Origin of the sequence: Rhodoferax ferrireducens (genome assembly GCF_031458075.1) — a bacterium.
Classification (GTDB): domain Bacteria; phylum Pseudomonadota; class Gammaproteobacteria; order Burkholderiales; family Burkholderiaceae_C; genus Rhodoferax_B; species Rhodoferax_B ferrireducens_A.
The window spans coordinates 1-46,377 of record NZ_JAVDXT010000009.1; the positions used below are offsets into that span (position 1 = coordinate 1).

At 55.8% G+C, this 46,377-nt stretch carries 50 protein-coding genes; 19 read left to right on the forward strand and 31 right to left on the reverse strand.

Annotation, left to right across the window (positions count from 1 at the left end):
* The first annotated feature begins 103 nt into the window (after positions 1-103).
* Complete coding sequence (locus J2X19_RS25460) at positions 104-694, forward strand: hypothetical protein (protein ID WP_310377214.1); 591 nt, start codon at positions 104-106, stop codon at positions 692-694.
* A gap of 72 nt (positions 695-766) precedes the next feature.
* Positions 767-1,693, forward strand: coding sequence for a hypothetical protein (locus tag J2X19_RS25465; RefSeq protein WP_310377215.1), 927 nt, complete (start codon positions 767-769; stop codon positions 1,691-1,693).
* Between the two features lie 206 nt (positions 1,694-1,899).
* Here J2X19_RS25465 and J2X19_RS25470 read toward each other — a convergent pair whose 3' ends face one another.
* From J2X19_RS25470 to stbB, 5 genes are all read right to left on the reverse strand, one after another.
* Positions 1,900-3,084 (reverse strand): zeta toxin family protein, encoded by a 1,185-nt coding sequence (locus tag J2X19_RS25470; RefSeq protein WP_310377216.1) that lies wholly within the window; start codon positions 3,082-3,084, stop codon positions 1,900-1,902.
* Complete coding sequence (locus J2X19_RS25475) at positions 3,085-3,354, reverse strand: hypothetical protein (RefSeq protein WP_310377217.1); 270 nt, start codon at positions 3,352-3,354, stop codon at positions 3,085-3,087.
* A 108-nt stretch (positions 3,355-3,462) separates the two neighbouring features.
* Positions 3,463-3,714: a hypothetical protein gene (locus J2X19_RS25480; RefSeq protein ID WP_310377218.1), complete on the reverse strand. Its 252-nt coding sequence runs from the start codon at positions 3,712-3,714 to the stop codon at positions 3,463-3,465.
* A 103-nt stretch (positions 3,715-3,817) separates the two neighbouring features.
* Entirely contained in the window at positions 3,818-4,231 is a 414-nt protein-coding gene (locus tag J2X19_RS25485) for a hypothetical protein (protein ID WP_310377219.1), read from the reverse strand.
* Entirely contained in the window at positions 4,228-4,926 is a 699-nt protein-coding gene (gene stbB / locus J2X19_RS25490) for a StbB family protein (protein WP_310377220.1), read from the reverse strand. Before stbB ends, J2X19_RS25485 begins: the two co-directional genes overlap by 4 nt.
* 541 nt (positions 4,927-5,467) lie before the next feature.
* On the opposite strand from stbB, the gene J2X19_RS25495 reads away from it, so the two are divergent.
* From J2X19_RS25495 to J2X19_RS25935, 11 genes are all read left to right on the forward strand, one after another.
* On the forward strand, positions 5,468-6,040 hold the full coding sequence (locus J2X19_RS25495) for a hypothetical protein (RefSeq protein ID WP_310377221.1): 573 nt from the start codon (positions 5,468-5,470) through the stop codon (positions 6,038-6,040).
* Entirely contained in the window at positions 6,022-7,026 is a 1,005-nt protein-coding gene (locus tag J2X19_RS25500) for a relaxase/mobilization nuclease domain-containing protein (RefSeq protein ID WP_310377222.1), read from the forward strand. The genes J2X19_RS25495 and J2X19_RS25500 overlap by 19 nt, the downstream gene beginning before the upstream one ends.
* A complete protein-coding gene (locus tag J2X19_RS25505) occupies positions 7,023-7,469 on the forward strand; it encodes a hypothetical protein (RefSeq protein ID WP_310377223.1) in 447 nt (148 codons plus the stop codon). Before J2X19_RS25500 ends, J2X19_RS25505 begins: the two co-directional genes overlap by 4 nt.
* The gene (locus tag J2X19_RS25510; protein ID WP_310377224.1) at positions 7,466-8,326 is read left to right on the forward strand and encodes a hypothetical protein; all 861 of its coding nucleotides are present in this window, start codon (positions 7,466-7,468) and stop codon (positions 8,324-8,326) included. Before J2X19_RS25505 ends, J2X19_RS25510 begins: the two co-directional genes overlap by 4 nt.
* 3 nt (positions 8,327-8,329) lie before the next feature.
* The gene (locus J2X19_RS25515; RefSeq protein ID WP_310377225.1) at positions 8,330-8,884 is read left to right on the forward strand and encodes a hypothetical protein; all 555 of its coding nucleotides are present in this window, start codon (positions 8,330-8,332) and stop codon (positions 8,882-8,884) included.
* Between the two features lie 362 nt (positions 8,885-9,246).
* On the forward strand, positions 9,247-9,897 hold the full coding sequence (locus tag J2X19_RS25520; protein WP_310377226.1) for a hypothetical protein: 651 nt from the start codon (positions 9,247-9,249) through the stop codon (positions 9,895-9,897).
* Complete coding sequence (locus J2X19_RS25525; RefSeq protein WP_310377227.1) at positions 9,894-11,015, forward strand: helix-turn-helix domain-containing protein; 1,122 nt, start codon at positions 9,894-9,896, stop codon at positions 11,013-11,015. The genes J2X19_RS25520 and J2X19_RS25525 overlap by 4 nt, the downstream gene beginning before the upstream one ends.
* Complete coding sequence (locus J2X19_RS25530) at positions 11,015-11,248, forward strand: DUF2188 domain-containing protein (RefSeq protein WP_310377228.1); 234 nt, start codon at positions 11,015-11,017, stop codon at positions 11,246-11,248. Before J2X19_RS25525 ends, J2X19_RS25530 begins: the two co-directional genes overlap by 1 nt.
* Positions 11,249-11,277: 29 nt before the next feature.
* Positions 11,278-12,999 (forward strand): Eco57I restriction-modification methylase domain-containing protein, encoded by a 1,722-nt coding sequence (locus J2X19_RS25535; RefSeq protein WP_310377229.1) that lies wholly within the window; start codon positions 11,278-11,280, stop codon positions 12,997-12,999.
* A gap of 2 nt (positions 13,000-13,001) precedes the next feature.
* Complete coding sequence (locus J2X19_RS25540; RefSeq protein ID WP_310377230.1) at positions 13,002-13,742, forward strand: PaeR7I family type II restriction endonuclease; 741 nt, start codon at positions 13,002-13,004, stop codon at positions 13,740-13,742.
* Positions 13,743-13,924: 182 nt separating this feature from the next.
* A complete protein-coding gene (locus J2X19_RS25935) occupies positions 13,925-14,068 on the forward strand; it encodes a type II toxin-antitoxin system MqsA family antitoxin (protein ID WP_405048755.1) in 144 nt (47 codons plus the stop codon).
* Positions 14,069-14,176: 108 nt separating this feature from the next.
* On the opposite strand, the gene J2X19_RS25545 is transcribed toward J2X19_RS25935, so the two are convergent.
* The 22 genes from J2X19_RS25545 to J2X19_RS25650 all read right to left on the reverse strand — a co-directional run bounded on the left by J2X19_RS25545 (position 14,177) and on the right by J2X19_RS25650 (position 37,292).
* Positions 14,177-14,878: a DUF2290 domain-containing protein gene (locus J2X19_RS25545; protein ID WP_310377231.1), complete on the reverse strand. Its 702-nt coding sequence runs from the start codon at positions 14,876-14,878 to the stop codon at positions 14,177-14,179.
* On the reverse strand, positions 14,865-17,015 hold the full coding sequence (locus J2X19_RS25550; RefSeq protein ID WP_310377232.1) for a DEAD/DEAH box helicase: 2,151 nt from the start codon (positions 17,013-17,015) through the stop codon (positions 14,865-14,867). Before J2X19_RS25550 ends, J2X19_RS25545 begins: the two co-directional genes overlap by 14 nt.
* Positions 17,016-17,512: 497 nt before the next feature.
* Positions 17,513-17,899 (reverse strand): hypothetical protein, encoded by a 387-nt coding sequence (locus J2X19_RS25555; protein ID WP_310377233.1) that lies wholly within the window; start codon positions 17,897-17,899, stop codon positions 17,513-17,515.
* A 154-nt stretch (positions 17,900-18,053) separates the two neighbouring features.
* On the reverse strand, positions 18,054-18,623 hold the full coding sequence (locus J2X19_RS25560) for a hypothetical protein (protein WP_310377234.1): 570 nt from the start codon (positions 18,621-18,623) through the stop codon (positions 18,054-18,056).
* A 97-nt stretch (positions 18,624-18,720) separates the two neighbouring features.
* A complete protein-coding gene (locus J2X19_RS25565; protein ID WP_310377235.1) occupies positions 18,721-19,254 on the reverse strand; it encodes a hypothetical protein in 534 nt (177 codons plus the stop codon).
* A gap of 298 nt (positions 19,255-19,552) precedes the next feature.
* On the reverse strand, positions 19,553-20,113 hold the full coding sequence (locus J2X19_RS25570; protein ID WP_310377236.1) for a phospholipase D family nuclease: 561 nt from the start codon (positions 20,111-20,113) through the stop codon (positions 19,553-19,555).
* A gap of 29 nt (positions 20,114-20,142) precedes the next feature.
* Positions 20,143-20,733, reverse strand: a complete 591-nt coding sequence (locus J2X19_RS25575; RefSeq protein ID WP_310377237.1) for a hypothetical protein — start codon at positions 20,731-20,733, stop codon at positions 20,143-20,145.
* A gap of 28 nt (positions 20,734-20,761) precedes the next feature.
* Entirely contained in the window at positions 20,762-23,359 is a 2,598-nt protein-coding gene (locus tag J2X19_RS25580; protein WP_310377238.1) for an LPD7 domain-containing protein, read from the reverse strand.
* A gap of 16 nt (positions 23,360-23,375) precedes the next feature.
* Positions 23,376-24,131 carry an OmpA family protein gene (locus J2X19_RS25585; RefSeq protein ID WP_310377239.1) on the reverse strand — a complete coding sequence of 252 codons (756 nt, stop codon included), beginning with the start codon at positions 24,129-24,131 and terminating at the stop codon, positions 23,376-23,378.
* Positions 24,128-26,131 (reverse strand): type IV secretory system conjugative DNA transfer family protein, encoded by a 2,004-nt coding sequence (locus J2X19_RS25590; protein WP_310377240.1) that lies wholly within the window; start codon positions 26,129-26,131, stop codon positions 24,128-24,130. The genes J2X19_RS25585 and J2X19_RS25590 overlap by 4 nt, the downstream gene beginning before the upstream one ends.
* Positions 26,132-26,133: 2 nt before the next feature.
* Positions 26,134-27,372, reverse strand: coding sequence for a P-type DNA transfer ATPase VirB11 (virB11, locus tag J2X19_RS25595; RefSeq protein WP_310377241.1), 1,239 nt, complete (start codon positions 27,370-27,372; stop codon positions 26,134-26,136).
* Positions 27,369-28,913 carry a TrbI/VirB10 family protein gene (locus J2X19_RS25600; protein WP_310377242.1) on the reverse strand — a complete coding sequence of 515 codons (1,545 nt, stop codon included), beginning with the start codon at positions 28,911-28,913 and terminating at the stop codon, positions 27,369-27,371. The genes virB11 and J2X19_RS25600 overlap by 4 nt, the downstream gene beginning before the upstream one ends.
* The gene (locus J2X19_RS25605) at positions 28,910-29,863 is read right to left on the reverse strand and encodes a TrbG/VirB9 family P-type conjugative transfer protein (protein ID WP_310377243.1); all 954 of its coding nucleotides are present in this window, start codon (positions 29,861-29,863) and stop codon (positions 28,910-28,912) included. The genes J2X19_RS25600 and J2X19_RS25605 overlap by 4 nt, the downstream gene beginning before the upstream one ends.
* A gap of 2 nt (positions 29,864-29,865) precedes the next feature.
* On the reverse strand, positions 29,866-30,570 hold the full coding sequence (locus J2X19_RS25610) for a VirB8 family type IV secretion system protein (protein WP_310377244.1): 705 nt from the start codon (positions 30,568-30,570) through the stop codon (positions 29,866-29,868).
* Positions 30,571-30,584: 14 nt separating this feature from the next.
* On the reverse strand, positions 30,585-31,292 hold the full coding sequence (locus J2X19_RS25615; protein ID WP_310377245.1) for a type IV secretion system protein: 708 nt from the start codon (positions 31,290-31,292) through the stop codon (positions 30,585-30,587).
* Positions 31,293-31,312: 20 nt separating this feature from the next.
* On the reverse strand, positions 31,313-32,530 hold the full coding sequence (locus tag J2X19_RS25620; RefSeq protein WP_310377247.1) for a type IV secretion system protein: 1,218 nt from the start codon (positions 32,528-32,530) through the stop codon (positions 31,313-31,315).
* Positions 32,531-32,540: 10 nt separating this feature from the next.
* On the reverse strand, positions 32,541-32,978 hold the full coding sequence (locus J2X19_RS25625; protein WP_310377249.1) for a hypothetical protein: 438 nt from the start codon (positions 32,976-32,978) through the stop codon (positions 32,541-32,543).
* A gap of 12 nt (positions 32,979-32,990) precedes the next feature.
* A complete protein-coding gene (locus J2X19_RS25630) occupies positions 32,991-35,501 on the reverse strand; it encodes a VirB4 family type IV secretion/conjugal transfer ATPase (RefSeq protein WP_310377251.1) in 2,511 nt (836 codons plus the stop codon).
* A 5-nt stretch (positions 35,502-35,506) separates the two neighbouring features.
* Entirely contained in the window at positions 35,507-35,830 is a 324-nt protein-coding gene (locus J2X19_RS25635; RefSeq protein ID WP_310377253.1) for a VirB3 family type IV secretion system protein, read from the reverse strand.
* A 20-nt stretch (positions 35,831-35,850) separates the two neighbouring features.
* Positions 35,851-36,231: a hypothetical protein gene (locus J2X19_RS25640; protein WP_310377255.1), complete on the reverse strand. Its 381-nt coding sequence runs from the start codon at positions 36,229-36,231 to the stop codon at positions 35,851-35,853.
* 19 nt (positions 36,232-36,250) lie between these two features.
* The gene (locus tag J2X19_RS25645; protein WP_310377258.1) at positions 36,251-36,793 is read right to left on the reverse strand and encodes a lytic transglycosylase domain-containing protein; all 543 of its coding nucleotides are present in this window, start codon (positions 36,791-36,793) and stop codon (positions 36,251-36,253) included.
* A gap of 208 nt (positions 36,794-37,001) precedes the next feature.
* Positions 37,002-37,292 (reverse strand): hypothetical protein, encoded by a 291-nt coding sequence (locus J2X19_RS25650; RefSeq protein WP_310377279.1) that lies wholly within the window; start codon positions 37,290-37,292, stop codon positions 37,002-37,004.
* On the opposite strand from J2X19_RS25650, the gene J2X19_RS25655 reads away from it, so the two are divergent.
* Positions 37,266-38,615 (forward strand): DUF1173 family protein, encoded by a 1,350-nt coding sequence (locus tag J2X19_RS25655; RefSeq protein WP_310377259.1) that lies wholly within the window; start codon positions 37,266-37,268, stop codon positions 38,613-38,615. The two genes, J2X19_RS25650 and J2X19_RS25655, sit on opposite strands and share 27 nt — an antisense overlap.
* A gap of 803 nt (positions 38,616-39,418) precedes the next feature.
* Here J2X19_RS25655 and J2X19_RS25660 read toward each other — a convergent pair.
* Both J2X19_RS25660 and J2X19_RS25665 read right to left on the reverse strand, forming a co-directional pair.
* Complete coding sequence (locus J2X19_RS25660; protein ID WP_310377262.1) at positions 39,419-39,676, reverse strand: hypothetical protein; 258 nt, start codon at positions 39,674-39,676, stop codon at positions 39,419-39,421.
* Between the two features lie 40 nt (positions 39,677-39,716).
* Positions 39,717-40,430, reverse strand: coding sequence for an SOS response-associated peptidase (locus J2X19_RS25665; protein ID WP_310377264.1), 714 nt, complete (start codon positions 40,428-40,430; stop codon positions 39,717-39,719).
* Between the two features lie 34 nt (positions 40,431-40,464).
* On the opposite strand from J2X19_RS25665, the gene J2X19_RS25670 reads away from it, so the two are divergent.
* From J2X19_RS25670 to J2X19_RS25690, 5 genes are all read left to right on the forward strand, one after another.
* Positions 40,465-40,908: a LexA family protein gene (locus tag J2X19_RS25670; RefSeq protein ID WP_310377266.1), complete on the forward strand. Its 444-nt coding sequence runs from the start codon at positions 40,465-40,467 to the stop codon at positions 40,906-40,908.
* 3 nt (positions 40,909-40,911) lie between these two features.
* Positions 40,912-42,216 (forward strand): Y-family DNA polymerase, encoded by a 1,305-nt coding sequence (locus J2X19_RS25675; RefSeq protein WP_310377267.1) that lies wholly within the window; start codon positions 40,912-40,914, stop codon positions 42,214-42,216.
* A gap of 306 nt (positions 42,217-42,522) precedes the next feature.
* Positions 42,523-42,684, forward strand: a complete 162-nt coding sequence (locus tag J2X19_RS25680) for a hypothetical protein (RefSeq protein ID WP_310377269.1) — start codon at positions 42,523-42,525, stop codon at positions 42,682-42,684.
* On the forward strand, positions 42,681-43,379 hold the full coding sequence (locus tag J2X19_RS25685; protein WP_310377271.1) for a hypothetical protein: 699 nt from the start codon (positions 42,681-42,683) through the stop codon (positions 43,377-43,379). The genes J2X19_RS25680 and J2X19_RS25685 overlap by 4 nt, the downstream gene beginning before the upstream one ends.
* Positions 43,380-43,514: 135 nt before the next feature.
* A complete protein-coding gene (locus tag J2X19_RS25690) occupies positions 43,515-44,543 on the forward strand; it encodes a hypothetical protein (RefSeq protein WP_310377273.1) in 1,029 nt (342 codons plus the stop codon).
* Positions 44,544-44,769: 226 nt separating this feature from the next.
* Here the strand turns inward: J2X19_RS25690 and J2X19_RS25695 are convergent, their stop codons facing one another.
* Both J2X19_RS25695 and J2X19_RS25700 read right to left on the reverse strand, forming a co-directional pair.
* Positions 44,770-45,627 (reverse strand): Fic/DOC family protein, encoded by an 858-nt coding sequence (locus J2X19_RS25695; RefSeq protein ID WP_310377275.1) that lies wholly within the window; start codon positions 45,625-45,627, stop codon positions 44,770-44,772.
* Complete coding sequence (locus J2X19_RS25700) at positions 45,617-46,081, reverse strand: antitoxin VbhA family protein (protein WP_310377277.1); 465 nt, start codon at positions 46,079-46,081, stop codon at positions 45,617-45,619. The genes J2X19_RS25695 and J2X19_RS25700 overlap by 11 nt, the downstream gene beginning before the upstream one ends.
* Positions 46,082-46,377 lie beyond the last annotated feature (296 nt).

Below are 46,377 nucleotides of genomic sequence, written 5' to 3' on the forward strand. Positions count from 1 at the left end.
TGGTATACTTGTCCCCATGGTGATGCAGAAACATCGCCATGCAGGATGAACCAGAGATAGCAGCTCTGCCACCTGCCATTCAACCTCACTAGGAGAGTATTTCATGACGAACGCAAAGAACACCCAAACCAGCCGTAACGCTTTGCCTACGCACGACGAGGACATGGACAAGCTGGTGACGCAAGCCGAAAAGCAGTTCGCTCACCGCGATCAGGTGCAGCTCGTTGATCTTATCGACGCCAACACGCGCGGCGTGCTGGTACTGTTTCCCTACAACCCGCGCAACGTCGAGGCGGGCAAGACCTATCCGGTGATGACTGGGCACCTGGACACCAAGCGCGTGAAGATCCCGGTTTCGGCATTTGTCAAAGTGACCGAAGAAGGCCGCGAGTTCCTCAGCCTGGCGATTGGCCCGCAAGGTCAGAACCACATCGGCGGCGCTGTCTTCCGCCAGGAAGAGCAGAACCAGGGAAATGGCTCGTGGGAGTTGGCGCCGGGCAAGGAGAACGACCGCTACGGCGTGATCGGTAAGACCCAGCTGATTGAGGGGACCGAGGATTACGAAACCGTCTTCGAGCTGCGCTTTTACGGCAAGCGCCGTGTCAGCGGTGCCGGTGTTCCATTCATCAAGGCTCAGGTGTACCCCGAGCGCAAGGCTGGTGATGCTGCTGAGGCGATGGCTGGTTGCTTCTGAGTGAGCGAAACGCGGGGCGTGGCAGCAAACGCTACGCCTCTTTCCATCCCCATATCCTCACTTGGAGCCACTATGCAAGCAATTCAATTCATCAATGACATTCCGACAGCTGTCGCGGTTCGAGCCTTCCAGGGCACCAGTTTTTCACCTGAAAAGCGCGCAGAGTCCTACCGCTTCGACTATGCGGAGACGATGGCCAGCGACTACGAAGATTTCAAGCGCCACGCGGAGAAAGGCGGCACGCTGGACAAGCTGGATGACGCTTTCGCCCGTTACCGCTCGGGTTACGCTAGCCGTTACTGTGCCTGGCTGAGCAGTCACAGCCGCTGCATCTCCTGGATGATCACCGGCCCGTCGAACTTCCCAACACGCCGCGCGCAGAAGTGGAACACCGCCGCACACAACCGCATGACCGAGGTTATCGCGTACCGCGAACAGGTCAAGCGCTCGATCCTGCGCGACCTGCGCCCGGACCTGCGCCCGATCATGGCGGGAGACGCAAACGCGATTGAGCGCCTGGCGGTGGAGCTGGCACACCTGGAGCGCAACCAGCTGTCCATGAAAATGGCCAATGCAGGAATCCGCAAACATGCGAAGGAGGGCGCCGAGGCACAAACCCTTGCCCTTGTCGAGCTTGGGTTTTCGCCTCAACAAGCCTCAGAGCTGCTCAACCCTCCTCATTACCGGGTAATCGGCTTCCCCTCTTATCGGTTGACGAATAACGGCGCCAACATCCGCCGCGTTCGCCAGCGCCTGGAGCACCTGGAAAAGATGCACTCGCTGCCGGTACAGGAGGTGCAAGGGGAGGGCGTGCGGGTGGAAGTGGACCCACCAGCCAACCGTGTGCGCCTGTTCTTCGACGGCAAGCCCGACGCCGAGACGCGTGAGCGCCTGAAGTCCTGCGGTTTCCGCTGGACTCCAAGCCTCGAAGCCTGGCAGGCCTACATCAACTACCGCACGCAAGAACTGGCGCGGTCCTTCGTGAAAATTGCGCCGTAAAAGATGAGCTTCAGCACGTTGTCGAGCCAATGGCGAACGTGGGCGTGTGCTGACAGCTCCTCTACGGGCCAAATTTCTGGGGAGATCCAGCGCTTGCCCTGCCGCTGGATCTCCTGCCTATTGCTGGCCAACCACCGCCAAGTTCGGAGGGCAGAGGGCCTAGTTAGTGGCGTTGTGCGCCAAGGGCACCAACCCAAGAACATTTTTTAGCGTTCTAGTTCAGGTTCCCGTGGCACTCTTTCCGTGGAAATTTTTGCATCTCGCACAGCAGCTTGAGGATAGTTTCCCTTTTCGATTTGCGAAGCAATTTTTTCGCGCAAAATATTCTGAACCAATGGTATTTGATCCCGATTTATGCCATGGGTTTTAGCTTGGTGTTCAACATTGTCTAGCTGCGAATAGGCACCCAGCAATTTGGGATTCATTTCAACACCTACGGTCTTGTTCTGTTGCCTGAATATCTCAGCAGCATTTAAATTTTGATCGCGCGTAATAACTTGTTCGTGTTCTTTAAGAGCAGCCGCTCGCAGGGTTGCAACCACAAGAACTTCAGCGTCGGATGCATTCCGTCCTGGTCTAGCTTGCAACGCTTCAACTGTGTCTAGACTAATCATCCTGTCCCTTGATTCGGCAAGAGTGAGCGGCCTGCTGCGTTCATCCTCTATTGCTTGCCGGGCTGCTGGCGGTTTACTCCAGTCCTTTGTTGTCTCAGGCCCCACCAAACTATTGCTGTAGATCTCTTCTGCCCCTCGGCGATCCACACGAACGCGATCCGCCAGTTTTTCACTTTCGATTTTTTCCACGCTGGCCAGCACGCCGGATGTGGCAGTGTCGTGGACTTCCTTCGGTGTCATACGGCCTGCACCGGCATGGGCTTTTTGCTGTTCGTAGCGCTCTACTACCCCTTGCCAACTGGTTTCTTCACGGACAGCAATAACGCGTACTTCTACGAAGTAGCCCGCTTCTTTGTACTCGGCCAATTTGTTGGCCGCATTTTCTGGTGTTTTTAAAGTGCCTTCTAACAGGACGTTGTAGCGTTCTTGTCGTGCAAAACGCTCTGCTTTTTCGGCCCAGATCGTTGCATCCGCATGCGTGTAATTGGCTGCTGTGCGGTCATCTTTCTGCATCAGCTCATCATTTTTAGGATGAAATTTGCGCAAATCATCTGCCGCAATTTCAAGTGCGCCGCCCTGGCGATCCAAATCCATGCGGACCGAGTCTATCGACCGGCTTTTACCAGCGCCAGGCTGTCCACCGACAATAACCATGACCGGCTCGGCCGACGGTTTCAGCTCCTTGCCAGAGATGGCCATGAGGTACGGTTTCACGTCCTCATTAAAAATACGCTCGTTTTCTTTTTCGGTTAGTTTGTGGTCTTGCAAATCTTGCATTTACAAGACCTCAGCTTTACTACCGCGAAACTCGGAAATAAGAGCTGCGTATTTATCAACAGCAGCATTCAAAGTTGACAAGTCCATCGTACCAAGCTCCCGGCTGTGGCGTGCTGCCGCATAGATTGCTGCTTGATAGTCCTTGATCTTTTCCGCATCAGGGGTAGGGGAAAGACGTTCATCTGCAACCTTGCGTTGCAGGATGCCTGCCCAAACATCAAAAACACCTCTCGCAGCGTCCAATTGCGCATCACTGACACCATTCACCATATCTATCCCTTTTTCAGAACCGCGGTGCGGAAAATTTCAGTTTATCGTCTACGCGCACACTGGGTCAGCGGTCAATAAGCGCTTGCACCAGCGCTCTGCGCCCCATGGTCAATCTTCTTCGATGATTTTGGGATTAGCGACCGCAGCGGCGACTTGCTGTTCAGCTTCATTGACCCATGCTGGTAAGGGAATGCCAACCAGCACATCGATCAATTTCTTGCGCGCGCTCCAGACGTTCTCCAGGCTCTGATACTCCAGCTCCTGGCGAGTTTGGCCAACAGTGCACATCCGCATTTGCTCACGCTGCAAGGCGTCCTGTATCTCACGCAACTCGGCCACGGTGAAGTCAGTGTTTTTCATATTCAAACGATCTTAGTGGCACCACTTAAATTGCTCCAGGCACGATAGCCCGCTATCAGCGCCCGCGCATCGTGCGCGGGCAGCTCTGCCGTGTGCCTGGCTTTCAGCCGAGCAGCCAGTTGCGCACCCCCAGCAGCGCAAGCGTGGTCGCGCTGCCGGTCACCGCACTACAGATCACGGCGATCATCCAGTCACGCCGCGTGCGTCGCAAGACTTGCTCGCTGAGCGCCTGCTGCATGGCTTGCGTGGCCGCCTTCTGTAGCGTCGCCTGCTGCTGGCCTACCAGGCTTTGCGCTGCGTGCTCGGTGGTCTTGAGCACGATGCTCGCGGTTTCCACTCGTAGCTTGCTCACCAGCTCGTCTACTTGCCCGCGATATTGCGCGGTTGCGTCAGTGACCGCTACAGCAGTTGCTTTGGCGCTCTGGTCGGCCTGTTCCAGCCGAGTCAGTAGCTCCTGTACATCGCCCAGCAGCTCTGCGAGCAGCGCCTCTCTTGCGTTGCTCGGCTTGCCGCTCATTTCAGCGCCAACGCTTCGAAGCACGCATCCAGCTCGGGCAGCACACCGGTGGCAAGTCGCTTGATCGCGAGCTTGTCGGCCAGCTCGATCTTCTCGGCCTGGTCCTTCGCTTTGGCGATCAGTGCCTTGTAGTCGGTCTTGTCGGTCGCGAGGTCGCTGATGCTGCGGCCGTCGTGCTTCACGCGCTGGTAGATCTCGTTGTCGGTCAGGTGTGCCGCCAGGTTGATCGTGGCTACGGGGTTGACCGCGAGGAAGCCGAGCAGCGCCGTGAACTGTTTGTCCGGTGCGTCGCCATCCTCTACCCGGTTGAGCACGATCTTGATCCTATCAGCCGGCACGCCCATCTTCGCCAACTCGTTCGCTGTGTTGGCTGTGTCTTTCTGTTGCTTCACGTCCGGCACCGCCGGAATCACAAAGTAGTCGAAGTCCTCGTGACTGCCCTTGAACTTGCGCATTAACGTCAACAGGTCTTCAACGTTGCTCGCCCCGATATCAACGATCAGGTCATCGCTGGCCAGCATGTACTGCTGCAGGTGTCCGAAGTCCCGGCCGCGCAGGGCGTCCGCCTCTTGTTCGTCGGCATTGGCCGACTCCACCGACACGATCTCGACCTTCTTGATACGCGGCGCTAGCAGATGCCGGGCGATGGTGGTCTTACCCACGTTGCCGCTGAAATTGATGATTGCGACTTTCATCGTTTGTTACCTTTCTTCCTGAACAGTGGATTGGTGGTGTGCTGGTCGAAGTAGCCTTCTACATCGACCGCCTGACGCGATGAAGTCCGTGGTGCCGCTGGTTTTGCAGCCTCGCCCGGCGTTGCCGGCCGCGATGCCGGTTGCCGTGCCGTCGTAGCAGTCGGGGAGGGCGGCGCCAAGCGTGCCACTTCCCGTTGCACCGTCGCCCACCCGACTTCGACGCCGGCATCTACCAATGCCTGGTGAATCGCTCGGATGGTGTAGCCCTCGGTCCGCAGACGCGCAATCTCACTGACAAGCCCACGCAACTTGCGTTTTGCGTGTCCTGGTGGTTCGGTCGGCTTCAACTCCATAACCATATTCTACCCGTTTGATACTCGATTTCTAACCGTTAAAAGTTCCATTAATACTCGTAATTCATTCGGAAATTACTCACTTATTATTCGAAATCTGTTGCTTCGAACCATGACGAGGGAAGAACCATAAAAAGAATAAAGATTGCAGGATAGGCTGACGCCGGTAGATGTACTACAATCTACCTATGCCAAACGACACAGCTACCCCATCAACACGCGCCGCCGGCCTGGTAACCGTTCAGCTCGGTGTAGACCTGAAGCGTGATTGGACGCTCTGGTGTTCCCAGCGCGTCCTGGTGCCAGGGAAGGCGTTACGTAGCTTGGTCGAAAGATGTCTTGCGGATGGTCTAGAACTGGCTGCTAGCCGTTCTGGCGAGGTGGTGCATGTGGTGGTGGCTAAGCACCCCGATCGCGGCCCTAAGGTGGGCCGGGAGGTCTATTTCACGCCTTCTGAGAACGCCGCGATCGAGGCAGTGGCAATGGCGCAGGGATTCGCATTCCAAGAGTGGGTTGTCGCGGCTGTCCGCGCTGCGCTGGCCAAGGCACCCAGCTACGGCCAAGCCGAGCTGGAGGCGCTTACACAGAGCAACGCGCTCATGGCGCAGGTTGCCGTGGACCTGGCAGCATTGCGTCGGCAAGAGGGTGCTGGCGAGGCGGCCGAAGCGCTGGTCCGGCTTGAAGGCGAGATCCGGCATCATGTCGAAACTGTCAGCGCCGCGATGGCGCAGGGAGCGCAGCGGTGGCAACTGAAAGTGTAAAAGTCGGTCGCGCATGGGATGACGAGTTTCAGGGCTGGACAGCCGAGCTGCAGCTTGGCCGCAAGCTCAAGAAGCCGTCGAAGAGTGCCAGCAAGCCGTCCACCTGGACCGGCAAGCCCATGGCGACCCGCGAACCGGGCGACTACCCGGGTAAGGGCAGCAAGCCCGACGTGCGTGCCCGGCTCCAGGGTATTGCTCGCAGCGGCCGTCAGGTGATGGTGAAAATCACGCCTGGCAAGAACCATACGATGAGATCTGTTCGAAAACATCTGCAGTACATCGGCGAGGACGGGGAGGGGGTGGTCTACGACCAAGATGGCCGCGCTTACCGTGGGCAGGAAGACATCGACGATCTAGCCTGGAAATGGCAGCACATCGGTCCGAAGATGCCCGAGGAAACCGATACTCGCTTAGCCTTTAACATCGTGTTCTCGATGCCTGAAGGTACGGACGAGAGGGCGGTTTACGCTGCTGTCAAGGCGACGGCCGAACTTGAATTTGCCGGTCATCAATGGGCCATGGGCCAACACTTCGACGAGCCGCAGGTTCACTGTCACGTCTCGGTCAAGGCTGAGGGCATGGATGGCGTGCGCCTGAACCCACGCAAGGCAGATCTGCAGCGCTGGCGTGAACGCTTCGCGCACGAACTGCGTGAGCGCGGCGTCGAGGCAGAGGCTACTCGGCGTGCGTCACGCATGCACCAGCAACGGATGAACAAGCCTTGGGCTGTCACACGCCTAGAGGACCGAGGCCAGTCTACAAACCCTGCGCCGGCACAGCCCGACCCGAAGCGCGTGGACCGGTGGAAGGAAACGGAGAAGCGAGCGGCCAGTTCATACGACCGGATAATCGAAACGCTTCATCGCTCAAGCGATGCCGCCGACCGGGTATTGGCGAAAGAGCTAGCGGAAAGCCAAGTGGGCCAGCAGGCTCGCAAAACTGTCCGTCAGGACATTAGAACCAAACCCGATCTGGAAAGGACATGATCATGATTAATGACACTGCAGCGCTGACTGAATTCGAGCCGGGCGTCTACATCCGAATCAACGACGTGATGACTGGCATTCGCAAGCTGGCGCGCGTCACCGAATCGGGACGTAGCTACATCGACCTGGACACCGAGGACTGCACACCTCTGCCAATCTACGAGGCTCTGCTTCCCGAGGAAGCCGGCAACATCCTCGGGTGGGGCTTGTACTTGGTGGATAACAAGCCCGAGCTTCATTCGGCCTGGGAGGTGCTGTGTGACCGCCTCATCAACTCAGAGGAGGGCGTGCTGACGTACAACCGCGCAGCGCATTGGGCTTTCGTTAACCTCAACTTCGACTTTGACCAGGCGATGGCGGCCGCGGCAACCGAGACTGCGACGGTTGCCAACGGTAGGAAGGCGCTGGACGAAATGATCAAGAGCGCGGGAGGTGCAGTATGACCTTCGAGAGCATGGAAGGTCAGCGCCGGGATACCTCCGATTCGATCATTGCGAAGTTCGGCGCATCGATCGAAAAAGCAGAGCAGAACGCAGCCACCAAGACCACGGACCCAGCCATGAGAAAGCTCATGGGGGCACGTATGGCCTTGGAATACGCGGTCTTAGCAACTGCCCGCGAAAAGAACATGGCGACGGAAATGGTGGCGACGGCCCTCAAGGGCGCGACGGTGGTACAGCAAGCGGCGATGCTGAAGGAAGGCTCGGCCGCACTTGGCCGGGCCTACAAGGTCGAGCCCGAGGTATTGGCCAACGTGTTCGCAGGTCGTCTGAACGACGTTGAAATGCCCAAGGGCCTGGGGAGTACGCCCGAGATCGACAAGATGGTCGATACCTGCCGTAGCCTGGTGACGAGCATCATCAAGGACGAATACCCAAGCCGTGGCCGGTTCGAGGCCGGTGGCAGGAGCGACAGTTTCATCGCGCTCAAGTCTGAGGGAATCGTCGAGCCAGCGAAAACCGAACTAGCAGCGCGGCTCGCATTCGTGGAGTCGAGCATCGATGCTGCCGTGGGCAAGGGCGCGATCAACCAGGTGAACGCGGACATGCTCAAGGAGAGGATTGAAGCCCAGGTGTTCCAGCCGCGCCCGCCGCAGTCGTTGCAGTACAGCAAGGAGTTCACGTCTTTCTTTGAGCAGCGCGGCAAGGGTATTCGTATCGACGCTATGAAGGAGGTTCGTGGCGTCACGCAGTCACTGACCGTGCAGGAGATCGCCACGAAACTCAAGATGATGATTCCTTCAACCAGCCGACTGGATCGACCCAGCGATCACCGTGCGCACAAACCGATGGAGCGATGAGCTATGCACGAGAACCGTACGTTGACTCTGGATACAAGCGGCCATGTAATTGAGCAAGGGCGGGGCGGAAGCCCCTTCTTGGCCTTCCGGCTGAGCTGGGTGGCCTATGTTCGTGAAGGCTTGGCTTTCCTTGTGCGCTTCCTTCTGTGTGGCGGCGGGGCAACGCTGATTTCACTGGGCTTGGACCGCTATGCCCACATGCATACCCAGGCTTGGCTGCCTGTGATAGGTTTTGTCGTGGCCGTTGCGTGGACCATCTACTCGGTGATGCTCACGAACTCTGTTCGACTATTTACTGATGAGAATGGCGTGTGGGTGCAGTCCGGTCTATTCCCGTGGGAAAAGGGTGTCTCTGGCGTGCAGTGGCGAGATCTTGGCCAGGCTGGCTATACACCTGGCTTTTTGAGTTGGGCGCTGCGTAGTTACGATGTGCGGATCTCGCATCGCTTTACAGCGGGTGCGGAGCTGTCCTTGCGCAATGTGCATCGCGGCAACCTGGCTGTGGAACACGTCAACGCGGTCATGGCCCAACTACAGGGTCGTGTGATGCCGGCCTGAAACACCAAAGATTGAGTATCCCCGCGTCCCTGCATGTAAATGTCGTCATCCCGAAGCCTGCCAAAGGCAAAGGACGACTGAAACCTGAAATCAATCCTGTGCCGACAGACGACAGCAACAAATTGCTTTGCCCCGGCGCGAGAAGGAGGGGACAGCTGGCCCCAGCCACATGTAACGCGGGTTCGATTCCCGCCGCTGCACCCCATTTCAGAGATGTCGCCTCTCAGCTTCACTGCGAGAAAGATGGTCGTGGCAAGAACCTGTGATTAAAAGCTCAAGACAAGCTGGAACTTCTTGTTTTTCCTCCTTACTTGTGGTATAAAAACCGGAAGTAATAGCCTACGAACAGGAAGGTATCGAACATGACGCAAACCTATTTTGAGCTTGGCGAGATAGACAATCGGTTGGCCGAACTTGGCTTGGACGAGAGACGTCTCGCCGAGATTGTGCGCCGTGGCTATGTCGCGTTCGCCTCATGCACCCCCAATGATCCGCCGCTTTATCCTGGCTTCAGTGCCTGGGCCTCCATGGTTCGTGGCTTGCGGGAATACCTGCTGCCTGTATGGGACCGTTCGGACGAAAATAACTATTCGCTGGTCATCAACCCGGCTGGCACTGTCGCCATTGCGGTAGCCACCGGCGATGACGGCACCGGCCGCCGGGACGCCACCCCCACAACCAAGTCTTCGAAGGGACCGAGCACCGTTGAGGCGGTGACCACCAACCAGCTCCAGCTTGATCTGCCCTTCGTGTTCCCTCCGGTCGAAGCCCAGGCCCGTCCGGCGAGTGGCGAAAAGCAGCGGATGACCTGGATTCTTCTTGTTCACCGTGCGCGGGGCGAAGTGCGCTGCGAACTGTCTTTGCCATCGTCGATGGGCATAGACGGGCGCGTTGACCGGTGGCAGGAGCGAATCATCCTGAAGGCTATCCCGACCGATTCGGAAGTCATGGAGATCACGCCGCCGCAGCCGACCCTTCCGGACATCACCATCGACGTTAAGCGTCGCGCATGACGGCGAACGAACTCTTCAACCCGTCCCGGTTGACGTTGGCTCGCAAGCGTCGCGGGCTCACCATGAAAACGCTGGCTGCCGAGGTCGGCGTTGAACCCCGCTCGATCTCAGCCTACGAAAAGGGCGAGTTCGGGCCGGATGATGATCGGCTGACGAAACTGGCCTCGGTTCTTAAATTCCCCGAAGAGTTTTTCTACGGCGACGATCTTGACGAGCCGACGCCAGACATCGCCAGCTTTCGCGCGCTCTCGAAAATGACCGCAGGGCAGCGCGACACGGCACTCGGTGCCGGGGCGATTGCGCTGATGCTGAATGCCTGGATCGAGAGACATTTTGATCTGCCTTCGTCAGATTTGCCGGATCTAAGCCGCGAGGAAGAACCTGAAGCAGCGGCACGAGCACTCCGCCAGCAATGGTCGCTCGGAGAGCTACCAGTCAAGAACATGATCCATTTGCTCGAGTCGAAAGGCGTCCGCGTTTTTTCGCTCTCGGTCGATGCGGTTGAAGTCGATGCCTTCTCGATGTGGCGACAGAGCACACCTTTTGTCTTCCTCAACACCAAAAAGTCTGCTGAGCATAGCCGTTTTGATGCGGCTCATGAATTAGGTCACCTGATCCTGCACCGCCACGGCTCACCGCAAGGCCGTGAAGCCGAACACCAGGCAAACGCTTTTGCTTCGGCCTTCCTCATGCCAAAAGCCAGCGTCCTTGCCTATGCGCCGCGCATGGCAACGCTCGATCATCTGATCAAACTCAAGAAATTCTGGAGCGTCTCCGTTGCAGCGCTGACCTACCGACTACACGCCATTGGTGTCCTGAGCGATTGGCACTATCAGTCGCTTTACATCGAACTCACCACTCGGGGCTATCGAAAGAAGGAACCCGATGAAGGACAGCGAGAGACCTCGCAGATGCTTCAGAAGATCTTTGCAGCACTACGCGACGAGAGCATCTCCAAGGGGGATATAGCGAGCGAGCTTTGTGTTCCGGCGGAAGAACTGGATCAGCTTGTGTTTGGGCTCGCACTCACGGGGCTCAAAGGTGGACGCGGTGGGGCTGCCAGCTCAGGCAAGCCGCCGCAACTTCGTGTCGTAAGTTCACATGAGGAATCGAAATAATGACCAAAAAAGACGTTCACGTTGTGCCGCACAAAGACGGCTGGGCAACCAAGAAGGAAGGCGCAAGCCGCGCAGGCACAGTGACGGGCACCCAAAAGCAAGCGATTGAGCGGGCACGCGACCAAGCAAAGCGTGAGCATGTCGAGGTCGTCATTCACGGACGGGACGGAAAGATCCGTGACAGCGACAGCTATGGCAACGATCCCAACCCGCCCAAAGACAAAAAACATTGACTCTTGATGTCCGGAGCTCCAAGAACCTCATGACTCTCAATCTTTTGCAGCACCAGGCTCCTGCGCCCGTTTCCAGCCCTATTGCGGCAGCGGTGGAAGAGCTTGCCCATGCTGGCGGCATTGAGGAGCGCGGTGCGATCTTCACGCGCCGGGAAGTAGCTGAGTTCATCCTCGACCTCGCTGGCTATACCAGCGACCGGCCATTGCACAAAATGTCATTGCTGGAACCATCGTTCGGTGACGGCGATTTTCTGCTTCCGGCAATCGACCGCCTGCTCGTCGCCTGGAAGGCATCGGGCAAGGCGGCGAAGCCGCTGGAGGCCCTTGGCGATTGCATCTGCGCGGTTGAGCTTCATAGAAACTCATTCAAACGTACGCAAGCCGCACTGATCGCCCGCTTGATCAGCGAAGGAATCGCTGCCCGAACAGCAGCGGCGATCGCAGACAAGTGGCTGCTGCATGGCGACTACCTGTTGACCGAGCTGCCGGAATCGTTCGATGTCGTAGTCGGCAACCCGCCTTATGTCCGACAGGAAATGATCCCCGGCGTTCTGCTCGCGGAATACCGCGAGCGATATACGACGATGTATGACCGCGCAGATCTCTATATCGCCTTCATCGAACGTTCGCTTCGCCTGCTAAGCAAGGGCGGAACACTAGGCTTCATCTGCGCGGACCGGTGGATGAAGAACCGCTACGGCGGCCCTCTACGCGCAATGGTCGCCGAAGGTTTTCACCTGAAGGTTCACGTCGATATGACGGACACCTCGGCATTTCATTCCGACGTTATCGCCTACCCGGCAATCACGATCATCACGCGAGAAAAGGCTGGAACAACGAGGCTCGCGCACCGGCCAGCGATTGACAGCGCGGTGTTGAGCGCGCTTGCAGTCCAACTCAAGGCAACGACTCTGCCGAAAGAGGCTGCCGATGTCCGCGAGCTTGCTGGCGTCACATTTGGATCGGAACCTTGGCTTCTGGAATCCTCTGATCAGCTCGCGCTGGTGCGCCGCCTCGAACAGGATTTCCCAACGATTGAGGAAGCCGGGTGCAAAGTCGGCATCGGTGTTGCGACCGGCGCAGACCAGGCCTATATCGGTCTCTACGACGATCTTGATGTTGAGGACGACCGAAAGCAACCGCTCGTGATGACGCGCGACATTTTGAACGGCACGGTCGAATGGCGCGGGTTCGGCGTCATCAATCCTTTTGCTGACACAGGCGGCCTCGTTAACCTTGACGAATACCCGCGCCTGAAGCGTTATCTCGAAGCGAGAAAGAAAGAAATCGCAGGGCGACACTGCGCGCAGAAGACTCCGGCCAACTGGTATCGCACGATTGACCGGATCACACCGTCCCTCACCAAGAAGCCAAAGCTTCTCGTCCCAGACATCAAGGGCGCGGCGCACATCGTCTATGAAGAGGGGAAGCTATATCCCCATCACAACCTCTATTTCATAACAGCTGGGGAATGGGACCTGCGGGCGCTGCAGGCCGTGCTTCTATCCGGCATTGCACGCCTCTTTGTGGCGACCTATTCGACAAAGATGCGCGGTGGATTCCTGCGCTTTCAAGCGCAGTATCTGCGGCGCATCCGCATACCAAACTGGAGAGATGTTCCCGACGCGTTGCGACGGGAACTGAGGGAAGGTGCTGAGGCGCAAAACCTCGCAGCTTGTAACCGGGCCGCCTTTCGTCTTTATGGACTGTCCAGCGAGGAAAGATCGGCTCTTGGAGGAAATGGTGAATAAGAATGGCACTTGATTTGACTAATTACGAACGCAAGACACAGGAAGCTGTAATGGCGTTTTGGGGTAACAGAGAAAAGGCAAAACAAAAACAGATTGAAATCGGCACGACCGACCAGGGCGAGCGCGCCGGTGTGACCGGCGGCATCAACATGGACGGTTTCATCTCGCTGGTTATTGACATAGTCAAAGCCAACGGGCTTGCGCACGCGCAAATTCACGAGAAGCGCGCCGTCCTGACGCTCCCTGGGTACTTCCGCCCGACGAAGCTCTGGGACCTACTTGTCATGGACAAGGGTGAACTGATTGCGGCAATCGAGTTGAAGAGCCAGGTCGGCCCTTCCTTTGGCAACAACTTCAATAACCGCACCGAAGAAGCCATCGGCACCGCGCACGATTTCTGGACGGCGTACAAATACGACGCGTTTGGCAAACAACCGATGCCCTTCGTCGGATGGATGATGCTGGTTGAAGATGCGCCGGGATCGCAGAGACCGGTGCGTGATGCCGCGCCGCACTTTCCCGTGTTCCCCGAGTTTCAAGGTGCCTCCTATCAGAAACGCTATGACGTTCTGTGCGAGCGCCTTGTGAAAGAGCAGCTCTATACCTCGGCGGCAGTCATGACGTCGCCGCGCAGCGCAGTAACGACTGGCGAGAACAACCATCTCTCCGACCTGACGAGCTTTAAAACCTTCGTCGCGACCCTTGCCGGTCACGCGGCGGCGCAAGCCGTCAGATTGGAGTAGCTACCCGCGCTTGCGCAAGCGAGCAAACGCTGAACAAAATAATGTGGTTGACCTTGCACTTTCGCGCGCGAAAGTAGAGTAGTGCTACCCAGGTTAGATAGAGACAGCCTCTGACCACGTTCCTAAAGATACAAGAAAACAACTCTCACCAGCGAAATTCATATCAGTCGAAGAATAAAAATATTCAATGTCCTTGCTGCGGTGCTGCAGAACTCCTTCATGGAGTGCACGACATTATTTATACCTACAAATATGAAACTATCGTGATTTCGTCAGTAAAGGGGGGGTGGGCTTGGCTCAATATGCGCGGAAGTTGTCATGGATAAATCTGAGCCCAGTCGCGTAATGACTGAGATGAGGCTGTTTTCGAATTAGGTCCACAAAAATTGGTAATATTTCGCAATATTTATTGAGAAGTCAGTCTAGTGAGAATTTTATCCAAAGAAAAATGTCCGGCGCTCAACGTTTTCAAATAGTAGCTGAGGTACTATTGGACAATTTGACTTTTCATTTAACAGAATTCTTTCAAATCGATTGCCGATTTCTGGCTCTTCTTCATCACCATATTCAATCCATGGAAGTCCGTAATAAGCCTTAAATACCAAAAGGGAAAATGCATATGGTGTCAATATTCGTTCCAGTGGCCATCTGTTTTCCGAGTGAAATCCAATGTGAAAATGTGAGCAAGGGTGCTTGAATTTTTTTCGCTGGCTGGGTGCATTCTCGTAGCGAAACATAGGTACTCCACTTGAAGGAGGGCGGTCAGTTAGTAGCCGTAGAAATTCTTCGTGAGTTAAAAAGTCGGACTCTACTAAATCCCTCCATTTTTTTATGGCCTTTACTTCATCGTCGTTTCCGGATATAAAAGGATTTGGATAAAAGGCATATCTTACGCAGTGCTCGGATTCCCAGCTGAACTGAAAATAAGAATAATCTGAAAGTAAAATGTTGTAGTGAGATAGGCTAAGTCCGGCAATGTATGTTTGTGTATACAGACTTTCACTGGAATATATGATATTTCTAAATTCTTCGTTTACTGGTAACGGTGCTGGATTGGAAAATACTTCGGCTATACCTAATTCATCTGCCATTTTCCATGTGTTATATATGCCATTGGTGACATCAGCTCGCTGCATTTTTTTCCTCTACTGAGAGCAAGTCCGAAATCTCGTCTTCTGAGAATCCTTCTGTTTTTAACTTCTCAAAGTATTCTTTTCGGATGCGCTTTGCCTTCATTGACCGCTGGCTCAAATCTCTTTGAATAAGATTTATTTTACTTAGATCTGGCATGTCAAATCGCAAGTATGGAAAATTTTCAGCCGCTGATTCTATTTCGGCCGCTACCCGTTGCGCTGAATTCATGCCAGAAACTCGAAGCCAGGCTTTGGTTCTAGTGAATGCTGCGAATAGCCTATTTCGATGTGAACGCAAATTTAATGATAGAGCGTCTACTCCGATTGCAAAGACTACAGCCGCTTCATTTCCTTTTGCTCTATATACCGTCGACAGTGTGATTTTTCCTGGAATAGTGAACGGAGGTTCGGAGTAAGGGTCGGCGTGTATATTGTTAGTTGAGATTCCCTTCTCCGCAAAGGCCGCAGAAATGAGTTTGAAGTAACTCCGCATGTTTCTATCATCTAGAGCTACAACCAGGAAGTCTTCGGGTTGAAGCCCGCTGCCTAGTAGTTCTACTGTTTGGTCTATTACCCATTTCACTTCATCGTTAATGCTGGGTGCAATGTGGTAATCAATGAGAAGCGGGAGTCCATCGCCGTGAAGCGATACAGGACTATTTTCTTCTGGTCGAAGTATTTCAATTCTTTGCCCGACGCTAAATTGCGGGGTGTTGACCTCATAGCCTACATCTTGCCAGTGCTCTGGGCTTTCCAATAATTGAACGATTTGTGAATAGATGCCGAAACCTAATGCGTGAGCTGTTACCAAAACCTCTCTTTGGTTTCTGTAGCATTTACTCAATACAGTATCGTTAGTTGCGCCAGGCGGAATGTTATGCTCCGATCTTGATAGCGAAATCCTCGGTGAACCATCGGTATCCAAACCGAAAAGTTCTTCTGGTGTACGCATCCTAACGTTAAGAATATTTTGAAGCTCGTCATACGCCCAAACTATATTTTTCTTGTCGCGATGTCCGTGAGTCATTTCAAAAATGAGCTGATAAAAACCTTCGGGAAAATCTTGACCTTCATCTATTAGGACATGATCGTAAAATGGCTCAATAAGATCTCGTGAAAGCAACTCTTTGCAGGCAAAATCAAACGGGTCGATTCCAGCTGGCGCGGCATTCCGCGCTGAGTCGAATGAACGATACATAATTCCGCTGCGCGTGCATGCATCCGAATATGCGCCGCCTGTCTTCGATCCACCCCATCCGTGACGGATATGAATATTGTTCCAGTCTGGATCTACCTCTTTGTAATGTCTATAGAATTTTGTAATTAAATCCTTAATTGGAGAGCGCAAGCTTTTTGTAAAAAAAGTTACAAGTATTTTTTCATTAGGCTTGGTCATGTGTAAATGAGCAGCCTTCATTGCCAAGATTACGGTCTTCCCTGATCCGGCTAGTCCTCTAATTCTCTGAGGTCCATTAATAGTGACCAGCGCAGCCCTTCTTTGTTTATGATCAAAGTTGGCAATTTCCGTTTCTAGCTGAGCTAGTGCTGCTGCTGCGCGTTGGGCATTTGGATCTTCAACGACTCGCTTGTTTGCGCGATTAAGGGCTTTCGCACCTTCAAGTACTGATCTGGCTTCAGAAAATTGTGTCGTAGACATTGAGTCATTTTCTAGCGCGTTTAGAAAATTATCAAATGCTGTTAAAGAAGAAACAATTTCTGACTCCGCTCCCTCAAACAAATCATCTGCGCGACTAGAGGTGCAGAATATTACTGGAATAACTTTTAAACTAAGGCTAGAGCGATTTAATCTTAATGATTTACTTTTTAAAAGTCGGCCGATTAAAATGCTGCAAAATTGACCGAGCGATTCGTCTACCTCAACTAAAGCACTGCCTTGCTGCCGTTCGGTATTTTGCCCGTTCAAAAATCTTAAGGCTATTATTCCGTGTATAGGGCTAAGTAAAAGTGCATCTGGTTTATGTGTGACTGTTTCATAATCTGAATACGTAGGAAAATCATAATATAAAGCCGCATTATCCAACTGTAACGATGTGGCATTTGACTGCAGATGATTTATAAAATCCCGTCCAATCGGATCTTCGCTTAATCGGTCTGTCGTTACTAAAATATCTAGAGGCACAATTATTCCTTGAATTCTTAGTGTGGAGGAATGTTCTCTCCACTTTTGTATATTTGCCGACTAGGGACTGAAGGGCCAAGGTGGGGTAGCGTGTCGTCGTACCGTCGCAGCCGTGTCTTCAATGGCAGAGGGGCGTAGTGTTGAAGTCCGCTGTCATCGGACACACGATAGACGATTTGCATGCGACACGATCAGATATGGATGCCGAAAGTCCGGTTATGGTCGCGTTTTTTTTGCTTTTGGGCGATGTACGGACTGTGGCTGGCCAAATTTTGCTAAACCATCGTCTATCACGTGCTTTTTAACCAAATGTGTTGTCGCCGCCGAAAACTGACAGTCTGAAGTCGAGTGCCGATCCAAAATTGACCAGGGTGTTCCACTGACCTGCTGAGACTATCAGCAGGAATTCAAGGTGATCACCATGGACATGATTGGCAAGGTCAGGCGCATGAAGTTGCGCGACCAACTCTCTGACGGAGAGTGTCTTTACTTAGTCTTTATTGACCGGCTGCTTTTAACAGGGGATTGTTAGACGTGCCTGGTTGACCGCCAGTTTTGTAATGACTCAATAAAACGCCTTTTTTATTAAATTCAAAAACTGTAGTTTCGTCAATATTTTTACCAATAATGGCTTGTCCTATTTGTTTGAAATCGTAATACCAAAGAATATTGCCGCCTGCCTCTGCTTTGCGATTTGGTTGACCGATTAATGTAATTACGTCTGCTTGAGTGCTTTTTGCATCAGTAATGCTGTCCATTTGTTTTTTCGACACTTGCGTGCCGGTTTTCATTGCTCCTAAATCGGACAATCCGGGGACTGTGCCGCAGGCGGAAATTCCTGCCACAGCAGCAGCAATAAAAATGACACGAACTGTATTCTTCAACGTAACTTCCTTTGGGTAATAATTTCAAGACGGCACCTGGTCAACAGGACACGCGGCTAGGCGGTAGGTGTGCCGCTCGTTCGTGAACTTGATTGCGCAGGCAGATTCATAGGATTAAGGGCCTATACAGGTACCGCAGACACACTGAGGAAACTCAATAGGCATCGACGACGGCTAGGGGCATCGACACTGGTGCGCCAGCGACACCGCCAAGCACATCAAGGGTCTTCGTAGTCGGCATTGCTGCCACGCTGGTGAAGTGGTAGGTGCCGGATGTGTCGCGTGTTACATGCACCTGACCGGATGACGCGGTGTATTGGCTGCTGCCGGTGGTCCTGGCTATGCCCACTGTCACATCGACGAGGATTGGTGAGGTAGATATGTCGGCCGCTACGAACGAAGTGCGGTCAGGCACCACGGTATAGACACCGGTCACAGGTGATCCCTTGAAGGAGAACGACAGTGCGCTGCCCGAATAGGCCCCGTTGCTTGAGTCACCTCCGCTTACCGTGGCTGTGCTGATGACGGCAGTAGTAACGACAGCGCCGGTTATCGAGCTGGTGGACACAGCGGAATTGCCGCCGTTGATGTACTGGTATGAATCCAGCGTCCAGAAGCTTGTGGCGTTCGAGCTGCTGGTACTGCTCTCGGAGCCGCCGCCGCCGCAGGCGGTCAGGATCGCGGTGGCCAGTGTGACGAGGCCCGTGCGGATGGTCTTGTTCATTGAGTTTTACTTTTCCTTGTGAGTGATGATGAAAGCCGCAGTCACTGTGATCGAGTTGCTGCGTGTACGATTTCCATAGAAGGGATCGGTTTGGTTTTCAGGCGTTACCAGCCGCTGGGCTCGTTAGTAGCTTTGCGGCTTCGATGTACTGCTCCAGGTAGCCGAGCAGGCTGAGCGCTGTGTACTCGTGCAGAAAGATGCTTTCGGTACGACCGTCTCCATACTTTGGCCGCAGCTCGAACGTCGGGCCGTGAATCGCGAACTCAACGCGATCTAGGCCCGTGCTGAGGCTAGCTGTGCCAATCTCGTCCTCGGTTATCTCCGGTGCTTCGGTCAAAAGTGTGTGGTAGGGGTGTCGTGCGGGCAGGCCGGCCACCAGTGCGGGATCAGCCTCCGCACGAAACATGAATGCGTTTTTTCCCAAGTGTTGGAAATAATTATTCAGTGCTTGGAAGAGTAGTTTGTAGGCGCGCGGCGACCAATGCATGACTTTGGTTTTACGGTCGTACATCGAGAATTTGATGCAGATGCCGACCCAGCTGCCTTTTAGGGTCATGATGCCGCACTCAAAACTTGAGACGGGGTTGTCCATTTCGGGGCTATGTTTTTCGGCTTGTGTACTCAGGGTCATATTCATACTTCTAAAAAAGAAAGCCGCTTTCGGCGGCTTGCTTCTTCCAATCTCAAGATTAGGGAGGAAAACGCTGCGGAAGAAGACTTAAATCGGCTTTGGTTTTCGTCGTGTGTGTTGGGTGTCAGAGGTCGCTATAACTTGGCTCTAAATAGCGCGCAACCTGGTCACGACGCGCACTGATCGGCATGGCCGAAAGTGACTGTTTATTAACATAAGCTATTTAGTATTAAGTATCGATAGCTCTTAACTATGTTCAAATGTTGAACCTTTTCGGGAGCCTACGCAAGGTGCTTAGTCAGTACGTCGGTGTGTAGGGCTGGCCAGCGTTGTAGACGTGTTGCCAGTTATTCAGATATTGACGGGCCAGATCTGGCCGGTTCTGAATCACAAGTACGTTTTCTGAGTTGTAGCGAGCTGCAGCCGCAGAGTAGTTGTAACTACCTGTCTGTACGTTCGCACCGTCAATGACCGTGAATTTCGAGTGCTGTATCGGGAAGATTGACACTGTGTGCGTTGGAATCCCGGCGTTCACCAGGAGGTTCAAGGCGGCACGTGCCTTACCGCTTCGATCTTCCGTTAGGTTGTTTTTGTAGTCCACCACCACGGCAACATCCACCCCCCGCTTTTTGGCGTCCACCAGGGCGCGCACCACCGGCGCGGCCGTAAACGAGTAGGCGGCCAGTCTTATCGACTGGCGGGCCGAGTTGATAGACCGCAATACCAATGCCTCGCCGGTGCCATCCGGTGAAAAGCCGACTTCAATGCCGGCGTCAGTGTCGGCAATAGCCGAGCTGGCAACGCCACCAGACAACACCAGGCCGATGCAGATTGAAGCGGCGAATTTGCTTATTTTCATAATTCTTGGTTGCTTCAGTTATTTAAACGTTAGCCGCCCCCGTTCGACTCTGGGAGGTAGCACCGCTGAAAGGCGCCGAAGCTGTCAAACTCCACGGTTCCGCCACTGCCTTGACACTGCGTTACTTGGGTGTTCCAGCGGTTCAGATCGGTCACGAAGTGATCATCGATAGGTGCTGAGCCAGTTTGCTGTGTCATTGCGGTCGTGGCTGTGTTGCTGTACAAAGTAGACGTGCTACCGCCCGTGTTCCAGAAGACTTGCGACCAGGGGGCACCATTGACGGATACCGAAATAAGCCCTGGGTAGGAGCAACCCTCATAGCCGTTCTCGCCGTAACGGCGGTACATGCTCGGGCAGGATGACTCGCCCACCCAGGTGTTATTCGCGCTGTTGCCGGCGCCGGCCATATTGCAGGTAGGGAACGGCCGACCTCTTGCAAGATCATGAAATACAGCGTGCACCGTAGGCACGCACTGCGAAATGCTTGACCAAGGCCCTGCGATACAGAGCAGAAACTTGCACCCATCGGCTGCATTTGCAGCGGTGCTAGAGAACATCGAGAACATGGCAAGTGCCATGCTGATGACCCACGATTTTGCTTTGATGTTCTGTGACTTCATCGGTATCTCCTTTGGGATATTCAAGTGATTAACGTTCACGCGAGTTGCGCTGTTGTTCAGCACTGCGCTGCTGGTCGGGTGTACGCGCAAGCGCGGCTGGCTGCACGGGCGCGCGCGGTGCCTTTGCGTCATACACGCCGAGACTCGGCTGGCGAGTTGCTGATCGATTTGCGAAGTCAGTGCGAGCCTTCTCGCTGAACCGGGACAGCAGTTCGGACTTCCATGCATTCAGTTGGGATTCCTTTGGACGCGTGCCGACGACCTGGCCTTGCGTATCGCGCAGGCGCTCTTGCACGGTCACATCGCGCTTGCCGATGTTCTGCAGAACGATCTGCTCGCCAGCGCTGCGTTCCTGTATCGCTTCGGCCAGACCCTTGCCCCAGATGACTTGCTCACCGGCGCGTGTCTTGAGTGTGACGTAGTAACTATCGTCGTTGTCCTTGTTGAACTGGTATGGGGCGCGGCCGTGATCGACGATCTCGCCCACGTACACCCGCTCACCTCGCAGCTTGGACTCAAGTTCTCGCAACGCGGCCTGCGTGAACTGATCGCCCAGCGCTTTGGAGTCCAGAATGGTGCGAGAGTTGTCGAGAACGGTCTTTTCATGCGCCGTCAAAGCATCGCCGTCGATGTGCTTGCGCTGCGGAGCAGCCTCAGTTTGAGGTTTGCCTATCTCGCGTGGCTGGTCGTGCTTTTTCTCGTTTTCCGCTGACGTGATGACGTTGGCCGGCTTTGTTCGCTGTTGCAGTTCGGCAAGAATCTGCTTGTCAGCCTCACGAGGTTCATAACCACGGACCTTGACGCCTTCTAGGCTGGCTTCGATCCAGGCATTGCGCTTGAAATCATCCGTGCCGCTGACTGTGATTTCCTTCCAATTCTTGGCCGTGGCGACTTCAATCATGGCGCGAATGGTGGCCTTATCTTCTCGATCGGTGCTGATTGCTTTGCCAGCATCGACGAATGCAACGCGGCCCTGTTCGTTGCCGTTGCGGAAAGTGAATTCGGTGGAGCCCTTGTCCAGTAGGCCGCGTTTCTCGTGGGAAACAATGAACCGAGTTAACAGTACCTGACTCAGTTCACCCTCGACAACCGGCCGTTTGATTGTTCTGGCCAGTTGCGCAGCTATATCGGGGTCATTGGGCGCTGTCACGCGGCCGTCCAAAGGCGGCGCCTTGAGCGATTGCTGAGCGTCGCGCAGTTGCTGCGTCGCGGTATCCGGCGAGCTGGCAAGTTGCTCGACTACACGCACTGTCTCACGCGCGCGAGTATTCGCCATGGCCGCCAGGGCTGCGGCGTCGATCAGCGCTGCGCGCGACAGAGCTGCCGCGCGGATGTTCTCCTTCCGCTGCTCAGCGGCTGCTCTCTCAGCAGCCTCGTGAGCTCGTCTCGTTTCGACTTCGCGCACCACGTCGGGGGCCTCTTTGGCGAGTGTTTCCGTGTAGGCCTTGTTGCGCTCGGCTGCGATGGCCATGTCGCCGATAGCGTAGTTGCGTTCCGTCACATCGGCCGTGCGCAGGGATGCCACGTCCTTGCGCACCTGGACGGCGGCCTCCTCCGGCGTCCATGCGGCAGCACGCTCCCCCTTGGCGAGCTGAATTGCGGTGAAATCTGCCGTCTTGCGGTCATCCTTCTCTGCAATGCGACGGTCGTTCTCTGCCGTCGCAGCCTGGACTTCCTTCGCGACCTCGGGCGCTTGGAGCTGCAGCTCGGCCCGGTAGTTGGCCTGGTTCCGCGCGTTGTCTGCCATTGCCACCGCCGCCTGGAAACGCGCACCGTCGTCCTTGATGGCGCTCATCGACGCCAGATCGTGCTTCACGGCGTTGCGCGCTTCCACAACGGTCAGCGCATCACGCGAGATAGGCAGCAGTTCATCATTCCGGCGCTCTACGGCCCGCAGCGCGTCACGTTCCACGACGGATGCCGAGGCTTCGCGAGCCAACTGCGGTTCGACCTTCTGAAGTTCATCGCGGTATGCCGCATGGTTGCGGGCGTTCTCACCCACGACGGCTGCGGCAAGGTGCCGCTCGCCACCCTCGGGGACCAGTGCCAGGCTCTTGGCATCTTGCTTGGCCAGCTCGCGCTGTTCGGCGTCCGACAACGCCTGAGCATTGCCACGGGGCGTAAGCGCAGAGGCGTTGCGCTCGATCATCGGCAGTGCGATTTCGCGCTCGACCTTCACACGCTCATCGTTGATCGCCTTGGCCGACTCGGAGAGCACCGGAGAACGCTTCTTGAGTTCGTCCGCGTACTCGGGCGAAACGCGGATGTGGCCGGCGATGGCTTCAAGTGCCGCCTCTCTCCGGCTGTCGGATCTGATGCGGCCGAAGTCGGCAGAATCCAGGTCTGCCCATCGCCGAGCCGTGTCCTGCTCGACGGCAAGGGTAGCGGCCGAACGCGCCGGGTCGGCACGCATGGCTTCGTTGGTGGCGGCCAGGCGCAGATCGGTGCGCGACTCGATGGACGAGCGTTCACGCATGGAATCGCCCTGCCCTGCTTCCTTTTGCGCTGACGCTTGCAGAATTTCGGACTTCAGCTCGATCGCCGCAGGTGTCGGTGCTCGCAGGATCTCACCATCCCGATCTGGTGGAAGTTCTCGATCCTTGCCCTCTGTAATCGTATTGCTCATGACCTGTCTCCTACAGTCAGTTGCTCAAAGCGAGATGTTTCCCAGCGAGCTGCTGGTTGCGAACGTCAATTTCTACGCGGCGGTTTAACGATCGCCCTTTCGGTGTGAGGTTTTCCACCAGGAAATTGCCTGCAGTGAAATACTTTGTGCTGATCTTGGAGGAATCAGCACCGTTGTTGATGAGCCAGGTGCGAGCCTTTTCGGCGCGTTCGATGGCAATCAGCTTGTCCATCGCGTTCACCACATTGCTGTCGGTATGGCCGCGCACCTCGATCTTTTCGGCACCGCGAACACTCGAACGCAGAGCCTGCGCTATTTGCTCGCTGGGCTCAAACTCTGTACGTGCGAATGGATGAAAAACGCGAATGACCACGCCCGACGAATTCGTCTCGTACGCATACGCCGGAAGATCTGGCGCAGCCATCGACTGCGGCACTGCAGCCGGTGACGGCTGAACCGGAACCGGTGCTGGGAGAGGACGCGGGGCGGGAGGTAGTGTCAAAGCCTCACGAACAATGGTTGTCATTTCGTTCAGCTTGGCCTGCAGCACATCAACCTGTGCGCGCAGCAGATTGTTGTCTGACAGCAATTGGCGATCCGCATTTACACGTTGCTGCAGGGCTTGCACGCGTGTGGCATCGTTGACTGGAACCCGCGAGCTGCCATCGGCCTCAGCCGGCTTGGGAACCGAGCTGCAGCCGCTGAGTTGTACTGTTGCGCCGACTAGGCACAGCGAAAAGCCAGCCAGCGAAATTGCACGTTTGATATTCATTGCGTGATCTCCAGTTCGTGATGTGTGCGTGCGTCGGTCTCATCGATAGGCTGAACGTCGTCAGCCGTATGCTTGGTCCATTGCACGTTGTTAAACAACCAGTCGGCCATGGCCGACACTTCTTGCGCCACTGGTGTGACCGTATTGGTGACGGGTGGCATGGTGTCCAGGTTGACCGCGAGCTTGCCGGCCGACACTTGCTCGCCAGCTTCAAGCGCACGAACGCGCCCTTCTGACCTCGCGATGAACGTGTCGATGTCGATGGCCGGCACACGAACTGCCAGCTCTTTCAACACAAAGGAGGCTTGGTCAAGCTGATGCTTTGTCGGCAGCTTCGCGCCTAAAGCTCGCAACGATGGGCTAACTTCCTTGAGTCGATCCATAAACGCGGCTTCTTTGTAGTACTTGATCTTCTCGGCAAAGATTGGCTTGCATTCATCGTGCATCACGATGACGCGATCGAAGCCCATTTCCCGCAACTCTTGAGGCAGCATCAACGCCCGCTTCTGATCGCTGACGTTCTCACTGTTAGTTACCGAGCCTCGCCCGCGAGAAACGCCCTTGCTGGTGCTACTCAGACCGTAGTAACCCAAGATCTCGCTGTACTCCTGCGCGTCCTGCTGTTCACTCGGTGCATAGATGAGCTGTACCTTGTGGTTGGTCGCCAGCGTGCGCGCACCCTCCTCACCGTACAGCGCGCGTTCCTTGAGCTGACTCATCGACTGAGCAACCATAAGTGAGCGCAAGCCATAGCCGCGGATATAGCCAATGGCCTTGACGTATTTGTCTACACAGCCAAGCGCAGGAAATTCATCGAGCAGAAGCAGCGCCAGATACTTGAGCGATGGATCGTTCTCGGGCAGCGTCTTGGTGTTCTGGTCGATCGCGACACTGAAAAACAGATTGATCAACAGTGAAGCTTCAGCCAGACGGTTGGCAGGAACAACGATATAGATGGACATCTTGCGGCGCCGGATGTCCCGCAGATCGAAGTCATCTCGGCTCGTCGCGGCATCGACCAGGGGATTCATAAATACCCCCAACGGCGCAGTGAACGTGGACAAGATACTCGTCAGCGTGTTATCAGAATTACTAACGAATTGGCTAATCAGATCCCGACAATGTTTGCTGAGCGCTTGGCCCGAGGCCGATACACCCTTGTCCACAACACCTTGCCAAAACTCCTTCGGGCGGCCGTCTCCGCTGGAGCGGCGCAGTACTTCACCGATCGTGAGGGAAAAACCGGACTCCCGGCAGTAGAGGCTCACGGCTACGAAAAAGCTGCGTGCAGCGTCATTCCAAAATGCTCCATCTCCATCCTTCTTCGGGTAGAGCATGTAGCCAATACTTTGCAGGTCACCAACGACGAAGCGCGGATCTCGGCTTACGTATGAGAGAGGGTTCCAGCAATGGGTTTCAGAGTTTTCGTCAAAAGGCGCGAACTTGTAGACTTCTTGCCCATGCTTCTTACGAAAGCCCGATGTCACCAGAAAATTCTCTTCCTTCACATCCACAACGATGACGGACTGGTTCCAGTTCAGCAGGTTGGGAATGATCGTGCCGACACCTTTACCGCCGCCAGTCGGTGCAATTAACATGGTGAACTTGCCTTCGTCCATCATGAGGTACTTGCCGTCGAGCTTGCCGAGAATAAGCCCATCCTCAGCAAGCAGCCCGGCCTCCTTCACCTCAGCCTTTGTCGCCCATCGCGCATCACCGTGCAGGCTACGCGACTTGCTTGAGGCAATGGCGGCCAGGATAAGAGGAAAACCAAAGATCGCGAACAGTGCAAAGCCCATCGAGCCCTGAAGCCGCTTCTTCTCCTTCGGGTCGTCTTGGTACTGGTCCCAGTACTCTTGCCAGGTTTCGGCTTGGACCTGGCGCGGATCGGTCTTGTGGGAAATGAAGTAGAGGCCGCCGGCTGCGTAGCGTAGTGCCCAGGCACCGGCACCTAACCAAACGGCGATCAGCAGAGAAACAACAACGGTTTTCACTTTCATGTTCAACCGCCCTGCTCTACTTGTACTTGTTGACCGCCAAAACGTGCTTCCGCCTTGGCCCACGGGTCGAAATACACCTCGTCAACGTACCGCTCATAGCCGATTTGCTTGCCCTGCGGGTCGTACACGATCTTGCGCGCAATGTGAATCACCACGTCGATGGTCAAGGTGTAGAGGTGCTTAATTTCCTCACGACCGAGTGTTGCGGCCTCAGAGTTTTCCTTGCACATGAAGACAAATCGCTCGGAGCCCAGTGCACAGCTTTCGGCATGCCAGCTCGTGATAGAACCGCTGTGACCAGTCGTCAGCAGTTTCAGGAAATCCCAAGCTTCGGAGCTGCGCAGCTCTGCCAACAGTGCGCGATCGGGTGCCATGCGCATCAGCGAACCGATCAAGTCGGCCGGTGTAACGCGAGCAACGCCCTGTGAGCTTTTTGAATACAGTAAGTGCACTCGGTTCTGGTGCATCGGAAGCATCAGCTCCCGGACATCTTCGACTGTGATAAGTCGTTCGTGCAGCGGAATATGCTGGCACATAGACTTCATGAGCGTGGTTTTGCCTGATCCGGTATCGCCAATCACGCCGGTGTTCTTCTTGGCCATGATCGATGCGATCAGGAAATCATGCAGATTGCCTGCGGCAAGCAGCTCGGCGAGGTGGCGATCATCAGGTGATAGAGCAAACAGCGCTACCTCTAAGTCATTCGGCCGGGGCCAGATGAACTTAGAGAACGCGCCGCTGTCTTGATAACGCTTCAGCGGAAACACCTCAGAATTGGGGATTCGAATGGACATGCTGACCATGCCAGGCTCCACAGCCGGAGGCAACACGATCTGGATGCGCTCCCCATCTGGCATGGTGGCCGAAAGCAGCGGCGACCTGGCACCCACGGTTTGCTGCTGCGGCGAGTACACAGCGATTGCCTGTGCAAAGGCTTCTAAGGCAGCGAAATCTAAAGCCGGTTCTTCAACCGTTAGATTGCCGGTTTCGAGTTGGATAATCAGCTCACCCGGCTTGTTTATCCAAATCTCGGTCGCCTTATGCTCCAGCATGTGGCGCTTGATCGGGCGAAGGTAGCTACGCACCACCGTATCGCTTGCCAGCACGTCGCCAAACACAGCAGCGTCACCGAAGCCGTTATCCTTGTCATCAAACCGGCTTCCGAATCCGGTATCGACAAACTTCGTATCGAACGAATCAGCTGGTTTTCGTTCGGTCAAGAAGTCGAGAGTCGCACTCATCTCGTCAGCAACCGTGTTGCGCCAGCGATGCCGGCAGTCTTGAGTTCGTACACTGGCGAGAAGTCCAGATCACGAGCGACGTAAATGGAGATTCTGTCGCCTTCGTTGATCGTCAAGCGAGGCCGGACTTTGATCGTTTGCTTTATGACTTCCTCGGCCAGAGACGAAGATGAATTGAGTGTGTTCTGCCCTGGCGAAGTTTGCACACTTACTGTTGAGCCTGATGATTGTTTCGTCTGATTGTTGATGATTGCCACGGAAATGTCCTTAACGAAGGACAAAAGGAACGCAGCTCCAAGCCGCGCGCCCCAGCGGTTGTCGAGGTGACCGGGGATACCTGAAGTACCAAGGCGATCAGCGCCAGGCGATGACAGATCGATTTCGATACCTTCCGGTGTTTTGAGCCTTGACCAGGTCACGAAAAGCCGTTCGAGACCGAGTTGATTGGTAGTTCCGTACTCCCCGGTCAGCTCACTTCCACGCTCAAGCAGCAGCACACGACCATTGTCCGAATACATGTTCTGCGCCAAGACACAGGAGGTGAATCCGGGAGTCTCGTCGATGATTCGACCCGTCAGCACGCAATCTGCTTGGCGGCCTTTGGGGAGGATCAGGTTCTGATCTGTCATGCGCTTAGCCAATGCAACAGGTGTTGAGCTGCTGTACAGGGAGCTGCCGATCGTTCCCGGTCGTGCTTGCTCCGGCAACGCTCCGAGCATGGAAGCAGATCCAGCCAGCGCTGGTGCGACCGTGGAAGTCGTTCGAGATGCCTGTGTGCTATTACCCAGGCCGGCGCTGCGTAGGATCTCCGCGATTTGCTGCGCCTGCGTTTGAGCGATCGCGTTTGAGGTTGTCACGCTGCTGGCACCATCGGTACTGTTGCCAGAATTTACGTTCGACGGCTTGGCTGGCTCGCCAACGAAGAGCGAGCCTGCGTAGCGGCTGGGGGGGCGCTGTTGAGATTGGCCACCCTGCCCTGTTTGTCCTTGAGCCGATTCGCCAGGTAATGGCTTGCGCCCCGCTTGATCACCAGTCATCGCGGTGATGGCAGGCACTTCGACTATGTTGCCGTCCTTGTCAGCACCCATCGCACGCCCTTGGGGATTCACCATTACCTTGCCATCCGCACCGCGCAGAGGCCGAATGCCATCATTCCTTACTGCGCCGGGCTGTATGGGATTCGATGCAGCAGCTTGTTGTGACGGAGCCGGAAAACCGCTGTCTGATCCGAGCTTCGGTCTGGCTACCGCCGTGCCAGTCTTCTCAGGGTTGAACACTTGCGTGGTGTCTTCCGCGGCCTTCGGGCCGCTGCTGGCTTTCATCTGCGCCTTACGCGTGTTCAGCCAGTTCTGACTAAACCATGCCATAACTCCAATCAGCACTGAAGCTACCAGGAGCACGAATATCGCCTTGGCGAATTTGTTCTCAGAACTGCCCTTCTTGTTGACCGAAACAATATCCTCGACAACCTCGGGCGCTGCTGGGGGGGCGTTAAGGTTCGATGGATCACCTGGCTCGATGTTGTTAGCGTCCGTCGTCATTGCGCCGCTCCTTTGATTTCTCGCACAACCGCTGGGGATACCGTAGACGTGGGTGTCGCGATACCTGTGCGATCAAATGCTTCATTGAAAATGCCGACCACCGCTTCACCTAGGCGCAACGTGAACTTGCGGGCCGTGCGTTGCACAACCACAAAGTTGCCATTCATGTTCCAGTTCACGCGCGTGGGCTCACCATCGCTGCCTTGGGCAAAAACAGCCGGAATCTCACGTGCACCCGGAAACTCGAAGTAGGTGAAACGGCCGTCGTCGAAGACCATCGTTGGCTCTGCATCCTCACCACGCGCCAGGACCTGCTTGGTGTAGTTCGTGTTGCGGATCTGGATGCCTTCAGCCTTCAGACGCTGGACCGGCGTCATCCCGAAGTCGGGATCGACTTGTTGCGGGATGGGTCGAGCAGCCGATTTGTCTACCCGCTGCAGCAGTGCATCAACAGCCGCTGCACGATCACTACCCGATAAGTTCTCGGTCAAGGGCTTGGGTTTCGGGTAGTCGAAAACGACGCGGAAGAATGGCACATCGGCATCGGCTCGTTTCCCACGGGAAACCTTGTTTCCGTCAACGATCTCAAATACGAACGAATAATCACGCTTGCTTGTGTGCAGCTCCATGTTGTTACGTCCAGCGTTGTCGCGTGGACGCACGAATATCTGGTTGGAGCCTAAGATGGCGCTGATGCACCACTCATCTGTCTCGCTTTTGCAGTCGCTGCTGAGTCCCACCACCGGGATCTCGATCTTCTCGTCGTTTTCCAGCATGATCCGTGTGACGATGCCGCGTTGGACGCGAATCACTGTCACGTCATTGGCCTTGTACGGAATGACACGGATGCGTAAATCATTGGGACTGGCTTCTGGGATCCCTGCACCGTAGGCGACGCTGAGTGCAGCCAACATAGTGCTGGCCACAAGTGGCTTGAGGAACAATTTCATCGTCAACCTCCCGCACTCATGGCTTCATTTGTCACACCGGGCACGCCGCTGCTGGGAACTTCAACGTCGCGCCGATAGGAGAAGACCTGGAAGCCCATCGGGTTTCGGATCAACTCGGCTTCCGAGGCGTAGTTGTTCGGGGTGTAGCGGAATGTCATGTTCACAACGAAGACTGTTGGAGCTTCCACCACGTTGCCCTTGGACACAGTAGTGCGCTCGAATCGCACCACCATCTGCTGTGCATTCGTCGGTGCCGGTGCGATCGACAGCACCTTGATTCGACGCTCGGTGAAGTCTCCGAATACCTTGTCGAGTCCCTTCTCTCCAAGAAACTGGGAGCCATATTCTGGGAAGATGGAGGGATCAGTGAGTGCCACTACGTTGTCGTAGTCGGAGCCCACCAGCCACCAGTTGTATTGCTCACGCGAGACAACATACCTGCGCGCCCAATATTTGTTCAACACCTCTTGGGTGCCGATGACACGGTTGTCAAAGGATTGCAAAACTTCGAGGTTCCCCGTCTGAGCATCCTGCTTCACGACGTACGGCACGGTACGACGTAGCGGTGTCAGCATGGCCAAAGCGATCACAGCAACCACGAGGCAGAAGCCCATCAGCCCAGCGAACATCCATGCGAGCTTGCGACTCTTCTCCAAATCGGAGGCACGAGTGGCCTCCCAATTGGCGCCTTTACTAAAGATACTCATAGGGGTTCCTAATATCAGTACGAGAACGAGCGGATCGGCTGTGCTCCCGCAGCCTTCACGCTCGCGAAGTACGCTTGGTTGTCTGCCAACCGCTTCAGCTCAGCTGCTTGACGTGCTGATTCGAGAGCTGCCATGGTCTGCGTCATCTGGTTGTTGATGCTGGCCGCTTCGAGCACGTTGCGATTCACCATGTCGAGTGAGTCCTTCGCATCGCCGGTTGAATCGACACGACTGGCGAGTTGTGCGAGTTGTGCACTGCGGCTTTGGGTCGATGCGAGGATCTGTTGCATACGCCCCATTGCATCGGCTGCAGCCTGTCCGGCATTCCCCGCATTGCCGGTCCTGATCACATTGAACGAAGCCAGGATCTGGTTTAGGTTGGCCTGACTGGTGGCGAGTGCAGAGGGATTCAACAGCAACTGCGTTGCATCACGCATTTCAGGCGGGAGTACAGCGCTAATGTTCGGATCGTTGAGGATGGTCCCAAGATTGCGAATGCCATCCAGCTTAGTCGTCATGGTCTGCAGCTGCTGGAACTGCTGTTGCAGCTGGTTGAGCTGGTTGATCATGTCCTGTGCCTGTCTACCCCAGGCAATAACTTGCTGGATGCTATTGGCCAAATTTGCCGCATCGATTACCGGAATACCAGCTCGCGCTGGCATTGCTGCAAACAGCATCAATGTGCTGACGACAGCACCCGAGATAAATTTACGAAACTTCATATCACCCTCCTGTTGAAGACTTATCCCGCAGTCATGCGGTTGCTCATTTGTGAATAGCGGTTGTACGCAAATCGCCCCACCGCACCCGCTGCACGCCCTGCCCCGTTTGCCGCGATACGGCCCACGTTGCCAGCACTTGCAGCTGCCGCTCCACCGACAGACATGCCTGCCCGTGCAGTACCTGAAATGGCGGAACCAGCAGCCGAAAGTCCCATCCCAGTAAACGTGCTATTCGCACGGCCGGCACGATGTGATGACCCCCCGCCGCCCCCACCCCCACCCCCGCCTTGGGAGACTTGATTGCCAGTCTTGTTGCCAGCGGCTGCGCCGCGCTGTACGTCTTTCATGATTGCGCGCACTCCGCCAACCATGTTGTTACCCATGTTCAGACCACCACCAAGCGCCGCCGCCAGGTCAAATACCTTGTAGTAGAGATAGATGATGAGCAAAGACATGGCGGCCTTAGCGGCAAACAGCACTGCCATTGACTTGATCATGTTGGTTACGGTGGATTCGTCTGTGGCTGTTGGCACGATGGTTTGAATGCCAACCAAACCGAACAGGCCCGCAACAAACATCACCATCAAGACGGTGAAGGCCATCGCTAGGATGGACGTCATTACGTTGCCAATGTAGGTTTCAAAAAACCGCTGCATAAAAGGGAAAGAAAGGCAGAGCAAGAAGAACGGGCCAATGGCCAGCAACAAAATGAACACCGAGTTGGCGACCAAATACATTGCCAGCGCAATAACTCCGAATACAGCGACAGCTGCCGACATCAAGGCATACGCCAAGAACAAGAGTGAGAACAACGCTAAAGTTGACATCAGGCGGCCGAGTTCCGTCCAACCAACGTCGTTAAGCGCTGCTGTAAACCATTCAAAAAGCTTTGCCCATAAGGCTGTCATGGGATCGATGAGATTGGTTTCAAGAACCGTAGACATCGTGTTGCTGCCTACGAATCCTTCCTTAACGCCGTTGAGCAAATCTGCGAGTTCGGGCCAGCCGTATAGCGCAATTACTCCTATGAGGAAGATTTTTCCTATCTTCGTGAAGATGTACGTGAAGCTGTCTTCGGACTTTCCGAATGCAACCTCATAGGAGATCAGCGTGATCCATATCGTGAACCCGACGATGAAGGCCGGTCGGAAGGTGCCCAGCAGACCAGCGCCAAATGTGTTCGCGACCGCAGTAAATCCGCTCGTAATCGCTGTTTCGGTGTCGGTAAGAAAGCCCATTTTTCAGCCCTCAATACTTCAGTTCGCGGATAGGTTGGCTGCCGCCTTCTTTAATGCGTCTACCCCACTCTTTTTCCGAAATTTTTCGGTCTGCCTGATCGGCTTGTTCCTTTTCCTTTATCGCGCGGATGCGCGCCAGGTCCGCGTTAGGCTTGTCCTGCAGGGCGGCCACTTCCTTCTTACAGGCCGCACGTGTGGCTACGCCTTGGCTAACGGCTGTTGCGCGTCCCGCCGCGCTGTCGTCCGTGGGTTTGGGGTCGGGAAGCTTGTCGCAATCAGCGATAGTCATCACCATCAATTTGTCCCCGTTTCCCGTGGGAAACGCAGGTTCTGAAGTGGCAGTCGGTGGGTTTGTCACCGTTTCTTCCTGCTTACCGCAGCCAACCATGAAAAGCGCCAAGGCGATTACCAGCGCGAACTTTTGGGGGATTTGTGCGTGTAGATTCATGCTGTTGTTCACCTATGCCATCGCGCGCTGCAGCGCCTGTTTAGATACTTTCTTCTGCACTTTCAAGCGTTCGAGGAACACAGGAACCCACACATCGGGATCGTCGGTGCGTAGCTCGTTGCGGACTCGCTCACATAGTTCGACACTTTCCGGTGTGCCGGTGAGGATCTCCAGTTCATCGGAAAACCCGTACAGGTTCAGGTTGCAGACGGTGCTACGTTCGCCCTGCTTGACCAAGAAGCTCCGGCTGTCTGATGCCAGGTTCTTGATCGTGTCGAACTCGGCTTCAGTGAGCTTGAAGCCATCCACATAGTCGCCGTAGTCAGCACCTGGGTTCGGCAGGAAGATTTGCGTCACGCATTGCTCGCGCAGCGTGGAACCGATGGGGTACTGGTTGACCTGGCTAGGGCTTTGTGTGACGAACACACCGGCCCCGTTGAGTTTGCGAATAGTTGTCTGCTTGTCGCGAGCGAACTCAACCAGTGTCTGGCTCTTTGCTGCCACCATCTTGGCAAACTCTTCCATGACGTACACGAATGGCTTGCCATCGATGAGCGTGTTGGCAGCTTCCAGGATGTACGACAGGATGATTGGGCCAACTTCTCCGTCTTCGAGGAATTCGGTGTAGTCAAATGCAAAGATCGAATGTCCCGAGAAATCGGTGGTGTCCTGCGCGTTGTCCAGCACCCAGGCGTTTGAGCCCTTGCGCGTCGCAGTGCGGCACCACTTAGCCAAGCGCTCGCCCACTGCGCTGTTTTCTCCGACGTGCTGCAGGATGGCGCTGATTCGACGCGAGGCTCTTTCAGGCTGCGCGAAGACGCGGCGAACTGCTTTGATGATCTCGTTTTCGACCTCGATGGAAAGCGCTTCATCCGGGCTGCGCCGCGCACACTGCATCACGAGCTGCTCAACGAATTTGATCGTGCTTTCGGTCGGTTCCCACTGGAACGGATTGAAGCCGGTAGGCTGACCACGCTGCAGCTGACGATAGCGACCGCCGAGAGCGCGAATCAGGATCTCGGCGCCTCGATCCTTATCGAAGAACAGGATGCGAAGGCCGAGAACCTTGGTCAGCAACGTTAGCAAGAAGCCGAGCAGCACGGACTTACCAGTGCCGGTCTTTCCGCAGATGAACGTATTGCCGGGGTCTTTTTCACCAACGCGGTCGCGGCCAAGCACCATTTCGTGCAGGTTGAGATAGTACGGCTGCTTGGCCGGCGTTTGCATGATTGCGATGGCCTCACCCCAGGGGTTACCGTCGCGCTTTCCCAAATCGAAATTGTGCATGGGCGACATGCACGCGAAGTTCCTCGTCGTGATCGTCGCCACGCGCGGACGCCACGTCCAGTTACCTGGGAGCTGTGCGAAGTGGGCGCACTCGGGGATTACGTCCACCGTAGCCACTTTGTAGCCCACATCCTCTTGCAGGGCAGTTCGTGCGTTTGCCATGTCCTTGCGGACTTGCTCGATCGAGCTGCCGAAGATTCCTAGACTGTAGTGGTACTCGCCCATATAGACGCGACCATTGCGCACGTCTTCGAGCGCGCTTTCCATGTCTGAAATCTGCTGAGGTGATCCTTCGCCGCCGCTGACCAAGCGATTACGTTGCAGTTCGATCGCCTTGAGGCCATCACGCTTGCTCATGAAGCTGAAACTCTGCGTCTCGATGAACTCGTAGTTTCCGTAAAACAGGCAGTTGTTCATGCCTGGCTCCGAGACTTCCGGATAGTCCAGGAAATCCAGGTAGCCAACGAATCCGCGCCGCTGCAGATGCTGACTCTGAACGATGCCGTTCGTGTCACCAGCAAACAACCGTGCGTCGCAAAGGTAGTTGTAAATTGGAGAAGGTTCCACATCGACCGGCTCGTACACGCCGGTCAACAGAAAGCGGTAAAAACCTAGCATTTCCGAGCTGGTGCGCGTTTCGCCGTTGATCAGCTTGCGTTCGGTGCAGCCAAGGCGTTCGCCGCCGTATTTGCGCATGCTGACTTCGACTTGTTGCGTCAGCGAAACGAAGCGATCCAACACTTCAGCGTCGAATTCATTGAGGCTCTCGGCGCTGCGCGTGCGCATCTTCTTGAGCGCGCCGCCGGCCGTGACGGTGGGACGCATCAGCAGAGTGAAATACAGCTCGTTCTTGAGCATCGACTGCTCACCGAGTTGGTCGTAATACTTGTCGTTGAGTTGCTGCCCGAAACTACTCGGAAAGCGTCCATTGAGCCGATCCGTGAAGCGGCGTCGAACACGGTGGACCCAAAGCGCACACGGCTCGGAAATTTCCGAGCCTCGAACACCATGCAGAAAGTTCACCAGCTGACGTTTGGCGCTTGAAATCTGTTCCGGCGAAGCCGTCTCGAACGGCATGCCATGCAGACGCCAAGTCGCGCACAGATCACCGTTCTCTCTCAGCTTAATGACATCAGGCGCGATGTGCACGCCCATGGGGATGTAGTTCGCGACATGAACCTCGCCCTTCCCAAGGTTTATCGATTCTTCGAGATTGCCTGATTTCTTGAAAAACATGTCGCTCACTTTCGAGGTGGCAAAGGCGAGAAGCTCACAGCTCCCCAAAACTTACGCGTGGCCGACTGGCGGCCGCGCATGCGTGCTTTCATCAGGTACTGCAGGACGCGATGCTCATCGTTCGATCCCAACCTGCGTGCCCATACATAGAGGACCACGCCGATGATGATGAAGACCAGGGCCACGCTCAGCCGGAAGAAATAGAAGCTGAGAACCGTGAGCTGGCCGATCACCAGCACCCCTAGGATGAAAGGAATGAGGGGCACACCCAAGATCGTGCTCGGTGCTGTGCAACCTTTGTAGATCGGGTCGTAATAGTCGTCCTGCATGTCTCCCGCCTATCTGCGGCTTAGCTGAACAGCCAGCCAACAAGGACCGGTGCCAGACCCGCAACGGTCGTGCCGATGACCGGACCCTGCATGTCCTTCATGGTCTTACCGTTGAAGGCGATGGCGTACCCAATGACCGACCACGAGATGATGAGAATCGCCACGCCGACCCCCATAACGATGTTTTGCCAGCCGGTTGAAACCGCCGTGATACGCGCTTGCGCAGCTGCTGCGCCGCCGGTACCAGTGGTTGTGCCTGTGCCGGTGGCGTGCGCCAGGCCGGGGAGCACGAAGAAGATGACCGCCATCCAAAGAGCGCTCAACAGAAGAGCTTTGCCCCACTCACGTGCTGTGTTGTGCTCGCGCTGTACCGCGATACCTACCGTTGTTGCTGCGTTCATAAAAAGTTCCTGCTTAAAGTTAAGGTGCCCTGTTGGGCGGGGTTTCGAGCGGTTGCGTCGAAAGAGGTGTGCCCGATGCTTCCTTCGGCGCAATGCCAGGTGCAGAACGGGATGCCGCCAAAGCGGCAGCAACTACCTTCTGCACATAGCCGTGCTGGTAGCCGGTCACAAAATTGTTCGAGTAGTAGCAGCTCAGCGCATTGCGCAAGGCCACTTGCGGGGCTTCGGTCCTGCCGCTTGCTCGCTTGTAGCAGTCAGTTAGGATGCCGGCAGCCGCACGCATGTTGGCGCACGGGTCGAACACAGATTCGTGATCGAGCTGATATGCAGGCCAATTCTTGACATAGATCTGGATCAGCCCTGCAGAAAACCGTGTGCCCTGCTGTTGAAGCGCCATCACTGTGCTGATGGCCTCGGGAAGGTTCGTGGGCTGCCGAGTCAGTCGGCCATTCACTACACCGATGGCGTGCGGGTTGAGACTTGATTCGACAGTCGCCATTGCTCGCAGCGTGGCCGGGGCCACATTGGGCGCGCAACTGTGCGCGAGAACATCGAAGTCCATCAACATCCGCTTCCTCCCATCCGTCTTATTGTGGTATCACTTTAGCATGATCACATGACGGCTGATGAAGCGCTCATCATCCATTTTGATGATGTTTTTGTCTATGAAACACTTAATTACAAGTGTCAACACGCAAAAACAAAAGGGCATGAAAAAGCGCCTTAATGTGATGTCACATTAAGGCGCTATGTTGGTGCTAAGCTGACGATTATTCGCCGGTCGGTTTGTCTAAATCGATGGGCGTGTTAAGCGGTTGGAGGCGTTCGCGAAAACTTAAATCGAACTCGATCAATCGCTCGATGTATTCGTTGCGGGAGCCTTTGTAAGCCTTGAGCATTTTGTTCATGCGGTCGAAGGTGCTTTTTTCGACCCTAAGGGAGAAAGATACGCGTGGTGGCTTATCTGTGCCTGGTAGTCGCCGCTTGCGCCGCGTCTTCTTTTCTTTTTGTATTTCTCCAGTCATGGGGTCTATATGTCTAAATACCTTTTCGTTGGCCATGTCTACTCGCCGGATCACGAGAGTTGGCAGCGCATTCTGCAAAAAGGTTACACGACCAGACTGCGACCAGTCTGCTTGTGCCTTGTGCAGGGCGAAGGTCCTGAACTATACATTGCGTTAACACGAGGCCAATACCTTCTCAAACGTCTTCCCTACTCTGGTCCCCTCCACGCTCCTCAATGCGAACACTACGAACCGCCACCAGAACTGTCGGGACTCGGTCAGGTCAGTGGCTCAGCGATTCGAGAGGAACTCGAAACGCAAACCACCATGCTGTCGCTGGACTTCGCCCTGAACAAAGGCCGCTCGCGTCAGTCCGGCGTCGCCTCTGAGGTCGAACACGAGAGCGTGCGAAGTGATGGTACGAAGCTGACTATGCGGGGTCTGCTGCACTTCCTGATGGACGAGGCCGGGTTGACCCGGTGGACACCAGCAATGACCGGGCGCCGTTCCTGGTATGTCGTACGGCGTGAATTGCTTCGCGGCGCCAGTTCCAAGATGACCAAGGGCCAGCCGCTTCCGGCCTTGATTCATATACCGGAAAGCTTCGTCCTGGACCGCGCCGACGAGATCCGTCAGCGCCAACGCGAATCGCTTGCCAGGCTGTTGGAGTCAACTTCCGCCCGCATGATTCTGCTGGGCGAAGTGAAGGCGATCGAGGATGCTCGCTATGGCAAGTGCTTGATCGTCAAGCACATGCCGGATGCCAAGCTGATGATGACCGACGATCTTCACAAGCACCTGGTGTCGCGATTTGCCCACCAGTTGCAGCTCTGGAGCCAGATCGAAATGTCGCACCTAATGATGCTTTCCACGATTTCCCGTTCTGCCCAGGGTGTGATGTCGATCGAGGCTGTATGCCTCATGAACGTAACCGAGCATTGGATTCCATTCGAATCGCTTTTCGAGTGGGAACTGCTGGACGCGCTGCATAGGGAGCAACGCCGGTTCACGAAGGGGCTTCGCTACAACCTGCCTTCAACGAAGCCGCTGGCTTGCACCGTGCTGCAGGACACTGGTGAAGCTTCGACGGCGATGTTTGTGGTTCCGCAGGACGCCGAAGGTGAATACGATGCTGCCATCGATGTACTGATGCAACAGTCGAATTTGCTGGCTTGGAAGTGGCGGGCAGGCGCTGAATCGATACCAAAGTTGCCGATGACGTGGACTGAGAGTCAGGCGCAGCAGCAACAGCAGGTGTCTCAAGGCGACGATCAAGCTCGGGATGCACAGTTGCATCAGGATCTTGCGGCGCATGAGTTGATCGAACACGAGTCGTCTCACGAACCGAGCGAGCAAAAAAAGGTGTTCGAGCAGTCGTGAATATCGCAGAGCGATCCCCTCCGGGCCGGGCTCTGGTGCTGCGCATCGAGCCTGCGCTGCGCTTGTCTCGCCCCCTTACGGGGCTAACGATCCCTGACGCCTTCGCGGCCTGACGGCCGCTGCGCGCTGCGCTCGCCCTCCAGGGGGCGATATAACGCGCCCTTGGCTGGCGCGTGCAAGCACGCTGGCTGCGGTCACGTCACACCACCCCCCGCCGCGCTACGCTTGGCACCCCCCTGGGGATGCTGACCAGGCAGAGCCTGGACAGCGCTCATCACTTCGGGACTGCCCTACGGGCAGTCTTTCGCATGCCTGACGCCTTCGCTACGGCCTCAAGGCCTTCGCTGCGCGCTGCCGCTTGCGAGCGTTTCCCGTGGGAAACGCAGGCCAGGTTGACGGCGTAGTGCGCTGCTTTTAACCGCATTCATGCATTGCTGGAGTCAAAGTTTTAGTGGACAGCCATCTGCAGGGCGATCCCCTTCGTTCAAAAGCCGAGGGGTGGTGTGCGAGGGAGCGTCGCATGCTTTCGGCCGGGCTACGGAGTGACCATCGGCTTAGGCCGATGGGCAGCCCTACCGGGCCGGCTCCTACCGGCCTCATGACCTGTCCCCCGGACAGGTCACCGCGACATGCTCCTCTGATCGTCCCGGTGGCCTGACACATCCACAAATACCGGCTTATCAGGAGGCGCCATCCAGATCCTGGGCGTAAAGCGATTCCCCATTGAATTAGTCACTCCAACTTCCATTTTGGCCCGAATATTCCAAAAAGCGCCGCTTCAGCCCAATGGCTTTTGCGGCTTATCAAGAACCTACAGGCGAAGCGTTTTCATCTTCGCCGGCTGAGCGAGGACCGCGATCAAGATCTTCCGTCATCGCCTCCAAAGCTGCAACGCCTAGCTTTAAAGCCTTGCTGTAGGTTTGGGCACTTTCTTGTGCAGCTTCAAGCTCAGTCCACACGGAAATGTCATCTGTAGACTCCATCAGAGTCCAATAAAACTCCCCTGGTTCTGGTTCGTCAACACTGACGCTGATGTGGCGAAGATAAGTAGCTTTTTTCATAAACATCTCAAATTTCAGCCAGGCCTTAGTCCAAATTTTTCTACTCTAGATCAGGCTGCGGTGGTGGAGCCTTTTTCTTCCTGGGAGGAAGCGGAGCAGCTGATGCCTGCAGCAACTCTGCCGGGTACTGCCGCATGAAGTCCATACTGCGCTCGGGCGGAGCTTTCAGCCAGGCGTCGTAGTCCTCTTCCCGAAGGATCACCAGCATACGTTTCTCGTCTTCCGGCTTGTGGAAGTTGCGCATCAACGCATGGTCGTCGGCGTTGATCGTCAGCATCGAAAAACTGCGCAATACATGCCCATCCGGCGCCTTCCAGCCAGTCCAGATGCCAGCAATTCCCATCGGTTTGCCATCGACGCGGCTGATGCGTGTGCGTACAGACTTGCCGCTCCGGTGGTCTGGCTCAAAGATTGCCTCCGCTGGCACGATGCAATGCCTCCCCAGACGCCAAGAATCGCGGAAGCTGCGCAACTTTTCGACCGTTTCGCTGCGGGCGTTATAAGTGCGGCGCGCAGCGACCAGGGCAGCATCAACGGTGTCGGCTTTGGTCCAGTGCGGCACGATACCGAAAGAGCCGGCCAGGGCTTCCCGCGCGGGCACAGCGTCGTCGCCTACGTCGGCTTCTTTCGGTCTTCGGATAAAGATCGAAAGGTAGCCTGGCCACACATCAAACTTGGCGTCTACCGGTATATCGACACCGAATGCCTCGGCCAGACGCTTAGGGTCGGCCACCGATTCATAGTTAACGCACATAGGATGCATCGTAGCGCGCGCTTATACTGTATGTATGCACAGTATTTCGATCCCCATCGGTTTGCCGGTCGAGCTTTCCAGCCTCAGCCTAGTGCTGCCGCTGGCCGGGGATGTGGTGCACGCAGGCTTTCCGTCGCCGGCGCTGGACTTCCCTGGGGAGCGCATCGACCTGATCAAGACGCTGGTGACGCACCCGCAGGCGACCTTCCTGCTAAGGGTTAGCGGGGACTCTATGCGGGACGCAGGCATTTTTGACGACGACGTGCTCGTGGTGAATCGTGCGCTACGGCCGCGCCACGGGCACGTCGTGGTTGCCCAGGTGGACGGAGATTTCACGGTGAAGTATCTGTACCAGCGTGGCGGCCGAGTGAAACTGCGGGCGGCAAACGTTACTTTTCCAGACATCATTCCTGGCGATGGCCAGACGCTGGAGGTGTTCGGCGTGGTCACCAGCTGCATCAAGCAGTTCAAGGTGTGAACCATGTATGCCCTGGTCGACGGCAACAACTTCTATGTGAGTTGTGAACGGGTATTTCGGCCCAGTCTGAATAACCGCCCCGTTATCGTCTTGAGCAATAACGATGGGTGCGCCATTGCGCGCAGCAACGAAGCCAAAGCACTGGGGATCAAGATGGGGGCACCCTGGTTCAAGATCCGCCACCTGGAGGACGAGGCCGGCCTGGTGGCGCTGTCGGCAAACTTCACGCTGTACGGCGACATGAGCGACCGCATGATGAGCCTGGCCGCAGGGCTGGGTCCTACGCAGGAGATCTATTCCATTGATGAATCTTTTATCGGCATGGATGGGGTGCGCGGAGACCTGACCGACCGCGCTCGTCGTATTCGCGCCCGCATCCTGACCTGGACAGGCATACCCTGCGGAATAGGCATAGGCCAGACCAAAACCCTCGCAAAGCTGGCGAACTTTGTCGCTAAGACGGCTGAACGCAAGCCCGGCAGCTACCCGGACGCGCTGGCCCAGGTGTGCAACCTAGCCACCCTGCCGGCCGAGGATCTGGCGGCGGTGCTGGCCGCCACGGAAGTGGGTGAAGTGTGGGGCGTAGGCAGGCGCATCGCGGCCCAGCTTCAGGAGGGCGGCGTACGCACAGTGCAGGATCTGGCCAGGCTGGACCCGGCTACCGTGCGCAGCCGCTGGAGCGTTGTGCTGGAGCGCACCGTGCGCGAGTTGCGCGGCCTGCCCTGCATTGAGTTTGAGGATGCACCGGCACCCAAAAAGGAAATCGCGTGTACCCGCAGCTTTGGCCGACCGGTAACCGACCTGGCGCCGCTGATCGAGGCCGTGAGCGAATTTGCCGGCCGCGCCGCCGAGAAACTGCGCGCGCAAGGTAGCGTCGCCAGCCAGCTGCTTGTATTTGCACACACCTCGCCCTATCGGCCTGGGCCGAAATACCACCGCAGTGTGGTTGTACCCTTGCGTCGGCCCACGGCCGATACGGCGCTGCTGGTACATGCGGCCGTGGCCGGCATGCACCAGATCTACCAGCCCGGCTTTCAGCTGATCAAAGCCGGCATCATGCTGCTAGACCTGGCACCGGATAGCCGCGTGCAGGGAGAACTGGATTTAGATGGTGGGGAAGACGCTACCGCCGAGCGCGGCAAGCTGATGAGGGTGATGGACGGGTTAAACGGCCGTTATGGCAAAGGCACAGTGCATGTGGCCAGCAGTGGGTTGGACGACTATCGGCGGGAATGGGGGATGCGGCAGGAGCGACGAACGCCCCACTACACAACAAATATTTCTGATATTCCTGTGGCCCGGGCCTAGAGGAACGGATTTCAGCCGCTTAGCCTGACAAGTGGGCGCCGGGGCGAAGCCTTTGCCGTGAACTAAGCTGCATGCTAAATCTCTCTGTCGGTCGAGGCTAAAGGTCAAAAAATAGTACTTTTGGTCAAAAACACCCATTTCATGAACCAAGAAATTTATCTCATGAACTGTATAATTTACATATAACCTATTGTTTTTAAATAGGTTTTCAAAAAAAATTTAAAAAACATACTGCACCTCTCTCTAGAAAGATCCCTGAAGCCAAAGTACAAACGAGCCTTGAACAACTTTTTTAGTAGGCTAGTTATGAAAAAAGAAGATGCTGCTGCTTTCATGCTTTTGTGGATTACTGAAAATACGCCACTTGCAATTCAGTTTCTATATGCCCTTGTTCCGGTACTGGCGCTGTTGCTTGCAGCATTTGTAATCTACGCAGTGTTCTGGAAAGGAAAGGGTGGGCCAAAGTGATCCGCTCAAAATATTGGTACAAGGTACCGTCGATTACGGTTGTGGAAGCGCTTAAAAAGATGACTTGGAGCCGTACCGCTGACCAAAGCGCGGCAGGTGAAATTGCCGCTTTGATGGTCTACGTTGCGCTAATTTTTTCTTCCGAAATTGATGATGGTCCCCCAGAGCAAGGGCACCATATGGCGGCGGCCAGCTACGACGACTTGCAAACAGCCACATCGTTGTCGCGTAAGCTGGTTGCCAACGGGGTGAGCAGACTTGTTGAATTGAAGTTGATTATTCCGGAAGGGTCGCATCAAAAGCGACGCTATCGTATTGCCTGGAACGGTGGTACCGGCTGGTTCAAGCTACCTTGCCAGGCCATCGTGCGTGAGCAAAAAATTCTTCCGTTTGCCCATTTCACCCTTCGCACCAAACATGAGCTTCATGCCATGAAGCTGCATCTGTATCTTGCTTCTTGCCGCAGCAATGATGCGCAGTTTTCGATGGCTTCTTATGAAACCATCTACGAAAAAATAGGTATTCCCGAACGTGACATCCGCAAGGCAATCAGCCTTCTCGTTGCCACTGGATTGCTTCGAAGCGTTGATCGCAAGCATGAAGCAGAACTGAAAGAGTTTGGACCCAATCAGTACTATCTGGTCGGTTTTAATAAACTGCCTGGCTACGCAGGCGATGGGCAAGTGGCGGCCTAAGCTGACGCAGTGCGACAGCCTGCGTATTCCGGTCTGATTGACACCTGTTCCGGAAGTACCTGACCACCACTTTTCAACGTTATGGTGCTACCGACGCAATGGCACAAACGTAACTTTCGACCTCAAGGAACAACAATGGCAGAACTGGATGCAGAGAAGCTAAAGGAAAACGCGCTGACATCGATTCGCCTTGGCATTGAGGACTTCCAGCGAACCAAGCAGGTGCCGGAACACGGAGGCGATCCGGCCCGTGCCCTCTCAGCCGTGCGAAACCTGTTCGCAGGCATCCTGCTTCTGTTCAAGTACAAGATCGCGGTTTCGGTTGTTGATCCTGACGATGCGCCTGCCCTGATCTTCAACCCTCCAGAAGTCATGCCGCAAGCTGATGGCAATGGTGGCGTCGAGTGGAAGCCCGTTGGGAGGTTCAGAAAGACTACCATCGATGTCGCGACCATCAAGAAGCGCTTCGAGGGGTTCGACATTGAAGTCGACTGGCCGGCCATCGATAAGATGCAGGAGTGCCGCAATCACTTGGAGCATTTGCACCCGGCCAATACGCTGGGCGAGGTGGCTGGCTTCGTTGCCGACCTGTTCCCTGTGCTGCGCGAGTTCATCCAGACGCAACTGAACGAGCAGCCGGCCGACCTACTAGCCACTGCATGGCCCGTCATGCTCGCGCACCACGAGTTCTTCACCAACACCATGGCGACATGCGCGGCTGCGTGGGACGATGCTGGTGTCCCTGAGCTGATGCAGCCATGGCTAGATCAGTGCCAATGTGAGGAATGCGGCTCTTCCCTGCTCCGTCCCAGCCAGGACGACATCGAGGACGCGAGCAGCGTTGAGAGCCAGGACGAGTCGTTCAAATACGTCTGTGTCGCCTGCGGCCACTCGGACCTGATTGCTCCGTTGATGATCAAGAAACTCAATGACGCCTACGACTATGACCCCCGCGATGGAGGCGAGCCCGGTGTCGAGGACTGCAATAACTGCTCCCGCTCAGCCTTCCTCATTCATGAGCAGCATTGCCTATGGTGCGGCGCTGAACTCGACTACAAGGAATGCTCACTCTGTGAAGAAGCGCTTGGGCAGGGTGACCAGTACAACGGTGGCCTTTGCAGCTACCACGCACACGTTCTCGACAAAGTGATGCGAGACGACTAGATCTGCAAAGGGTCGATTGCAGTCAAGATAGGTCATGGTCAATATCAGAAAACTGATCAGCAATTGTCGGAACGGTGGTCAGCTATTTCCAGAAAACGCAAAAGTCTACGCGTTGCCTAGGGCTTAGCTGGAGGCACTTTTCTTGTGTCTTGGGTTACCGGTGGGTTGCCAACGTCAAGGGGGGAGATTTAGCCAACCAGGCGGGCAAGTACGCAGGGCGGCAAGCTTAGCGGTCCCTGCCCTGCTCGCGGGCAGGCGCCCGTGCTTGGGCTTGCTCAGGCTCGCGCGTGCGGTCCAGCAGCTGGCCTTGTTCAAGTCTCTTGGTGAATTCGCCGCGAACCTGCTGCATGTAGCCGGCAATGCGCTCGGGACTTCCTGCCATGCTGGCGCGTGCCAGATCCTCAATTGCGCGAAGCCCATCGAAGGCACGACGTAACTCTGGAAACTTGGCGCACGCTTCTGCCTCGGGCAGGTTCTCGAAGGCAATGACCCGGCTCGGCCGGATCGCCTCGGTGAGGATCTCTTTCACCGGCGCCAGGTCGCCGTGAAAGCTGCGCCGGGCGGCGTCGTTCCACTGGTCCTTGCTGTTGTCTATGCGCGTTTGATCCAGGTCGTACCCGGCTTCACGCGCGATCTGGCCGATCAGCTCACGGGTGGTTCGTCCGTTGCCCTCGCGAAAAGGGTGCAGCGCGTTCCAATCGGCGTAGAAGTGTGCAATGCGCTCAACGAACTGCGGCTTCTCCAGTCCCTGCAGGTTGTTCTCTTTGGCTAGCGCAGTGCTGAGCTGCCGGCTGTAGCTCTCGATGAAAGCCGGCTGCGCGAAGCTGTCGCCGTTCTTGCTGATGCTGACCGTACGCGTCTGCCCGGCCCACTCGTACACGTCCTGGAAAACGTGCGCGTGGATTGCCTTCAAGTGCTCTAGGTCAAATTTTCCGGGGATTGGGTTGTCGCGCAGCTCTTCGATGCGCAGCTTGGTTTGCTCGTACTCGAAGTCACGCAGCGTAGCGTCGTCTCGGATGCCGGGGATATTGCGTAGAACTCGTGTGCCCGGGTAAGTGTACGGGTCGGCAAACTCACGCGGCATTGGCGAAAGCTATAACGGCCGTATCCTTTGCTGCCTTGTCTTTGGCCAACGCACGCGCCAAGCTCGCAGCTCGCGCCTGGTCGCGCGTCATCGTGCCCTCAACTACGGCTTCACAGTCAACCAGAAATTCCGGGGTTGGCCGATGGCCTTCGATGCGAGTGCTGGCCAGCGCTTGTTCGTGAGACAGACGGCGCTGGGCCTTGGTGATGATGGTCATGTCGATTCCTTCCAGAAGGGGCAAGGCGCTGGCAATCTTGTTTGTGAACAGTTCCCAAAATGCAGCGTGCATGGCGCGGTGGTTTTTGGTGCCTGGTTCGGCTTCCCATTGCTGCCAGGTTCGGCAGGTCGTATGCACCAGCGCGCCGGCCTGGGTCTGTGTCAGACGAGCCAGCTCACGGGTTTCCCGGATCTCTCGGGGCAACGGATTGCGCGACGGTGAAACGTTGGAAGTCATGCCGGAATTATTGCTAATACGTAATCCCTATTATACGCGCAATGCGCGTATTGCGCAGATCTTCATCGCTCCCGTTTCCCACGGGAAGCGCGGCCCCTCCCCCTTCGGTCTGGTCGAGCTGCAGGGCTCTGGACGGGACGCACGGACCTGGGCAGCCTCCCCTCCTCGCTCCCGTTTCCCACGGGAAACGCGGCCCCTCCTCCTTCGGTCTGGTCGAGCTGCAGGGCTCTGGACGGGACGCACGGACCTGGGCAGCCTCCCCTCCTCGCTCCCGTTTCCCACGGGAAACGCGGCCC

Excerpts from the sequence above, each read along its gene's own strand:
- J2X19_RS25665 (WP_310377264.1), bottom strand. The coding sequence starts at position 40,430 with ATGTGCGTTAACTATGAATCGGTGGCCGACCCTAAGCGTCTGGCCGAG.
- J2X19_RS25470 (WP_310377216.1), bottom strand. The coding sequence starts at position 3,084 with ATGCAAGATTTGCAAGACCACAAACTAACCGAAAAAGAAAACGAGCGT.
- J2X19_RS25505 (WP_310377223.1), top strand. The coding sequence starts at position 7,023 with ATGATCATGATTAATGACACTGCAGCGCTGACTGAATTCGAGCCGGGC.
- J2X19_RS25520 (WP_310377226.1), top strand. The coding sequence starts at position 9,247 with ATGACGCAAACCTATTTTGAGCTTGGCGAGATAGACAATCGGTTGGCC.
- J2X19_RS25460 (WP_310377214.1), top strand. The coding sequence starts at position 104 with ATGACGAACGCAAAGAACACCCAAACCAGCCGTAACGCTTTGCCTACG.
- J2X19_RS25640 (WP_310377255.1), bottom strand. The coding sequence starts at position 36,231 with ATGAACGCAGCAACAACGGTAGGTATCGCGGTACAGCGCGAGCACAAC.
- J2X19_RS25615 (WP_310377245.1), bottom strand. The coding sequence starts at position 31,292 with ATGAAGTTTCGTAAATTTATCTCGGGTGCTGTCGTCAGCACATTGATG.
- J2X19_RS25605 (WP_310377243.1), bottom strand. The coding sequence starts at position 29,863 with ATGAAATTGTTCCTCAAGCCACTTGTGGCCAGCACTATGTTGGCTGCA.
- J2X19_RS25700 (WP_310377277.1), bottom strand. The coding sequence starts at position 46,081 with ATGACTTCCAACGTTTCACCGTCGCGCAATCCGTTGCCCCGAGAGATC.
- J2X19_RS25650 (WP_310377279.1), bottom strand. The coding sequence starts at position 37,292 with ATGGCCAACGAAAAGGTATTTAGACATATAGACCCCATGACTGGAGAA.
- J2X19_RS25675 (WP_310377267.1), top strand. The coding sequence starts at position 40,912 with ATGTATGCCCTGGTCGACGGCAACAACTTCTATGTGAGTTGTGAACGG.
- J2X19_RS25570 (WP_310377236.1), bottom strand. The coding sequence starts at position 20,113 with ATGAAAATAAGCAAATTCGCCGCTTCAATCTGCATCGGCCTGGTGTTG.
- J2X19_RS25540 (WP_310377230.1), top strand. The coding sequence starts at position 13,002 with ATGGCACTTGATTTGACTAATTACGAACGCAAGACACAGGAAGCTGTA.
- J2X19_RS25480 (WP_310377218.1), bottom strand. The coding sequence starts at position 3,714 with ATGAAAAACACTGACTTCACCGTGGCCGAGTTGCGTGAGATACAGGAC.
- J2X19_RS25590 (WP_310377240.1), bottom strand. The coding sequence starts at position 26,131 with ATGAAAGTGAAAACCGTTGTTGTTTCTCTGCTGATCGCCGTTTGGTTA.
- J2X19_RS25545 (WP_310377231.1), bottom strand. The coding sequence starts at position 14,878 with ATGCAGCGAGCTGATGTCACCAATGGCATATATAACACATGGAAAATG.
- J2X19_RS25630 (WP_310377251.1), bottom strand. The coding sequence starts at position 35,501 with ATGTTTTTCAAGAAATCAGGCAATCTCGAAGAATCGATAAACCTTGGG.
- J2X19_RS25620 (WP_310377247.1), bottom strand. The coding sequence starts at position 32,530 with ATGGGCTTTCTTACCGACACCGAAACAGCGATTACGAGCGGATTTACT.
- J2X19_RS25530 (WP_310377228.1), top strand. The coding sequence starts at position 11,015 with ATGACCAAAAAAGACGTTCACGTTGTGCCGCACAAAGACGGCTGGGCA.
- J2X19_RS25515 (WP_310377225.1), top strand. The coding sequence starts at position 8,330 with ATGCACGAGAACCGTACGTTGACTCTGGATACAAGCGGCCATGTAATT.
- J2X19_RS25465 (WP_310377215.1), top strand. The coding sequence starts at position 767 with ATGCAAGCAATTCAATTCATCAATGACATTCCGACAGCTGTCGCGGTT.
- J2X19_RS25645 (WP_310377258.1), bottom strand. The coding sequence starts at position 36,793 with ATGGACTTCGATGTTCTCGCGCACAGTTGCGCGCCCAATGTGGCCCCG.
- J2X19_RS25655 (WP_310377259.1), top strand. The coding sequence starts at position 37,266 with ATGTCTAAATACCTTTTCGTTGGCCATGTCTACTCGCCGGATCACGAG.
- stbB (WP_310377220.1), bottom strand. The coding sequence starts at position 4,926 with ATGAAAGTCGCAATCATCAATTTCAGCGGCAACGTGGGTAAGACCACC.
- J2X19_RS25535 (WP_310377229.1), top strand. The coding sequence starts at position 11,278 with ATGACTCTCAATCTTTTGCAGCACCAGGCTCCTGCGCCCGTTTCCAGC.
- J2X19_RS25495 (WP_310377221.1), top strand. The coding sequence starts at position 5,468 with ATGCCAAACGACACAGCTACCCCATCAACACGCGCCGCCGGCCTGGTA.
- J2X19_RS25680 (WP_310377269.1), top strand. The coding sequence starts at position 42,523 with ATGAAAAAAGAAGATGCTGCTGCTTTCATGCTTTTGTGGATTACTGAA.
- J2X19_RS25690 (WP_310377273.1), top strand. The coding sequence starts at position 43,515 with ATGGCAGAACTGGATGCAGAGAAGCTAAAGGAAAACGCGCTGACATCG.
- J2X19_RS25485 (WP_310377219.1), bottom strand. The coding sequence starts at position 4,231 with ATGAGCGGCAAGCCGAGCAACGCAAGAGAGGCGCTGCTCGCAGAGCTG.
- J2X19_RS25625 (WP_310377249.1), bottom strand. The coding sequence starts at position 32,978 with ATGAATCTACACGCACAAATCCCCCAAAAGTTCGCGCTGGTAATCGCC.
- J2X19_RS25660 (WP_310377262.1), bottom strand. The coding sequence starts at position 39,676 with ATGAAAAAAGCTACTTATCTTCGCCACATCAGCGTCAGTGTTGACGAA.
- J2X19_RS25475 (WP_310377217.1), bottom strand. The coding sequence starts at position 3,354 with ATGGTGAATGGTGTCAGTGATGCGCAATTGGACGCTGCGAGAGGTGTT.
- J2X19_RS25560 (WP_310377234.1), bottom strand. The coding sequence starts at position 18,623 with ATGAACAAGACCATCCGCACGGGCCTCGTCACACTGGCCACCGCGATC.
- J2X19_RS25600 (WP_310377242.1), bottom strand. The coding sequence starts at position 28,913 with ATGACGACGGACGCTAACAACATCGAGCCAGGTGATCCATCGAACCTT.
- J2X19_RS25575 (WP_310377237.1), bottom strand. The coding sequence starts at position 20,733 with ATGAAGTCACAGAACATCAAAGCAAAATCGTGGGTCATCAGCATGGCA.
- J2X19_RS25510 (WP_310377224.1), top strand. The coding sequence starts at position 7,466 with ATGACCTTCGAGAGCATGGAAGGTCAGCGCCGGGATACCTCCGATTCG.
- J2X19_RS25585 (WP_310377239.1), bottom strand. The coding sequence starts at position 24,131 with ATGAATATCAAACGTGCAATTTCGCTGGCTGGCTTTTCGCTGTGCCTA.
- J2X19_RS25695 (WP_310377275.1), bottom strand. The coding sequence starts at position 45,627 with ATGCCGCGTGAGTTTGCCGACCCGTACACTTACCCGGGCACACGAGTT.
- J2X19_RS25525 (WP_310377227.1), top strand. The coding sequence starts at position 9,894 with ATGACGGCGAACGAACTCTTCAACCCGTCCCGGTTGACGTTGGCTCGC.
- J2X19_RS25635 (WP_310377253.1), bottom strand. The coding sequence starts at position 35,830 with ATGCAGGACGACTATTACGACCCGATCTACAAAGGTTGCACAGCACCG.
- J2X19_RS25580 (WP_310377238.1), bottom strand. The coding sequence starts at position 23,359 with ATGAGCAATACGATTACAGAGGGCAAGGATCGAGAACTTCCACCAGAT.
- J2X19_RS25610 (WP_310377244.1), bottom strand. The coding sequence starts at position 30,570 with ATGAGTATCTTTAGTAAAGGCGCCAATTGGGAGGCCACTCGTGCCTCC.
- J2X19_RS25565 (WP_310377235.1), bottom strand. The coding sequence starts at position 19,254 with ATGACCCTGAGTACACAAGCCGAAAAACATAGCCCCGAAATGGACAAC.
- virB11 (WP_310377241.1), bottom strand. The coding sequence starts at position 27,372 with ATGAGTGCGACTCTCGACTTCTTGACCGAACGAAAACCAGCTGATTCG.
- J2X19_RS25670 (WP_310377266.1), top strand. The coding sequence starts at position 40,465 with ATGCACAGTATTTCGATCCCCATCGGTTTGCCGGTCGAGCTTTCCAGC.